Raw genomic sequence first — 57671 nt, 5'->3', positions numbered from 1 at the left:
CTATGCCTTCGATGTCGCCAAGGCCAATGCCCTGCTCGACGAGGCCGGCTATGCGAAGGATGCGAACGGCACGCGCTTCACGCTGAAGCTGCGGCCCGCGCCCTATTTCAACGAAACCCGCCAGTTCGGCGACTATCTCCGCCAGGCGCTCGCCGCCATCGGCATCGATGCGGAACTGGTGAACGCGGATTCGGCCGCCCACCAGAAGGCCGTCTATACCGATCACGATTTCGACCTCGCCGTCGCCCCGCCGGTCTTCCGCGGCGACCCGGCGATCTCCACGACCATCCTCGTGCAGTCGGGCATTCCGGCCGGCGTCGGCTTCTCCAACCAGGGCGGCTATGCCAATGCCGAGCTCGACGCCGTCATCGCAAAGGCGGCCGAGACGATCGACACGGCGGCCCGCACCGCGCTCTACCGCCAGTTCCAGACGCTGGTCGCCGCCGACCTGCCGCTGATCAACGTCGCCGAATGGGGCTTCATCACGGTGGCGCGCGACAGCGTGCTCAACGTCGCCAGCAACCCGCGCTGGGCGGTGTCGAACTGGGCCGATACCGCGCTCAAGACGTGACGGCGGGGCCATGACGGGCGCTTTCGTGGATCCCCTTTCCGGCCAGCCGGCCACCTCTCCGGCAAGGCAGGGTGGCCGCATATGAACGGTGGAGTTCGCTACCCCCCTCTGCCCTGCCGGGCATCTCCCCCTCAGGGGGGGAGATTGAATGGAGCACCGTTTCGCCCCTCTCCGGCGTTGCCGGTTGAACGAGGGGCTCACCTCTTGCCGATCTCCCCCCTTGAGGGGGAGATGCCCGGCAGGGCAGAGGGGGGTGCCTTCACCATAGGCGATACCCTCGCCTCGGGCCGGAGACCGCCGGCAAGCCGCAGGGCATTATCGCGCTTGCTCCACCCCACGCCCGCACCCCAGCGGCAAGCGCCGTGACCCGCCCCCTCCGCCTCACCGCACGCCGGGCGATCAGCAGCATTCCCGTGCTGCTGATCGTCGTCGTCATGACCTTCCTGCTCCTGGAAACGGCGGCGGGCGATGCGGTCGATGCCTACCTGCTCTCCATCGGCGGCGGGGATGCGGCGATCGCCGGGGCGCTGCGGCAGGCCTACGGGCTCGACCAGTGCATGGCGGCGCGGCTGTGGCTCTATCTCTCCGCGCTCGCCCGGCTCGATCTCGGCTGGTCCGTCGCCTTCGACCGGCCGGTTCTCGGGCTGATCATCGAGCGCCTGCCGAACACGCTGCTCCTGATGGGAAGCGCCACCGTGCTCGCCTTCGCCTTCGGCTCCACGCTCGGCATCCTCGCCGGCGCGCGGCCGGGCAGCCTGCGCGACCGGCTGCTCTCCACCCTCTCGCTGGTCGTCTATGCCATACCGGGCTTCTGGCTCGGCCTGGTGCTCGCCATCGTCTTTGCCGTGCAACTGCGCTGGCTGCCCACCTCGGGCATCGAGACGATCGCCTCGGGCCGCACGGGCCTTTCCCGCGCCGCCGACATCGCGGCCCATCTCGTCCTGCCCGTCGGCACGCTGGCGCTCATCTATACCGCGCTGTTCCTGCGCGTCATGCGCGCCGGCATGGCCGGCATCTGGCGGCTGGATTTCGTGCTCTTCGCCCGCGCCAAGGGGCTTTCACGCGCCCGCATCGTCCTGCGCCATGTGGCGCGCAATGCGCTCCTGCCGCTTATCACCATGCTCGGCCTGCAGGCGGCCGCCATGCTTGGCGGCAGCGTCGTCATCGAGAGCATCTTCGCCATTCCCGGCTTCGGGCGCCTGGCGCAGGAGGCGGTGAGCGGGCGCGATGCGGCGCTGCTCTGCGGCATCATCGTCGTGAGCGCCGTGCTGGTCATCCTCGTCAATCTGCTCGTCGACATCGTCTATGCCGCGCTCGATCCGCGCGTCGGCACCGCGGAGCGCGGCGCATGAAGCTTGTCCGCGACATGCTGCGCCGGCCGGAGGGGGCGACCGGCCTTGCCATCCTCGTCCTGCTCGCGCTTCTCGCGCTGCTGGCGCCTGTCCTCTTCCCCGGCGATCCGCTGAGGATCGCCGGCCGGGCGCTGACGGCGCCCTTCACCGATCCCGCCTTTCCGCTCGGCACCGACCGGCTCGGCCGCGACGTCCTGGCCGGCATCGTGCACGGTGCGCGCACCTCGCTCTTCGTCGGCCTCGCCGCGGCGCTGGCGGCGCTGGCGATCGGCCTTTCGGTGGGGCTTGCGGCGGGCTTTGCCGGAGGGATTGCCGACGAGGCGCTGATGCGCGTGGTCGATGCCTTCCAGATCGTGCCGAGCTTCCTGCTGGCGCTCGCCTTCGTCAGCGTCGTCGGCGCCTCGGTGCCGGTCGTCGTGCTGGCCATCGCGCTCGGCGCCTGGGCCGATCCCGCGCGGCTCACCCGTGCCGAGGTGCTGTCCGTGCGCGGGCGGGACTATGTCGCCGCCGCGCGTATTGCCGGCATGCATCCGGTGGAGATCGCCCTGCGGGAAATCCTGCCCAACGTGCTGCCCACGGTGCTGGCGCTCTCGGCCATCATCGTCGCCACCGCCATCCTGACGGAAGCGGCGCTCTCCTTCCTCGGCCTCGGCGATCCCAATGTCGTCACCTGGGGTTCGATGATCGCCGAGGGGCGAAACGTCCTGCGCTCCTCGCCCTTCCTGTCGATCTTCCCCGGCCTCGCTTTGGTCGCGACCGTGGTCGGCGTCTATCTGCTCAGCGAGGGGCTGACCAATGCGCTTGCGGGGGAAGCGAGTGTCGAAAGGAAGAAATCACGGCGCGCCGGCAAGTACCCCCCTCTGCCCTGCCGGGCAGAGGGGGGTGCCGGCGCTGGCGACAATCCCCCTGCCGAACAGGGGGAGGAGGGCATGCTCTGCCGGACGAAAAACCTCTCCGTCACCTATCGCGGCCAGGAGACACCGGCCCTGACGAACCTCGACCTTGCGATCCACGCCGGCGAGCGGCTGGCGATCATCGGCGAGAGCGGCTCGGGCAAGAGCACCCTCGCGCGGGCGCTGGCCGGGCTCCTGCCCGAAGGGGCCGAGGTGGAGGGCACGGTGCGCTGGGCGGCGGGCGCCGCACCGCTTCCCGGCCGCGACCTCGGCTTCGTGCTGCAGGACCCCTCCGCCAGCCTCAACCCGGTGCTGACAATCGGCGAGCAGGTGGCCGAAGGCGCGCGCCGGCATCTCGGCCTCTTCTGGCCGGAGGCCCGCGCCCGCGCGCTCGACATGCTGGAGCGGGTGCGCCTTCCCGAGCCGGAAAAGCTGCTCGCCGCCTATCCGCACCAGCTCTCCGGCGGCCAGCGCCAGCGCGTGGCGATCGCCGCCGCGCTCGCCGCCCGTCCGGGCCTCGTCATCGCCGACGAGCCGACCAGCGCCCTCGACATGGTGGTGCAGGCGGAGATTGTCGCGCTGCTCGACGAACTGGTGCGCGCGGCGGGCATGACGCTCGTCTTCATCACCCACGACATCGCGCTGGCCGCCGGCTTTGCCGACCGGGTGGCGATCTTCAAGGACGGGGCGCTCGTCGAAACCGGCCCGGCGGCGGCTGTACTGGCCGCACCGCGCGAAACATATACGAAGATGCTGGTCGCCAGCCATCGCGACCTCGCCTCCCCACCGCTGGTCGGGGAGATCGGTGCATGAGCCTTCTCGTCGCGCAAGATCTTGGCAAGCGCTTTTCCTCCGGCGGCCGCACCGTGGAGGCGCTGCGCGATGTCTCGCTCAGCTTAGCGGCGGGGGAGACGCTCGGCCTTGCCGGCGCTTCGGGCAGTGGAAAATCCACGCTGGCGCGCATCCTCACCCGGCTCATGCCGGCCGATGGCGGCAGCGTGCGCTTCGCCGGCGAGGACTGGCTCGCCCTTTCGGGCGCGGACCTGCGCCGCCGCCGCGCCCGCATGCAGATGGTGTTCCAGGACGTTTCCGGCGCCTTCAATCCGCGCGCCACTGTCGCCGACGCGCTCGACGATCCCCTGCGCATCCACGCCGTGGTGCCGAAGGGCGAGCGCGCGCGCGAGATCGCGGCCCTGCTCGATCGGGTCGGCGTGCCCGCCGCCTATGCCGGCCGCGCGGTCCGCGACCTTTCCGGCGGCCAGCGCCAGCGCGTCGCTATCGCCCGCGCCATCGCCACGCGCCCGGCGCTGATCGTGCTCGACGAGGCGGTCTCGGCGCTCGACGTCTCGGTGCGCGAACGCATCCTGCACCTGCTCGCCACGCTGCAGGAAGAGCGCGGCATCGCCTATCTCTTCGTCTCGCATGACCTTGCCGTGCTGCGCGCGCTCTCCCACCGCATCGCCGTGATGGAGGCCGGGCGCATCGTCGAATGCGGGCCGGCGGGCCGCGTCATCGCCGATCCGCAATCGCCCGCCGCCCGCGCCCTCATCCGCGCCGTGCCGCGCCTCCTATCCCAGGAAAGCAAGGAAAGCCCCGATGGCCGCTGACCGCTGGAATGCCCTGAACGATGTCCCCGATTTCCCGCCCGACCGCCTCGGCCCGCTCGCCGACCGGCTCGCCCGCATCCTGAAGACCCGCAACGACATCCTCCTCTTCCAGACGGAGGCCGTCGTGGCGCTGGAGGCGGTGGCGACCAGCATCGCCCGGCCGGGGCTGACGGCGCTCAACATCGTCACCAGCCCGTTCGGCGCCTGGTTCGGCGACTGGCTGCGGCGCGGCGGCGCGGATGTCGTCACGCTCTCGGCCAAACCCGCCCGGCCCATCGACATCGAAAGCGTGGAGGCGGTCTTCGATGCCCATCCCGAAGTGAAGGCCGTCATCCTCTGCCATGCCGAATCGGCGAACGGCGTGCTCAACCCGCTGGCGGAGATTGCCGCCGCGGCCCGTGCACGCGGCATCGTGACGATCGTCGATGCGGTCGCCTCGGTGGGCGGGCATGCGCTCGACGTCGATGCGCTCGGCATCGATATCGCGGTGATCGGCCCGCAAAAATCACTTGCCGGGCCGGCCGGCGTCTCGGCGCTGTCGGTCAGCCAGGCGGCCTGGGCCCTGATTTCGGCGGCGGGCGGGCGGCGCAGCTCGACGCTTTCCCTGCTCGACCGCCGGGACTGGCTCGACACCGGGCGCGGCGCGCTTCCCGGCACAGCGGCGCCGCTGGAATTCTTCGCCTTGGAGGCCGCGCTCGGCCGCTTCGAGGCGGAGGGGGCGGACGCCGTGCTCGCCCGCCATGTCCGGGCGGCGGCGGCGTCGCGCGACGGCCTCCTGGCGCTCGGCGCCCGTCCCTGGGCGGATTTCGGCCGGGCATCCCATCTCGTCACCACCGCGGCGCTGCCCGAGGCCGTCGATCCCGAGACCTTCCTTGCCGCCGCCGCGCCGCTCGACATGGAACTGTCCGCCGGCATCGGCCCCGGCGCCGCGCGGCTGGTGCGGCTCAACCATACGGGCCGCCGGGCGCGCTTCGATAGCGTGCTCGGCAATGTGCTTGCCTATGGCATCGCCCTGCAGAAGTGCGGCGCCCCGGCGGATCTTGCCGCCGCGGCCGCGGCTGTCGCCGCGCATTACGGCGCGGATTGAAGCCGTTCGAGGAAATCGGGCACCACGCGTGCAACGGACAAAATCGCTGGCGCCCGCAGGGCATCGAATAAGGAGTTGGAAGCGCGCCTCCTGCCCCTTCTCCCCCTTGGGGTGAAGGTCGCGGCAGCGGGATGCGGGGGCGGCGCAGGCGGAAGGCGGCGTGCTTACCCCCTCGTCCGACCCTTCGGGCCACCTTCTCCCCGTGGGGGAGAAGGGGAAAACGGCAATGTTGTGCGCCCTGGCGGCATCGGGGGTAGTGGTGCGCGCCAGACGGGCGACGTGCTCTCGTCGCCATCCGACAAGCCTGCGCAAAAATCGGGCACGCCGCGTCTCAGGCAGAAGCAACGCGGCATTTGCATAGCTGCATTGCACAATAAATGTTTCCCATCTGGTCAAAAAAATCGCATAGTGCCCTCAGTTGATGCACACGGCGGTTTTCCTCCCAGTGCCGCCGCATCAGCTGTTCCCCTCTGGAGGTTTTTGACCTTCACACTTCATGGGCCGCGGTTTCCGCTGGCCCATTTTTTTTGGCCCCTTCGCGGCTTGATTTTCCCGGCCATTCGGAGGCATCTGCCGGAAACACTCACGCCGACACGGTGGGACATGCAGCCGGGCGCACTGAACGTACTGGTCATCGACGAGAACCGCATTCGCGCCGCCATCATCGAGGAGGGGCTGCGCGATGCCGGCTATGCCGTGACCGTGGTCGAGGAGATGCAGGGCCTTGCCCGCCGCATCGCCGAGCTCAATCCCGACGTCATCGTCATCGATCTGGAAAACCCCAACCGCGACATGCTGGAGAGCATCTTCCAACTGACCCGCGCGATCCAGCGTCCCATCGCCATGTTCGTCGACAAGTCGGACGAGGCCTCCATCGAGGCGGCGGTGGAGGCGGGCGTCTCGGCCTATATCGTCGACGGGCTGAAGCAGGAGCGCGTGCGGCCGATCCTGAAAATGGCGATCAGCCGCTTCAACGCCTTCTCCCGCCTCAGCCGCGAGCTGGAGGAGACGCGCAGCGAGCTGGAGAACCGCAAGGTGATCGACCGTGCCAAGGGCCTCCTGATGCGCTCGCGCGGGCTGTCCGAGGAGGCGGCCTATGCGCTCTTGCGCCGCACGGCGATGAACCAGAACCGCAAGATCGCCGAGATCGCCCAAAGCCTCGTCACGGCGGCGAGCCTGCTCGATCCGGAAGCGCCCGATCCGGGAGTGAAGACATGACGATGCGCCACGCCATCACCGCCGGCTTCGTGCCGCTGCTCGACAGCGCCCTCCTCGTCGCCGCGAAGGAGAAGGGCTTTGCCGCGGCGCAGTCGATCGACCTCACGCTGGTGCGCGAGCGCTCCTGGGCGAGCATCCGCGATCGCCTTGCCGTCCGCCAGTTCGACGTCGCCCATATTCTCGGCCCGATGCCCATCGCCTGCAATCTCGGCCTCTCCGCCCCGGCCCCGAAGATGATCGTGCCCATGGCGCTCGGCCTCGGCGGCAATGCCGTCACGGTCTCCGCCGCGCTCTGGCGGGCGATGGCGGAAGCCGGCGCGACCGCCGACCTCGACGCGCGCGAAAACGGCGCGGCACTCCGCCGGGTCATCGACGGACGCGCGGGGGAGCCGCTGCGCTTCGGCGTCGTGCATCCCTATTCCGGGCACAATTACGAGCTGCGCTACTGGCTGGCGGCGAGCGGCATCGATCCGGACCGCGAGATCGACATCCTCGTCCTGCCGCCGCCGGACATGGGCGATGCGCTCGCCGAAGGGTTTATCGACGGCTATTGCGCGGGCGAGCCCTGGAACACCTTCGGCGTCCTCAAACGCGGCGCGCATCTTGCCACCGTCAAGGCGGCGATCTGGAAATCGAGCCCGGAAAAGGTGCTCGGCGTCGATGCGGGCTGGGGCGAGGCGAACCCGGAGGCGCTGGCCGCCCTGCTGGTCGCGCTGCACCACGCCTCGCTCTGGTGCGGCGATCCGCGCAACCACGCGGAACTCGCTTCGCTGCTGGCGCTGCCCGCCTATGTCGGGCGCGAACCGGACCTCCTGCTGCCGGCCCTCACCGGCATCCTGCCGGTCGGCGGCGGCGCGGTGCGCACGGTCAGCGATTTCTTCGTGCCGCAGGCCAAGGCGGCCACCTTCCCCTGGAAGAGCCATGCGCTGTGGTTCTACACCCAGATGGTCCGCTGGCGGCAGGTGGCGCATACCGAGGCGAACCGCCAGGTCGCCGCCAAGACCTATCGCCCGGATGTCTATCGCGCGGCGCTGAAGACGCTCGGCATCGCCATGCCCTCGGCGAGCGCCAAGGTGGAGGGCGCGCTGACCGCGGAAACGCCCGTCGGCTCCTCCGGCGCGCTGACGCTCGGCCCAGACGGTTTCTTCGACGGCGGGCGCTTCGATCCCGACGACGTCGACGGCTATATCGCAGCGCAATCGCGCTAGCGCCTATTTTATGCGCACTGCACAAAATTTGGCGCAGCTTTGCCGATGGCCTATGCGCATGCCGGCATGCGGTCTTCCAGGAAATGAATTAAATCAATCGTTTGCCGAACTGGCACGCCGATTGCTTTTCTTTCCGTAGGCCTTCGGGCCACGATATCGGCGTCCAACGACGGGCGCCACCAGCAAAGCCGCTGATCGGGTTTTTCGCGCACATGACCTCCCTCGTGTCGCGCGAAAAGAACCTGGCCAGCGGCTTTTTGTTTTTCACCCCCAAGATGGAGCGGCACGACCTTGTCGGGCCACGGAGACGCCATGTCCGAGATCAAGCAGCCCCTGTCCCCGCGCGAACCCGCCGTCGCGCTCTGGATGTCCACCTTCGCCTTCACCATCTGTTTCGCCGTCTGGACGATTTTCGCCATCATCGGCATCCGCATCAAGGAAGACCTGGGGCTCACCGAAGCCCAGTTCGGCCTCCTCGTCGGCACGCCCATCCTCACCGGCTCGCTGGTGCGCATCCTGCTCGGCGTCTGGACGCCGCGTTACGGCGGCCGCCTCGTCTATACGCTGACCATGCTGGCGGCGGCGCTTTCGACGCTCATGCTCTCGCACGCCGCGACTTTCCCGCAGATGCTGCTCGCCGGCCTCGGCGTCGGCCTTGCCGGCGGATCCTTCGCGGTCGGCGTCGCCTATGTCTCGCCCTTCTTCCCGCCGGAAAAGCAGGGCACGGTGCTCGGCATCTTCGGCGCCGGCAATGTCGGCGCGGCGCTGACGAAATTCCTCGCGCCCTTCGTGCTCGTCGCCGCCGGCTGGCAGATGGTGGCGGAAATCTGGGCGGCGGTGCTGATCCTCACCGCCTGCCTCTTCTGGTTCACCACCAGCGACGACCCGGCCTTCCGCAATCGCCGCGACGGCAAGGCGCCGAAGCGCAGCCTCATGCAGGAATTCGCGCCGCTGAGGAAGGCGCAGGTCTGGCGCTTCTCGCTCTATTATTTCTTCGCCTTCGGCGGCTTCGTGGCGCTGGCGCTCTGGCTGCCGCGCTACCTCGTCGGCGTCTACGGCTTCGACATCGCCACCGCCGGCATGGTCGCCGCCGCCTATTCCATTCCCGGCAGCGTCTTTCGCGCGCTCGGGGGCATGCTTTCGGACCGCAAGGGCGCGCGTGCCGTCATGTACTGGATGTTCGGCGTTTCCGCGGTCGCGACGCTCGTCCTGTCGCTGCCGTCGGGCGTCACGCCCGCCGTCTTCATCGTCACCGTCTTCGTGCTCGGCTTCGTCATGAGCCTCGGCAAGGCGGCGGTCTACAAGCACATCCCGGCCTATTACCCCGACAGTGTCGGCCCGGTCGGCGGGGTCGTCGGCATGGTCGGCGGGCTCGGAGGCTTCGTGCTGCCCATCGCCTTCGGCCTCCTGAAGGATGCGACCGGCCTGTGGTCGAGCTGTTTCCTGCTGCTCTTCGCCGTCGTCGCCGTCTCGCTCCTCTGGATGCATCTTTCCATCCGCCAGATGGAGCGCCCCTCCGTCTCCGCCGTCGCCGCGTAAGTGTTAGGAAATCCCATGACCGAGAAACTCGTCATCGTCGGCAACGGCATGGCCCCCGGGCGCATGCTGGAGCACCTCCTCGAAAAGGCCCCGGGCCGGTACGAGGTCACCATCTTCAACGCCGAGCCGCGGGTGAACTACGACCGCATCATGCTCTCGCCCGTCCTCTCCGGCGAGAAGGCGTATGAGGAGATCATCATCCACGGCGACGGCTGGTACATCAAGCACGGCATCACGCTCTACAAGGGCCACCGCATCGTCGCCATCGACCGCGATGCGAAGACCGTCACCTCCGATCACGGCGTCACGGAACGCTACGACAAGCTCGTCATCGCCACCGGCTCCGTGCCCTTCATCCTGCCCGTGCCGGGCAACGACATGCGCGGCGTCATCACCTATCGCGACCTCGACGACGTGCAGGCCATGCTGCTCGCCGCCCAGTCGCGCGAGAAGGCCGTCGTCATCGGCGGCGGCCTGCTCGGCCTCGAAGCCGCCGCCGGCCTTGCCGGCCGCGGCATGGACGTCACGGTGCTGCACGTCATGCCAACGCTGATGGACCGCCAGCTCGACCCCGCCGCCGGCTATCTCCTGCAAAGGGAGCTGGAAGGGCGCGGCATCAAGATCCTCTGCAAGGCGAACACCCGGGCCATCGTCGGCAACGGCAAGGTCGAGGGCATCGAACTGGACGACGGCCGCGTCATTCCCGCCACGCTCGTCGTCATGGCCGTCGGCATCCGGCCGAGCGTGAGCCTCGCCAGGGAGGCGGGCCTTGCCGTCAACCGCGGCATCGTCGTCGATCACGGCATGCAGACCTCGGACGGCGGCATCCTAGCGCTCGGCGAATGCGCGGAAGTGGGCGGCATGGTCTACGGCCTCGTCGCCCCGCTCTACGAGATGGCGCGCGTCGCCGCCGCCCATCTGGCCGGCGACCGCTCGGCCGCCTTCGTCCACTCCGATACGCCGACCAAGCTGAAGGTCACCGGCATCGAGCTCTTTTCGCTCGGCGATTTCGCCGACGGCGACGACCGGGAGGAGATCGTGCTGCGCGATGCCTCTGCCGGCGTCTACAAGCGGCTGGTGCTGAAGGACAACCGCATCATCGGCACGGTGCTTTACGGCGAGACCGCCGACGGCGCCTGGTTCAACGACCTGAAGAAGAAGCAGACCGACATTTCCGAGATGCGCGAGACGCTGATCTTCGGCCAGGCCTATCAGGGGGGCGCACCGCTGGACCCTATGGCGGCCGTTGCAGCCTTGCCGGATGATGCGGAGATCTGCGGCTGCAACGGCGTCTGCAAGGGCAGGATCGTCTCGACGATCACGGAAAAAGGCCTGGCCTCGCTCGACGACGTGCGCGCCCACACCAAGGCGTCCGCCTCCTGCGGCTCCTGCACCGGCCTCGTCGAGCAATTGATGACGCTGACGCTCGGCGACAGCTACAACCCCGCCGCCGTTCAGCCCATGTGCGGCTGCACCGATCTCGGCCATGACGACGTGCGCCGCCTGATCAAGGCGAAGGGACTGAAGACCATTCCCGCCGTCATGCAGGAACTGGAGTGGAAGACCTCCTGCGGCTGCGCCAAGTGCCGCCCGGCGCTCAACTATTACCTCGTCTGCGACTGGCCCGACGAATATGCCGACGACTACCAGTCCCGCTTCATCAACGAGCGCGTGCATGCCAACATCCAGAAGGACGGCACCTATTCCGTCGTGCCGCGCATGTGGGGCGGCGTCACCAATGCGCACGAACTGCGCGCCATCGCCGATGTGGTCGACAAGTTCGAGATACCCCTGGTGAAGGTGACGGGCGGCCAGCGCATCGACCTGCTCGGCATCGAGAAGGAGGACCTGCCCGCCGTCTGGGCCGATCTCGGCAAGGCCGGCTTCATCTCGGGGCAGGCCTATGCGAAAGGGCTGCGCACGGTGAAGACCTGCGTCGGCTCCGACTGGTGCCGCTTCGGCACGCAGGATTCCACCGGGCTCGGCATCCGCATCGAGAAGTTCATGTGGGGCTCCTGGACGCCGGCCAAATTGAAGATGGCCGTCTCCGGCTGTCCGCGAAACTGCGCGGAGGCGACCTGCAAGGATATCGGTGTCGTCTGCGTCGATTCGGGCTTCGAGATCCATTTCGCGGGCGCGGCGGGCCTCGACATCAAGGGCACGGAGGTGCTCGGCCTCGTGAAGACCGAGGACGAGGTGCTGGAGCATATCGTGGCGCTGACGCAGATGTACCGCGAGCAGGCGCGCTATCTGGAGCGCATCTACAAATGGGCCAAGCGCATCGGCCTCGACGAGATCCGCCGCCAGATCATGGGCGATGCGGACAAGCGCAAGGCCTTCTACGACCGCTTCGTCTTCTCCCAGACATTCGCGCAGGTCGATCCGTGGTCGGAACGCGTCTCCGGCAAGGACAAGCACGAATTCAGGCCGATGGCGACCATCGGCTACGGCGAGGCCGCGGAATGAGGAGCACGGACATGACCTGGTTTCCCATCGGCAACATCGCCGACATCCCCCTGCGCGGCGCGCGCTGCGTCAAGACGCCGGAGGGGAAAATCGCCGTCTTCCGCACGGCGGAAAACGAGGTCTTCGCCATCGAGGACCATTGCCCGCACAAGGGCGGACCGCTCTCGCAGGGCATAGTGCATGCCAAGGCCGTCACCTGCCCGCTGCACAACTGGGTGATCTCGCTGGAGACCGGCAAGGCGCTCGGGGCGGACGAGGGGGCGGTGCGCACCATTCCCCTGCGCAACGAGGACGGGCTGCTCTCCATCGCGCTCGAAAGCCTGATGGCGGCGGCGGAGTAGGCAATGACAGGAGCCAGCCTCGCCCCTCATCCGGCTGCCGCCACCTTCTCCCCGTCCCGACGGGGAGAAGGGTGCTGGAGCACCGGCATTGCCATATCCTCCTTCTCCCCGCTTGCGGGGAGAAGGTCCCGGCAGGGGGATGAGGGGCGTGCGGCGCTCCGAACAGGAGCCGCCCATGCCCGTTGAGACGAAGACGACCTGCCCCTATTGCGGCGTCGGCTGCGGGGTCATCGCCACGGTCGGCGATGACGGCGCGGTCTCCGTCAGGGGCGATCCGGACCATCCCTCGAATTACGGCCGGCTCTGCTCGAAGGGCTCGGCGCTTGCCGAGACGATCGGTCTCGACGGCCGTATCCTCCACCCCGAGATCGCCGGCCGGCAATCCACATGGGACGAGGCGCTGACCCTCGTCGCGGAGAAATTCTCCGCCGCCATCGCCGAACACGGCCCGGATTCCGTCGCCTTCTACGTCTCCGGCCAGCTTTTGACCGAGGACTACTACGTCGCCAACAAGCTGATGAAGGGTTTTGTCGGCGCGGCAAACATCGACACCAATTCGCGGCTGTGCATGTCCTCCTCCGTCGCCGGCCACCGGCGCGCCTTCGGCTCTGATACGGTGCCGGGCAGCTACGAGGACCTGGAGCTTGCCGACCTCGTCGTCCTTGCCGGCTCGAACCTCGCCTGGTGCCATCCGGTGCTCTACCAGCGGCTGGCCGCGGCCAAGGCGCGGCGGCCGGGCCTGAAGGTGGTGGTGATAGACCCGCGCCGCACCATGACGGCGGATATCGCGGACCTCCATCTCGCCATCCAGCCGGATACGGATGTGGCGCTCTTTGCCGGCCTCTTTTCGCACCTCGTCCGAAGCGATGCGGTGGACCAGAATTTCGTCGCGGCGCACACGACGGGCTTTGCGGAAGCCTTCGCGGCGGCGGTTTCCTTTCCGGAGGCGCTGGAGCGGACCGGCCTGCCGGCCATGCAGTTGCGCGAATTCTACCGGCTCTTCACGCAGAGCGAAAAGGTCGTGACCTGCTACAGCCAGGGCGTCAACCAGTCCTCCTCCGGCACGGACAAGGTCAACGCCATCCTCAACTGCCACCTCGCCACCGGCCGCATCGGCAGGCCGGGCATGGGGCCGTTCTCGCTGACCGGCCAGCCCAACGCCATGGGCGGGCGCGAGGTCGGCGGCCTCGCCAACATGCTCGCCGCCCATATGGCGCTCGAAAGCGCGGAGGATCGCGACCGGGTGCGGCGCTTCTGGCAGGCTCCGACGATCGCCGGAAGACCGGGGCTGAAGGCGATCGACCTGTTCCAGGCCGTCGCCGAGGGGCGCATCAAGGCACTCTGGATCATGGCGACGAACCCCGTCGTCTCGATGCCGGACGCCGGCGCCGTCGAGGCGGCGATCAGGGCCTGTCCCTTCGTCGTCGTGTCCGACATCCTGAAGGAGACGGACACGGCCCGCCATGCCCATGTGCTACTGCCCTCGCTCGGCTGGGGCGAGAAGAACGGCACGGTCACCAATTCCGAACGCCGCATCTCCCGCCAGCGCGATTTCCTTCCCGCGCCCGGCGCGGCGCGGGCGGACTGGTGGCAGCTTGCCGAGGTCGGGCGGCGCATGGGTTTCGCAAGGGCCTTCGCCTACGAACGGCCGGCGGAGATCTTTGCCGAGCACGCCGCGCTTTCCGCCTTCGAGAACCACGGCGGCCGCGACTTCGATATCGGCGCCTATGCCGGCATCGGATCGGCCGCCTATGATGCGCTCGGCCCCTTCCAGTGGCCGCAACCGGCGGGCCGGGCCGAGGCGGAAACCCGCTTCTTCGCCGAAGGCGGCTTCTATCACGCCGATGGCAAGGCCCGCTTCGTCGCCGTCACGCCTGCCGACGCGGACCGCACGAACGCCGCCTATCCCTTCACGCTCAACACCGGCCGTATCCGCGACCAGTGGCACACCATGACGCGCACCGGCAAGAGCGCCCGCCTCTCCGCCCACATCGCCGAACCCTTCGCGGAACTCCACCCGCGCGACGCGCTGGAAATCGGCGTCGCGCCGGCAGGCCTCGTCGAGATCGAAAGCCCGCTGGGCAGGGCGGTGGTGCGTGCCCTCGTCACCGACCGCCAGGCGCGCGGCAGCCTTTTCGCGCCGATGCACTGGAACGACCAGTATGCGGCGAAGGCCCGCATCGACGCCCTCGTGCCGCCGCTGACGGACCGGGTGTCCGGCCAGCCGGCCTCCAAGAACGTCGCCGTCGCCGCCCGCCCCTTCAAGGCCGCGCACTATGCCTTCGCCGTGTCGCAGGCAAAACCCGACGCCCTCGACGCCGCCTACTGGGCGATCGCCAGGGCAGAGGGCGGCTGGCGCATGGAGCTCGCCTTCGACACGGCGGCGGACGATTGGGCCGGCTGGTGCCGCCGCACCTTCGCCCTGCCGGAAGACATCGAGCCGCTCGGCTATGCCGACCGGCAGACCGGCGAGATCCGGCTTGCCTTCTTCGACGGACCGCGCCTGCTGGCGGCCTTCTTCCTCGCGAGGGAGCCGGTGGCGGTGGCGCGCAACTGGGCGATCGCCGAGCTCGCCGCCGAACATCCGGATCTGCGCAGGCGCTTTTCCCTCGTCGCCGGCCGGCCGGGAGCAGACAAGCCGGATCCCGGCGCGACCGTCTGCGCCTGCTTCGGCGTCGGCATCAACCAGATCGTCGCGGCGGTGCGCGGGGGATGCCATGGCGTCGAGGCGATCGGCGCGGCGCTGAATGCCGGCACCAATTGCGGTTCCTGCCGCGGCGAGATCCGCGGCATCATCGAGGGATGCCTCGCCACGGCGGCGGAATAACCCCGTCCGGGCAGGTTCTGCCGACGTTCACGGCAACCGTTGCGACCGGCGGCCGGCAGGGGCCGATGCGTCAGAGGCCGGCGGCCTTCGGGGCGGGGAGGTTTTCCTTCAGCAGCACCTCGATGCGGATGCGCTCCTGCGAGGCGAGCAGTTCGCGGTGGTCGGCGCGGGCGCGCATGATGCGCAGCGCGCTGCGCACGGCATGGCCGGGGTCCTGGGCGATCACGGCGTCGATGCGCTCGTCCCTCAGCGCCTGCGCGCTGAAGGGCGTATGCTCGTGCGCGATGACGGTGAGGTCGCGGTCGCCCTGCGCATTCCAGACGGCCGTCAGCGGCACGCGCGCCTCCGCGCTCAGGACATAGACGGCGAGCGTATCCGGATGGTGCTGCAATGTGCGCTGGATGACGAGGTCGGCGCGCTTTTCGTCCGCATAGGTCTCCAGCGACGGCAGGCTCTGGAGATGCGGAAACTGGGCGTTGATGATGCTGTCGAAGCCGAGGCGGCGCTGGATGCTGTCGAGCGCCATCATGGTCTCGGCGACGACCATGATCTTGCCCGGCCGCGCGCCGATGAAGCGGCCGGCGATCTTTCCCGCCGTCGCGCCGGCGGCAAAGTTGTCGATGCCGACATAATCGGCACTCTCCAGCCGCTCCTGGCCGGAGAGGAACTGCACGACCTTGACGTCCCGTTCGACGAGCCGCACCAGCGCGTCGCGCACCTGCGGCGATTCCGGCGCCATGACGGCAACGCCGTCCACCGCGTCGTGGTCGATGGCGGTGAGGTATTTGGCGACGTGGTGCGGGTCGCTCATCGCAATCTGCGCGACCTCCACCTCGGTGGAATCGGCCCGCAGCGCCTCCTTCGCCTCGCCGACGCGGGCGATGAGTTCGGCAAGATACTGGTCGCCCGAGGTCGGCAGCACGAAGCGGAAGCGGTAAGTCTTGTTGCGGGCCAGCGCCACGGCCGCGGGGTTGCGCACGAAGCCGATGCGCTCGATGGCTTCGGCCACCTTCCGTGCGGCCCTGGAGCTGACATTCGGCCGCTCGTTAAGGACGCGGTCGACCGTCGCGAGGCTGACGCCCGCGGCTTCTGCCAGGTCTTTCGCGGTGGGCCGCATACTCCACTCTCTTTCACATCGGCGTGATCCTGAACCGATTCCTCTAACAAAAGCAGGCGAAAAGCAAGAATTGAAGTGCGCACCTCAAAAATTGCTTGCATTGAGGTGCGCACCTCAATATGAGTCGATGCGTGGCCGGCAGGAGGAATGTCGCCTGCCACGGAGGCGGCGCGGAGGAGAGCGACCCGCAGGACGGGTGCGCCCTGCCTCATTCCGCGCCATGTGCCCGCGACGGGCGTTTTCAACCTTCCGATGGAGGTCGGGAGGAGGGGGAGGAGAACCCAGCCATGACCATTCGCCATTTCAGAACACTGGCCGCTTCCGGCGCGCTTCTGGCCGCCGGCGTCGCCATCCCCGGTGGGGCGAGCGCCAGGGACCTGACGCTCTGCTGGGCCGCCTGGGACCCGGCCAACGCGCTGGTCGAGCTCAGCAAGGATTTCGAGGCCAAGAGCGGCGTCAGCATGAAGTTCGAATTCGTGCCGTGGCCGAATTTCGCCGACCGCATGCTCAACGAGCTGAATTCCGGCGGCAAGCTCTGCGATCTCATGATCGGCGACAGCCAGTGGATCGGCGGCGCGGCGGAGAACGGCCAGTATGTCAAGCTCAACGATTTCTTCGACAAGGAAGGGATCAAGATGAGCGACTTCATTCCGGCGACCGTCGTCGGTTACGCCGAATGGCCGAAGAACTCGCCGAACTACTGGGCGCTGCCGGCCTTCGGCGACGTCGTCGGCTGGAGCTACCGCAAGGACTGGTTCGCCCGTCCGGAACTGCAGGCGGAGTTCAAGGAGAAATACGGCCGCGAGCTGGCCGTGCCGAAGACCTTCGGCGAACTGAAGGACATCGCGCAGTTCTTCCAGAAGCGCGAGATCGACGGCAAGACCGTCTATGGCGCGGCGATCTACACGGAGCGCGGCTCCGAGGGCATCACCATGGGCGTCATGGACGTGCTCTACAGCTTCGGCTTCAAATACGAGAACCCGGACAAGCCCTATGAGCTGGAGGGTTACGTCAACTCCGCCGAGGCGGTGAAGGGGCTGGAATTCTACAAGGAGCTCTACGACTGCTGCACGCCGCCCGGCCATTCCGACGCCTACATGTCCGAGGACATCGACGCCTACAAGTCGGGCCAGGTCGCGCTGCACATGAACTTCGCCTTCACCTGGCCGGGCATCCATGCCGACGCCAATGTCGGCGGCGACAAATCCGGCTATTTCCCCAACCCGGCAGGTCCTGACGGCGCGGCCTACGCCCAGCTCGGCGGCCAGGGCATTTCGGTCGTCTCCTCCTCGGAAAAGCAGGAGGATGCGCTCGCCTATATCAAGTGGTTCGCGCAGCCGGAGATCCAGCAGAAATGGTGGGAGATGGGCGGCTATTCGGCGCTGCTGAAGGTCGTCGAGGATCCGAATTTCGCGACCAGCCAGCCCTATGCGCAGACCTTCCTCGACTCCATGGCGATCGTCCAGGATTTCTGGGCGGAGCCGGCCTATGCCTCGCTGCTGCAGGCGGCGCAGAAGCGCTTCCACGACTATGTCGTCGCCGGCCAGGGTTCCGCAAAGGACGCGCTCGACGGCCTCGTCAAGGACTGGACGGAGGTCTTCGAGGACGAAGGCAAGTACTGACGGTCCGTAACCCCCCTCTGCCTGCCGGCATCTCCCCCACAAGGGGGAGAAAGCAGGCCGCACGCTCTTCCCGTGATTTTTCATGGTGAGGGTCCGGCAGGCTAGCCCGTCCCCTCTTGCGGGAAGGGGTTGGGGAGGGGTCTTTCGATCAAGGCCGATCGCCTTCATACTCCGCCCTGCGCCCGCCGCCTCCCAGCGGGTCACGGCGCGGCCGGAGCCGGGGATTTGTCCCGGCTCTGCCGCCGCTCAGTCAAATATGTAGGGGAACACCCATGCTGAAATCCACCGTGGACCGGGTCGCCGAGGCGACGCCGCACGTCATCGCCAGACGCATGCACGGCCTGTCCGACCGCGCGCTCGCCTGGCTCTTCGTCGCCCCGTCGATCGTGCTCTTGCTGGCGGTCAACATCTTCCCGCTGATCTGGACGATCCGGCTGAGCTTCACCAATTTCCGCGTCAACCGGCCCAATGCCGAGGTCGATTTCGTCGGCCTCAGGAACTATGCCAGCATCCTGTCCGACCGCGACATCTGGCTGACCATGCAGGCGACGGCGCATTTCCTGATCTGGACCATCGTGCTGCAGGTCCTGATCGGCTTCTCGCTCGCCTATCTCATCAACAAGAAGTTCCGCGGCAACGATCTGTGGACCACGATCATCGTGCTGCCGATGATGCTGAGCCCGGCGGTGGTCGGCAATTTCTGGACCTTCCTCTACCAGCCGCAGATCGGCCTCTTCAACTATGCGGTCGGCTTCCTGACCGGCGCGGACCCGTCCAGCTTCTCGATGATCGGCGACGTCAAGCTCGCGCCCTGGGCGATCATCATCGTCGATACCTGGATGTGGACGCCCTTCGTCATGCTGATCTGCCTTGCGGGCCTGCGCTCCATTCCGCCAAGCATCTATGAAGCCGCCGAATGCGACCGCGCCAGCAAGTGGCGGCAGTTCTGGACGATCACCATCCCGCTCGTCCTGCCCTTCCTGATGCTCGCCGTGCTCTTCCGCGGCATCGAGAACTTCAAGATGTTCGACCTCGTCGTGCAGCTCACCGGCGGCGGCCCCGGCTCGATCACCGAGCTGACCTCGATCAACCTCAAGCGCGAGGCCTTCGAGAAGTGGCGCACCGGCTATGCCTCGGCCTATGCCGTCATCCTCTTCGTCACGGTCTTCGGCCTCGCCTCGATCTACGTCAAGGCGCTCAACAAGGTGAAACAACGATGAGCTATTCCGTCACCGAGCCGTCGCTGCGGCAGAAATGGGTCGCGGGCATCCTGGTCATCGGCTATGCCCTGATCACCATCCTGCCGCTCGTCTGGATCATCGCCACCAGCTTCAAGTCCCCGTCCGACGCCATCGCCTATCCGCCGAAGACCTTCTTCACGCCGACGGTGGAAGGATACGTCAACGTCTTCACCACGCGCACCCGCCTTTCGCCCGACCAGTTGCAGGCGGTCGGCGAGCCGACCACCTGGTACGACAAGCTCGTGCGCAAGGACGGGCTCGTCATTTCCGGCCCCTCGCGCTTTGCCGAACGCTTCACCAATTCGGTGATCATCGGCTTCGGCTCGACGGTGCTGTGCATCGTGCTCGGGACAGTGGCGGCCTATGCCTTCTCGCGCTTCAAGGTGCCGCTGAAGGACGATCTCCTGTTCTTCATCCTCTCCACGCGCATGATGCCGCCGATTGCCGTCGCCATCCCGATCTTCCTGATGTTCCGCTCGCTCGGCCTCAGCGACACCCATGCCGGCATGATCCTGCTTTATACCGCAGTGAACCTGTCGCTCTCCGTATGGCTGCTCAAGGGCTTCATCGACGAGATCCCCGTCGAATACGAGGAGGCGGCGCTGATCGACGGCTACACGCGCTTCCAGGCCTTCTACAAGGTCGTGCTGCCGCAGGCGGCGACGGGCATCGCCTCCACCGCGATCTTCTGCCTGATCTTCGCCTGGAACGAATATGCCTTCGCCGTCCTGTTGACATCCGGCAACGCCCAGACGGCCCCGCCCTTCATTCCCACCATCATCGGCGTCAGCGGCCAGGACTGGCCCGCCGTCGCCGCCGGCGCGACGCTCTTCCTCGTGCCGGTCATGGTCTTCACCATCCTTCTGCGCAAGCATCTCCTGCGCGGCATCACCTTCGGAGCAGTCCGCAAATGACTCGATTTTTCAACGGCCTCCTGCATTTCCGGCGCAGCGCCTGGGAAATGCTGGCCTCGGTGCTGATCGCGGCGGGCGTCGTCATGCTCATGCAGCCCTTCGCGCTCGCGCTCTATTCCTGGTCCTTCGTCGTCACTCTCCTCGGCACGGTGATGTTCATCATCGTCAGCCATTTCCCGGAGTAGGCCGATGGCGCAAATCAGGATCCAGAACGTGCGCAAGGAGTTCGGTGCCTTCACCGCCGTCCGCTCCTCCTCCTTCACCATCGAGGACGGCGAGTTCTTCATGCTGCTCGGCCCCTCCGGCTGCGGCAAGACGACGACGCTGCGCATGATGGCCGGCCTCGAACTGCCGACCTCGGGCGAGATCTTCATCGACGGCGAGGAGGTCGGCATGAAGCCGGCCAGCCAGCGCGACATCGCCTTCGTCTTCCAGATGTTCGCGCTCTACCCGCACATGAACGTGCGCAAGAACATCTCCTATCCGCTCGTCAGCCAGGGCATGAAGCGCGAGGAGGTGCGGACGCGCGTCGCCGAGGTCGCCCGCATCCTCAAGATCGAGCATATCCTCGACAAGCCGGTCGGCGGGCTTTCCGGCGGCGACCGCCAGCGCGTGGCGCTCGGCAGGGCCATCGTGCGCCGGCCGAAGGCCTTCTTCATGGACGAACCGCTCGGCGCGCTCGACGCGGAATTCCGCGAGCATATGGCCGAGGAACTGCGCGCGCTGCACGACCGCATGGGCGCGACCACCGTCTATGTCACGCACGACCAGCTCGAAGCCATGCAGATGGGCGACAAGATCGTCGTGATGAACCACGGCGTCGTCGAACAGTTCGGCAAGCCGCAACAGATCTACGACTGGCCGGCGACGAAATTCGTCGCCCAGTTCATCGGCTCGCCCTCGATGAATTTCCTGGAATTCGAAGGCATGATCGGCATCGGCGGCAACAGCATCGATCTCGGCGGCGTCAAGGTCGACGTGCCCGCCGCGCGCGAAGGCCGCGACGGCCGCCTGACGCTCGGCGTCCGGCCGGAACATGTGAAGTTCCGCGACGATGCCGCCTATCGCGGCCGGGTCAGTGCCGTGGAATATCTCGGCACGACGCAGATCGTCACCCTCGCAACGGAACACGGCGAGCTGAAGGCGCGGATCTCCTCCGCCCACAAGGTGCGGGAGGAGGAGCTGGTCGGCCTCGACTTCGACGCGCGGACCCTCTCGCTCTTCGATGCGGAAAGCGGCAAGGCCCTCCTCTCCGAGGGCAATGAAGGAGTGCTCGGACATGGCTGAGGTCGTCCTTGAAAACGTCACGAAACGCTTCGGCGGCACGCTCGCGCTCGACAATGTCTCGCTGACGGTGCCGGACGGCTCCTTCGTCGTCCTCCTCGGCCCGACCGGCGCGGGCAAGACGACGACGCTGCGCATGGTCTCCGGCCTCGACGCGCCCGACAGCGGCGAGGTCACCATCGGCGGCCGGCCGATGAAGGGCCTGTCGCCCGCCGAGCGCAATGTCGCCATGGTGTTCCAGCAATATTCACTCTATCCGCACCTCACCGTCCGCCAGAACCTGGAGTTCCCCCTGAAATCCCCGCTCCTGAAGACGCCCCGCGCGGCGATCGACCGGAAGGTTCAGGAGGTCGCCGAGGTGCTGCAGATCGCCCACAAGCTGGAGAACAAGGCAACGGCGCTTTCGGGCGGCGAGATGCAGCGCGTCTCCATCGGCCGCGCACTGGTGCGCAACCCCGAGATCTTCCTGATGGACGAGCCGCTGAGTTCGCTCGACGCGAAGCTCCGGGCGGACCTGCGCATCGAATTGAAGCGCATCCAGGCGAAGTCCGGCGCGACGCTGCTCTACGTCACCCACGACCAGATCGAGGCGATGACCATGGCGACCCATGTCGGCGTGCTCAATGAGGGAAAACTGGTGCAGTTCGGCTCGCCGCGTGCAGTCTACGAAGAACCGGTCAGCGTCTATGCCGCGACCCGCCTCGGCCAGCCGCGCATCAACGTGCTGCCGGCCGATCTTTTCGCCGGCGCCCCCGCGGGGGCGAAAAGCATCGGCCTTCGCCCGGAGCATATATCGCAAGGGGAGGGGGAGGAGGCGCTGGTCAAGCGCGTCGAGCATCTCGGCGACCAGACGCGCCTGCACCTTTCCTTCAAGCGGCACGACCTCATCACCGTCACCGACGCCCACACGCCGCTGAAGGGCGGCGAGACCATCCGGATCCAACCGTCGCGGCCGCTCTATTTCGACGCCGCCGGCATGCGTTTAGCTTAGGGAGAACAACAACCATGGCGCAATTCATCAACAAGCGCGAAGACGTCGTCACCGAGGCGATCGACGGGGTGCTGGCCCTTTCGGGCGGCGCGCTGACCCGGCTCGACGGCTATCCGCATATCCGCGTCGTCCTGCGCAGCGACTGGGACAAGTCGAAGGTGGCGATCGTCTCCGGCGGCGGCTCCGGCCATGAGCCCGCCCATGTCGGCTTTGTCGGCAAGGGCATGCTGACCGCCGCCGTCTGCGGCGACGTCTTCGCCTCGCCCAGCGTCGATGCCGTGCTTGCCGGCATCCTCGCGGTGACCGGCCCCGCCGGATGTCTCCTCATCGTCAAGAACTACACCGGCGACCGCCTGAATTTCGGCCTCGCCGCCGAGCGGGCGCGCGCCTTCGGCCTCAATGTCTCCATGGTCATCGTCGGTGACGACATCGCGCTGCCCGACCTGCCGCAGGCCCGCGGCGTCGCCGGCACGCTCTTCGTGCACAAGATCGCCGGCGCGCTCGCCGAACGGGGGGCCGACCTCGACACGGTCACGGCGGCCGCCAGGAACGTCATCGCCGGCACGCGCTCCATCGGCATGTCGCTCGACACCTGCCGCGTGCCCGGCTCGCCGAAGGAGGACCGCATTCCCGAGGGCAAGGCCGAGCTCGGTCTCGGCATCCATGGCGAGGCGGGCGTCGAGCAGATCGATTTCGCCGGCGCGCGCGCCTCGGTCGCGACCATGGTCGAACGGCTCGCCACCGTCATGGGCGAGGGACCGCATGTCGCGCTGATCAACAATCTCGGCGGCGCGTCCGTCTTGGAAATGTCGGTGCTCGCCCATGACCTGCTCGGCTCTTCGGTCGGCACGCGGATCACCCATGCCATCGGCCCCGCGCCGCTGATGACCTCGCTCGACATGCAGGGCCTTTCCATCTCCGTCTTCCCCGCCGACGCGGCCGAGCTGGAGCTCCTGAAAACCCCCGTGCCGATCGCCGCCTGGCCCGGCGTCTCGGAAGTCCGGCCGATCGCGGTCGCGGCCCTGCCGGACGGCCTGACGCCGATCACGCCGATGCCCTCGAACCACGCGGCGACACGCGCCTTCGTCATCAACTGCTGCAACGTGCTGATCGCCGCCGAGCAGGACCTCAACGCCCTCGACGCCAAATCCGGCGACGGCGACACCGGCTCGACGCTGGCGGGCGCCGCCCGCGCCCTGATCAACGCCATCGACCGCCTGCCGCTCTCCGACCACACGCAGCTCCTGCGCGCCATCGGCCTGGAGCTGAGCCAGACGATGGGCGGCTCCTCGGGCGTGCTGCTCGCCATCTTCTTCGCCGCCGCCGGCGACGGCGCCTCCAGCGGCCTGCCGATGCGCGAGGCGCTTCGCGCCGGCCTTGCCCGCATGCAGGAGATCGGCGGCGCCAGCATCGGCGACCGCACCATGGTGGACGCCCTCTCCCCCGCCCTCGAAGCGCTCGGCGAAAGTGTTTCTGCCGCTGCGGACGCGGCCCGCCAGGGCGCGAACTTCACCGCGACCCTCACCCACGCAAAAGCCGGGCGGGCGGCCTATATCAATGCGAAGCAGCTTGAGGGGCATGTCGACCCCGGCGCGGAGGCGGTCGCCCGGCTGTTCGAGCATCTGGCAGCGTGAGGTCGTGGGAAAAGGCTGGAGCAGCCACGCGCTGCACCGGTCTCATCAAGGGCTACGGCATGACCACGGCCCAGATCCTCTACCTCCTCGCAAAGCGCCGCAGCCCTCTCCTCCGTCATGGTCGGGCTTGACCCGACCATCCACAGGCCACGAGTGCCGCGTGAATCCTCGGGTCAAGCCCGAGGATGACGGCGAGGGTGGGTTGGAGGCTGGAGGTCGGCAACGAAACAAGGCCGGGGCGGCGATTTGCTGCCCCGGCCTTTGCCATTCGGGATGATGCTGCGCGGGTTGTTACGCCGCGTGCGCTTCCCTTTCTCCCTCCATCGTCGACTTGCCATGCTGCACCAGCGGACGGTTTCCCGTCAGGCGGCGGAGCAGCACGTAGAAGACCGGCGTCATGAAGATGCCGAAGAAGGTGACGCCGATCATGCCGGAGAAGACGGCAAGGCCCATGGCGGCGCGCATCTCCGCACCTGCCCCGGTGGACAGGACCAGCGGCACGACGCCCATGATGAAGGCCATCGAGGTCATCAGGATCGGGCGCAGGCGCAGGCGGCTCGCCTCGATCGCGGCCTTGATCGGCGTCCTTCCCTCGAATTCCAGCTCGCGCGCGAATTCGACGATCAGGATGGCGTTCTTCGCCGATAGGCCCACCAGCACCACGAGGCCGATCTGGGTGAAGACGTTGTTGTCGCCGCCCGTGTACCAGACCCCGGCGAGCGCGGCGAGCACGCCCATCGGCACGATCATGATGATGGCGATCGGCAGCGTCAGGCTTTCATATTGCGCGGCGAGCACCAGGTAGACCAGGAGCAGCGCCAGCGGGAAGACGACGATGCTCGAATTGCCGGCGAGGATCTGCTGGTAGGTGAGGTCCGTCCACTCGAAGTCGATGCCTGACGGCAGCGTCTCGGCCGCGATCTTTTCCACCGCCGCCTGCGCCTGGCCGGAGGAGAAGCCGGGGGCCGGGCCGCCATTGATGTCGGCGGCGAGGAAGCCGTTGTAGCGCGTGGTGCGCTCCGGCCCGGTCGTCGCGTCGACCTTCAGGAGCGCGGCGAGCGGGATCATCTCGCCCGATTGCGAGCGTACCTTGAGCTGGCCGATATCCTCCGGCTTGGCGCGGAACGCCGAATCCGCCTGGACGCGCACGGAGTAGGTGCGGCCGAACGCGTTGAAGTCGTTGACATAGAGCGAGCCGAGATAGATCTGCAGCGTCTCGAACACGTCGGTCACGCGCACGCCGAGCTGCTGGGCCTTGGAGCGGTCGAGATCGGCATAGAGCTGCGGCACGTTGATCTGGAAGCTGGAGAACAGGCCCGCCAGCTCCGGCGTCTGGTAGGCTTTCGCCAGGAACGCCTGGGTCGCCTCGTTGAGCGGCCCGTAGCCGAGGCCGGCGCGGTCCTCGATCTGCAGCTTGAAGCCGCCCGTCGTGCCGAGGCCGTTGACCGGCGGCGGCGGGAACATGGCGATGAAGGCATCCTGGATGGCGCCGAACTTCTGGTTGAGCTGCATGGCGATCGCCCCGCCCGACAGTTCCGGCGTCGTGCGCTCCTCGAAGGGAGCGAGCGAGGCGAAGACGATGCCGGAATTCGAGCCGATGGTGAAGCCGTTGATCGACAGGCCCGGGAAGGCGATGGCGTGCTCGACGCCCGGCTGTTCCAGCGCGATCTCGCTCATCTTCTTGATGACCTCTTCCGTGCGGTCGAGCGTCGCGCCGTCCGGAAGCTGGGCGAAGCCGATGAGGTACTGCTTGTCCTGCGCCGGCACGAAGCCGCCGGGCACGGCGTTGAACACCGCATAGGTCGCACCGACGAGGGCGAGATAGATCGCCATCACCAGGGACTTGCGCGTGACGAGCCCGCCGACGCTGCGGCCGTAGCCGTTGCCGGCGGCGCTGAAGGCGCGGTTGAAGCCGCGGAAGAACCAGCCGAACAGGCCATCCATCACGCGCGTCAGCCAATCCTTCGGCGCATGGTGGTCCTTCAGGAGAAGGGCGGCCAGAGCCGGGGAGAGCGTCAGCGAGTTGATGGCGGAGATGACCGTCGAGATCGCGATGGTGAGTGCGAACTGGCGGTAGAACTGGCCGGAGAGGCCGCTGATGAAGGCGAGCGGCACGAAGACGGCGACGAGGACGAGCGCGATGGCGATGATCGGGCCGGAGACCTCGCGCATCGCCCGGTAGGTGGCTTCGCGCGGGGACAGGCCGTTCTCGATGTTGCGCTCGACGTTCTCGACGACGACGATGGCGTCGTCCACCACGATGCCGATGGCCAGCACGAGGCCGAAGAGGGTCAGCGCGTTCACCGAGAAGCCGAAGGCATACATCACGGCGAAGGTGCCGATGATGGAGACCGGGACGGCGAGCAGCGGGATAATCGAGGCGCGCCAGGTCTGGAGGAAGACGATGACGACGAGCACGACGAGCGCGATGGCCTCGAGCAGCGTGTCGACGACCTTGTCGATCGAGGCGCGCACGAATTCCGTCGTGTCGTAGACGATCTCGTATTTCACGCCCTCGGGCATGGCGATCTGGAGCTGGTCCATCGTGGCGCGCACATTGTCGGCGATCTCGATGGCGTTGGAGCCCGGCGCCTGCAGGACGGCGACGGCGACGGCCGGCTCGCCGTCGAGCAGCGAGCGCAGCGAATAGTCGGCCGCGCCCATCTCGATGCGCGCGACGTCGCGCAGGCGGGTGATCTGGCCCTCCGCGCCGGTCTTCACGATGATGTTGCCGAATTCCTCCGGCGTGCGCAGGCGCCCCTGCGCATTCACGTTGAGCTGGAGGTTGACGTCGTTGGCGGTGGGCGAGGCACCGATGATGCCGGCGGCGGCCTGCACGTTCTGCTCGCGGATGGCGTTGGAAATGTCGCTGGCGGCAAGCGCATGCTCCGCCGCCTTCTGCGGATCGATCCAGACACGCATCGCATAGTCACCCGCGCCGAACACCTGGACCTGGCCGACGCCCTCGATGCGGGCGAGGCGGTCCTTGATGTTCAGCGTGGCGTAGTTGCGCAGATAGGTGATGTCGTAGCGGTCGGTCTTCGAGACGAGGTTGACCACCATGATGAAGTCGGGCGAGCTCTTGACCGTGGTGACGCCGAGCGCGCGCACTTCGGCGGGAAGACGGGGTTCGGCCTGCGACACGCGGTTCTGCACGAGCTGCTGGGCCTTGTCCGGATCGGTGCCGAGCTTGAAGGTGACCGTCAGCGTCAGGACGCCGTCGGAGGTCGCCTGGCTGTTCATGTAGAGCATGTCCTCGACGCCGTTGATCTGCTCTTCGAGCGGCGTCGCGACGGTTTCGGAAATGACGACCGGGTTTGCGCCGGGATAGGTGGCACGCACGACGATCGAGGGCGGCACGACCTCCGGATATTCGGAGATCGGCAGGGCGCGCATGCCGATCAGGCCGGCGACGACGATGAGGATCGACAGCACCCCGGCGAAGACCGGGCGATCGATGAAGAAACGGGAGATGTTCATGGCAATACCCCTCTCCAGGGACGAACGGACCCATCCGGCGGGCGATGCGCCGCCGGCGGGCATGGGATTGTTGGTTGTTTCGGGGCAGGGCGGGTGAGCGTCCTGCCGGTCTTCGGCTACGGTGTCTGTCGCGCCTCCCGCAGGGAAGGTCATCGCAGACGGTTTGGCCCCTCATCCGGCCTGCCGGCCACCTTCTCCCGCAAGCGGGGAGAAGGGATATGCCGAGCCGGTTTCCTCGACCCTTGCCGGTTCGTCGGGCACGTCCCCTCTCCCCGCTTGCGGGGAGAGGGTTAGGGTGAGGGGCTGAACCTCGAACCGCCCGCCTACTTCACCGAGGCGACATTCTCCTGCACCTGCGGATCGACGACGACGCCGGGGCGGACGCGTTGCAGGCCATTGACGACGATGCGGTCGCCGCCGGCAAGGCCGCTTTCGACGACACGCTCGTTGCCGGACAGGCTGCCGAGCACGACCGGCCGGTAGGCGACCTTGTTGTCCTTGTCGACGACGAAGACGAACTTCTTGTCCTGGTCGGTGCCGACGGCCTTTTCGCTGATGAGGATCTTGCTTTCGGCCTTCGGCTCGCCCATGCGGATGCGCACGAACTGGCCGGGGATCAGCCTGCCGCCGGGATTGTCGAAGACGGCGCGCACGGTGATCGTGCCGCTCGCCGCGTCCACCTCGTTGCCGATAAGCTGGAGCTTGCCGCGGATCGGCGTGCCCTCGTCGGCGAGCGTGCCGACCTCGACGGGGATCTGGTCGATCGGCGGAAGCGCGTCCGTGGAGGCCGGCAGGGCGGCGAGCGCCCTGGCGACCGTCTCCTCGCTGACATTGAAGCCGGCATAGATCGGGTCGACCGAGACAAGCGTCGTCAGCGCCGGCGAGGTCGAGCCGGCGGCGACGAGGTTGCCGGTGGTGATCTCCACCTTGCCGACGCGGCCGGAAACCGGCGCGCGCACTTCCGTATAGCCGAGCTCCAGCTTGGCGGCGTGCAGCGTGGCCTCGGCCGTCTTCAGCGCGGCGCGGGCCTCGGCCAGCGCGTTCTGGCGCGTGTCCACCTCGCTTTGCGAGATGCTGTTGCTCTTGGCGAGGCGCTGGCCGCGCTCAAGCTCGGTCGTGGCGAGCTTCACGCGCGCCTCGGCGGAGGCGTACTGGCCTTCGGCCTGCGTCACCGCGGTCTTGAAGGGCTCCTGGTCGATGGTGAAGAGCAGGTCGCCCGCCTTCACCAGCGCGCCCTCGCGGAAATTCACCGCCTCGATGGCACCGGCGACGCGCGAGCGGATCTGCACGCGGTCGATCGCCTCCAGACGGCCGGAAAATTCCTGCCAGGTCACCACATCGCGGTTTTCGACCACGGCGACCGTGACCGGCACGGCGGGCACTTCGGCCGTCACGGTGGCTTCCGCCTGGGCGACATTGCCCGGCAGTTGGAAATAGAGGGCTGCGGCGGAAACGGACACAGCCAGTCCCAGGCCGGCGCCCGTCAGGGCCCAGCGTTTGCGCTTCGACGTCATGTTCTCTTCTCCTTGCGGCCCTTGGACCGCGCGTTTCAAATTAAATTAGTGAATGCTTATATTTTGAACAAAACCCGAAAACTGGCGGCCGACCTCCTCTTGCCAGGTGGATGGCCGCTTGGGAGACCAGTCAGGGGTTTCGCCCGTCTTCCCGCCATAAATTTCAGGCCAGCCTGTCCCGGCGGGGAGCACATGCCGGCGAACCTTGACGCCCGCTGCGGTGAGGCAGTCGGCGTAACCGAGGGCTTCGTCGCGCAGCGGATCGTCCTCCGCCGAAACGACGAGCGCGGGCGCGACGCCCGCAAGCCGCGAACAGAGGCACGGCGCCGCATAGGGATGGCAGACGCCGCCGCTGAGATAGTGGCTCCAGCCCTCCGCCCAGCGCTGGCTCATGCCGAGCGCCTCGGACTCGCGGAAGGAAGCGGTGCCCATGAAGGGATCGAGCAGCGGGGAGAACAGCACCTGGCCGTCCAGCTCGTCGGCGAAATGGTCGCGCGCCTTCAGCGCCACGCCGGCGGCGATGTTGCCGCCCGCCTCCTCGCCGCCGATGATGAGCGGCGACTTGCGGTCGCCGAGGCCGGCGCGCTTCTTGGCGAGATAGGAAAACATGGAAAAGCCGACTTCGAGCGGCTTGGGGAAGACACCGCCGCCCGGCGCGCCATAATCCAGAACGGCGACGATGGCGCCCGTGGAAGCGATGGCCTCGGCGACGGGGGAGGGGCGAAGGCCCTCTTCCAGGAACGCGCCGCCATGGAAGTAGAGCAGGATGGGGGCGCCCTTGGCGAACTCCGCTCCCTGATAGACGCGTGCGGACACGGGGCCGATGGCCACCTTGTCGAACGTCATATCCTTGATCTCTACCGGCATGGTTTCGTCCTCGGGCCCCTCTGGAATTAGGATGGGGCCTCACCATTTATATCGTGCCTGATCGCGGCGATATAAGTGTGCCAAAACTGACTTCACTATCCATATTCTCGAACAATAGCAGCTTCCAACCTGGGAATGTTCCATGGATCAGCTTTCCGCAATGCGTGCCTTCCTCCGCGTGGTGGAGACCGGCAATTTCACCCGGGCCTCCGCCGCGCTCGGCATGCCCAAGGCGACGGTGAGCAACCTCATCCAGAACCTCGAAACGCATCTGCAAACCAAGCTGCTCAACCGCACGACGCGCCGGGTGATGGTGACGACGGACGGGGCGCTCTACTATGAGCGGGCGATCCGGATCGTCGCGGAGATCGACGAACTGGACGGCAGCCTCTCCCATTCCCATGCCAGCCCGCGCGGGCGCCTGCGCGTCGAGATGGCGGGGGCCTTCGCGGACCTGCTGGTCATTCCCCGGCTCGGCGATTTCCATCAGAAGTTCCCGGATATCCATATCGACCTCGGCGTCGGCGACCGGACGGTGGATTATCTGGCGGAGAATGTGGACTGCGCGCTGCGCGGCGGGGCGCCCGGCGACCAGTCGCTGATCGCCCGGCGCGTCGCCGAGATGGATATCGTCACCTGCGCCGCCCCGGCCTATATCGAGGCCTTCGGCACGCCGCGGCACCCGCTGGACCTCGGCGGCGCGCACCATTGCATCAACTATTTCCTGGCGCAGACCGGCCGCACCATGCCTTTCGAATTCGAAAAGGACGGCGAGACGGTCGAGGTCGACAGCCGCTATATCGTCTCGGTCAACGATGCGCGCAGCTATCTCGCCGCGGCCCTGTCCGGCCTCGGCGTCGCGCCGCTGCCGCGCTTCATGGCGACCGAGGCGCTGAAGAGCGGGGCGCTCGTGCCGGTGCTGCCGGGCTGGCGGTCGGAACCGATCCCGCTCTACATCGTCTATCCGCCGAACCGGCACCTCTCCAACAAGGTCCGCGTCTTCGTCGACTGGCTTGTGCGGCTGCTCGCCGAAGCGCAAATCGGCGCCTCGTCGGCAAAGAACGAAAGCCTCAGTGCTGGTCGAGCGCCCGCGTCAGGGTGAGGGCGGCGATGGTGCAGATGGCGCCGGAGATCAGGTAGCCGCCGATGAAGACGATGCCGAAGCTGGTGGCAAGGCCGAGCGCCACGAGCGGGGCGAAGCCCGCGCCGACGAGCCAGGCGAGGTCCGAGGTCAGCGCCGCGCCGGTATAGCGGTAATATTGCGTGAAGCGCGAGGAGACGGCGCCGGAGGACTGGCCGAAGGTGAGGCCGAGGATGAAGAAGCCGATCAGGATATAGGCGTCCTGCCCCTTGCCGCCGGAATCGAGCAGGAAGGGCGCGGAGAAGGAGAAGATCGCGATGAGGATGGCGCCGGCCATGAGCTGGTTGCGCCGGCCGATGCGGTCGGCGATGACGCCCGACAGCACGATGCCGACGACCCCGACGGCCGCGCCCGCCACCTGCACCCAGAGGAACTCCTCCACCGACTGGCCGCCGGTGAGCATGATCCAGGAGAGCGGGAAGATGGTGACGAGGTGGAACATGGCGAAGCTTGCGAGCGGCACGAAGGCGCCGAGCACGACATCCATGGCATGCTTGCTCAGCATTTCGAAGATCGGCCGGGCCTGCAGCTCCTGCGCCTCCATGGCCGCGCCGAATTCCTTGCTGGCGACGATGCGCAGGCGCGCGAAGAGCGCCACGACGTTGATGGCGAAGGCGACGAAGAACGGATAGCGCCAGCCCCAGGCGAGGAAATCCGCCTCCGAGAGATTGCTGACGAAATAGCCGAAGAGGATGCTGGCGAGCGCGAAGCCGAAGGGCGCGCCGAGCTGCGGGATCATCGCGTACCAGCCGCGGCGGTTTTCCGGCGCGCTCAGGCTGAGCAGCGAGGCAAGCCCGTCCCAGGCGCCGCCGAGCGCGAAACCCTGGCCCAGCCGGAAGAGCGCGAGCAGCGCCACGGCCCAGTAGCCGATCGTCTCGTAGCCCGGCAGGAAGGCGATGGAGGCGGTCGAGCCGCCGAGGATGACCAGCGCCACCGTCAGCTTGGTGCCGCGGCCGTAGTTGCGGTCGATCCACATGAAGACGAAGGAGCCGACCGGCCGGGCGAGGAAGGCAAGGGGAAAGAGCGCGAAGGACATCAGCGTCGCGGCCACCGCGCTGCCGGCGAAGGGGAAGATGAGCTTCGGGAAGACGAGGATGGAGCCGAGGCCGTAGACGAAGAAATCGAAGAATTCGGAGGTGCGCCCGATCACCACGCCGATGGCGACGCTGCCGGGCGAAAGCGGCTTGTCGTCGTCATGCATGCGGCGGGCGTCCCGCTCGAGACCGGAGGAGGAGGGGTTAGCGACCGAACTCATGAATTTCTCCGAGCGATGTGCGCCATGTCGTTAGAGTGTTGACTATTCGGCGTCCAATATCAAGAATTAGGCGAAACGTGCGCGCTGCGGCAAGGTTGCGTCCGAACCTGCGACCCGTCGCAGCACGGCTTGAAGACCCGCGACGATTATTGCGCTAGATCAATTTTGCGGCGGCGGACAGCCCAAAAGTTTCTACCGCACTGCGACAGAATGCTGCGCTGCGACGAAGCACCTCATTTCCAAGCGCGACCATGCCCGCTTATTGCCGACTAGACAGAACGCAAGTTGAGGCCGCAATGCCGAAGCCATTCAGTTTAGCCCGAGTCTCGATCCTCCCCCTGATGCTGGCCCTGCTTTCCGGATGCAACATGGTCGTCATGTCGCCCTCCGGGGACATCGCCACGCAGCAGCGGGACCTGATCGTCATCTCCACCATCCTCATGCTGATCATCATCGTGCCGGTGATCGCCATGACGCTCTATTTCGCCTGGCATTACCGCCAGTCGAACACGGCGGCGAAGTATGATCCGGAGTGGCATCACTCGACGGGCCTGGAAGTCGCCATCTGGTCGGCCCCGCTCGCCATCATCATCGCGCTCGGCGCCATCACCTGGGTCAGCACCCACAAGCTGGATCCGTACCGGCCGCTGGAACGGCTCGATGCGGCACGGCCGGTGCCAGAGGAGACGAAGCCGATCACCGTCGAGGTGGTGGCGCTCGACTGGAAATGGCTGTTCTTCTATCCGGACCAGGGCATCGCCACGGTCAACGAGATGGCGGCCCCCGTCGACGTGCCGATCAACTTCAAGCTCACCGCCTCCTCGGTGATGAACTCCTTCTATGTGCCCGCGCTCGCCGGCATGATCTACACCATGCCCGGCATGGAGACGAAGCTGCACGCCGTCATCAACAAGGCCGGCGAATACGAGGGCCTGTCGTCGAACTACAGCGGCGACGGCTTCTCGCACATGCGCTTCAAGTTCCACGGGCTCGACCAGGCCGGCTTCGACGCCTGGGTGGCGCGGGTGAAGCAGAACGGCACGGCGCTCAACCGCGACGCCTATCTGAAGCTCGAAAAGCCGAGCGTGAAGGAGCCGGTGCGCTACTACGCCACCGTCGACGACGGGCTCTACCAGGCCGTGCTCAACATGTGCGTGCGCGAAGGCCAGATGTGCATGAAGGACATGATGCATATCGACATGACGGGCGGGGCGGGCAAGGAGAGCCACGGGAACAAGGCGAAACTCGAACACGACAACCGCCATGCCGCGGACGAGGCGCCCGCCGCCACCTTCCCCGAGACCGGCAATCCCGCGCGCAGCGAAGAACCGGCCGAGGGCGTGGAGGAGAACCCGGCCACCACGAACCACGACGCGCACCAGTCACACTAGCTTTCATTGCGCCCGCCGGCCGCGGCGGGCGCGCAAGGCCCTCGCATGCACCGGGCCGCCTACGAAACGATATTGGACGATCCCATGTTCGGCGACATCAGCCTCACGCAATTCATTTTCGGACGGCTCACCTGGGAGGCAATCCCCTACCACGAGCCCATCCTTGTCGTGACCTTCGCGGTCGTGGCGCTGGGCGGCATCGCGCTTCTCGGCCTGATCACCCGGTTCAGGCTCTGGGGCTATCTCTGGAACGAGTGGTTCACCTCCGTCGATCACAAGAAGATCGGCATCATGTACATCATCCTCGCCATCATCATGCTGCTGCGCGGCTTTGCCGACGCCATCATGATGCGCATCCAGCAGGCGATCGCCTTCAATGGCAGCGAGGGCTATCTCAACGCCCATCACTACGACCAGATCTTCACCGCGCACGGCGTGATCATGATCTTCTTCGTGGCGATGCCCTTCGTCACCGGCTTCATGAACTATGTCGTGCCGTTGCAGATCGGCGCGCGCGACGTCTCCTTCCCCTTCCTCAACAACTTCTCCTTCTGGATGACGACGGGCGGGGCGGTCATCATCATGATGTCGCTGTTCGTCGGCGAGTTCGCCCGCACCGGCTGGCTCGCCTATCCGCCGCTCTCGGGCGCGGACTACAGTCCCGGCGTCGGCGTCGACTATTACATCTGGGGGCTGCAGGTCGCCGGTGTCGGGACGACGCTTTCCGGCATCAACCTCATCGCGACCATCGTGAAGATGCGCGCGCCGGGCATGACCTTCATGAAGATGCCGGTCTTCACCTGGACGTCGCTGTGCACCAACATCCTGATCGTCGCGACCTTCCCGATCCTCACCGCCACGCTCGCCCTCCTGTCGCTCGACCGTTACGTGGGAACGAACTTCTTCACGAACGACCTCGGCGGCAATCCGATGATGTATATCAACCTCATCTGGATCTGGGGCCATCCGGAGGTCTACATCCTCGTCCTGCCGGCCTTCGGCATCTTCTCCGAGGTCGTCGCCACCTTCTGCGGCAAGCGGCTCTTCGGCTACACCTCCATGGTCTACGCCACCTGCGTGATCATGATCCTCTCCTACATCGTCTGGCTGCACCACTTCTTCACCATGGGCTCGGGCGCCTCGGTCAACGCCTTCTTCGGCATCACGACCATGATCATCTCGATCCCGACGGGCGCGAAGATGTTCAACTGGCTGTTCACCATGTATCGCGGCCGCATCCGCTACGAGGTGCCGATGCTGTGGACGGTCGGCTTCATGGTGACCTTCGTCATCGGCGGCATGACGGGCGTGATGCTGGCCATCCCGCCGGCCGATTTCGTGCTGCACAATTCGCTGTTCCTCATCGCGCATTTCCACAATGTCATCATCGGCGGCGTGCTGTTCGGGCTGATGGCCGGCGTCGTCTACTGGTTCCCCAAGGCCTTCGGCTACAAGCTCGATCCGTTCTGGGGCAAGATGAGCTTCTGGTTCTGGCAGATCGGCTTCTTCTTCGCCTTCATGCCGCTCTACGTGCTCGGCCTGATGGGCGTCACCCGCCGCGTCAGCCAGTTCGAGGACCCGTCCCTGCAGATCTGGTTCGTCATCGCCGCCTTCGGCGCGGCGCTGATCGCGCTCGGCATCGCCTCCTTCGTCATCCAGCTCGTCGTCAGCTTCCTGCGGCGCGACCAGCTCCGCGTGACGGGCGATCCCTGGGACGGGCGCACGCTGGAATGGTCGACCTCCTCGCCGCCGCCGGACTACAACTTCGCCTTCACCCCCGTCGTGCACGACCATGATAGCTGGTACGACATGAAGAACCGCGGCTACGAGCGCCCGCTGGAAGGCTTCAAGCCGATCCACATGCCGAAGAACACCGGCACGGGCGTTATCCTGTCGGCCATCAGCGTCGTGCTCGCCTTCGCGCTGATCTGGTACATCTGGTGGCTGGCGGCGCTCTCCTTCATCGCGCTCATCGCGGTGTCGATCGCCCATACGTTCAACTACGACCGCGACTTCTTCATCCCCGCCGATACCGTGACGGCGACCGAGGACGCGCACACGAAACTGCTGCAAGAACGGACCTGAGCCCATGAGCGCGACCCAAGTCCACGATACCGACGGAAAGCCGGTCTTCTACCTCAAGGACGAGCATCACCCGGAAAACAGCACCATGCTGGGTTTCTGGCTCTACCTGATGAGCGACTGCCTGATCTTCGCCGTGCTCTTCGCAACGCACGGCGTGCTCGGCCGCAACTATGCGGCCGGCCCGTCGCCCGCCGATCTCTTCGACCTGTCGCTCGTCGCCATCAACACGGCGATGCTGCTCCTCTCCTCCATCACCTACGGCTTCGCCATGCTCCAGATGGAGCGCAATGCCAAGATGGAGACGCTGGTCTGGCTCGGCATAACAGGCGTCTTCGGCGCGGCGTTCCTGGCGCTGGAGCTCTACGAATTCTACCACCTGATCCATGAGGGCGCCGGCCCGACGCGCTCGGCCTTCCTGTCGTCCTTCTTCACGCTGGTCGGCACGCACGGCCTGCACGTCACCTTCGGCATCATCTGGCTGATCACGCTGATGGTGCAGGTGAAGAAACACGGCCTCAACCCCGAGAACCGCCGCCGGCTGATGTGCCTCTCCATGTTCTGGCACTTCCTCGACGTCATCTGGATCGGCGTCTTCTCCTTCGTCTACCTGCTCGGAGTCCTCGGATGAGCCACGAAAGCGCTTCGGAAGCCCATCACGCCCATAGCCACGGCCACGATGCCGGCCATGGCTCGTTCAGGAGCTACATGATCGGCTTCGTCCTCTCGATCATCCTGACGGCCATTCCCTTCTGGCTGGTCATGGGCGACGTGCTCGACAGCAAGCTGTTCACCGCCGTGCTCGTCATGGGCATCGGCGTGGTGCAGATCGTCGTGCACATGGTCTACTTCCTGCACATGAACCCGCGCTCGGAAGGCGGCTGGACGCTGATGGCGCTGATCTTCACGCTGATCATCGTCGGCATCGCCATTGCCGGCTCGCTCTGGGTCATGCATCACCTCAACACGAACATGATGCCGATGACCCATGAGATGATGAAGACCATGCCTTGATCGGAGCGATGGGAATGAGCGCCGGGGCGACCACCCCCCTCTGCCCTGCAGAGCGGCATGGAAGATGGATGAAACGGTGCCACATCGCCTTCTCCCCCGCGGGGGAGAAGGGAAGGAGCGGCAATGTCGCATTCCCCAAGCGCCCCTTGTGGGGGAGATGCCCGGCAGGGCAGAGGGGGATGGCCTAGCCCATGTCCGAACCTTCCGCCCGCGCCCGGCGCCTCCTCACAAGCGTCCTCGTCCTTCTCGCCGCCGTCTTCCTCGCCCTCGGCACCTGGCAGGTGCAGCGCCTGTTCTGGAAGCGCGACCTCATCGCCCGCGTCGAAAGCCGCGTCCATGCCGAACCGGTGGCCGCGCCGGCGCGGGCCGGATGGCCGGCGATCAGTGCGGAAAGGGACGAATACCGCCGCGTCACCGCCACCGGCCTCTTCCAGCACGACAAGACGGTGCTCGTGCAGGCCGTGACGGAGCGCGGCGCCGGTTTCTGGGTGCTGACGCCGCTGCGCCTGGCGGACGACACGACCGTCCTCGTCAACCGCGGCTTCGTGCCGGCCGATCGCCGCGCGCCCGTCGACCGCGCGGGAAGCGAGCTTGCGGCCGGCCCCGTCGCGGTGACGGGGCTGCTGCGCCTCAGCGAACCCGGCGGCGGTTTCCTGCGCGCCAACGATCCCGCCGGCGAGCGCTGGTTCTCCCGCGATGTCGCCGCCATCGCCGCCGCAAAGGGGCTTTCCGACGTCGCCCCCTATTTCATCGACGCGGATGCGACGCCCAATCCCGGCGGCCTCCCGGTCGGCGGCCTCACGGTCATCGCCTTCCGCAACAGCCACCTCGTCTATGCGCTCACCTGGTACGTGCTGGCGGCAATGAGCACGGCCGGCCTCTGGCACGTCCATCGGCGGCGGCGCGTCTAGAGCGTTTCATGTTTTGATTGAAGCGTATCCTGCGTTTAAGAAGTAGTTTCGGCATTCCCTTGGTCGGATTGTTTTGACGAGATCGGCGACGAAGCGGCACGTGTCCTCAATGGTGCGCTTCTGTGCGAGACGCATCCAGTGTTTGATTTTGGCGAAGGCTTGCTCGATGGGATTGAGGTCCGGAGAATAGGGTGGCAGGAACCAGAGCCTCGCACCTGCCGCTTTGACGGCCTGGCGGATGGCCACCGATTTGTGGCTGCCGAGATTGTCCATGATAACGATGTCGCCGGGCTTGAGAGCGGTCACGAGTTGTTGCTCGACATAGGCACGAAAGCACCGGACGTTGATCGGACCGTCGAAGACGCATGGGGCGGTCAGCCGGTCGCAGCGCAAGGCTCCGAGGAAGGTCAGGGTACGCCAATGGCCATGCGGCGCGAAGCCGCGCAGGCGCTTGCCCTTCGGTCTCCAGCCCCTTAGCGGCGCCATGTTGGTTTTGATCCAGGTCTCATCGATGAAGACGAGCCGCGTCGGATCGAGATGGCCTTGCCATACCTTCCAGCGTTGGCGTTTGCGGGCGATGTCGGCCCGGGCCTGCTCAAGGGCAAACAGTGTTTTTTTTTGAAGCGCAGGCCTTCACGACGCAGGAACTGCCACACCGTGTTGTGCGAGACCATCACCCCGCGCCGGCTCAGTTCATCCTTCAGTCCGTGTAGGCTCAGATGTGGATTCTGCTGTAGACGGGCGGCAATGAAATCGCGATGCGGCTCCAGAATGCGCTTGCGATGTCCGCCCATCTTGCCTGGTGCAACCGAGCCGGTCGCCCGGTAGCGTTGCGACCACTTCACAACCGACGAAACAGCAACACCAAACCGCCCTGCCACCGAGCTGCAACTCTCGCCGGCAAAAACGGCCGCGACAACACGTTCGCGAGGGTCTCCAGATAGGGCTCGAACCATCCGATGCTGGCCTCCTCCCAGCCAGCATCTTGAATCACAAAACCAACCTCATGGGAATCCAGATCGATTCAATCAAAGACAAAAACGCTCTAGAATGCGATCGAGGCGCCATGCCAGCGGCCTCGTGTCTTGAAGGCCGACGGCGGGCCAAACACGCCGTTCCGGCGAGCTGCAAAGCCGCTGCGCCCTTCAACGTGGCAGGGCAGCAGCCGATCCGGCAGAACGTCCCGCCTCCCTGGACGCCCGTTCCAAGCTGCGGCCGAGAACCCCGAGGAAGATTGCGAAGAACCGCCGCGGCCCGTCCTCGCCCGCCGGCGTGAGGTCGCCGAAATGCTCGGCGAGCGACCGGTAGCAGGCGAGCCTGCCGGGGGCGATATGGGTGGGAGCAGCGGCAGGGGACTGGCGCAGGCAATACCAGTCGGCGACGAGGTCGAGGAGCGGGACGGCCTCCAGCGGACCCGTGTCGAGGCCGGCCGGCGGCGTGCCGTCCGCCATCAGCCGGCAGAGATCGGCGAGCGTCATGCGCCGCGCCATCTGCGCCATGTCCGCCGGCCATTCCTTCGGCAGGAAGCGCTGGAGGACGAGGGCACGCATGTGGTGGTGCAGGAAATCGCCGTAGTCGCGGGCGGCGAGCGCCGGGTCCGGGGCGAGGCCTTCGCGAGCCTGCTCGGCCCGGTAAAGCGCGAGGAGATCGGCATCGAGCGGCGTCTCGGCAAGCGAGACGGTTTCGACGGACGGCGCCCCATCCCCCGTCTCGACCACGACGAAGCCGGCGGGAAAGGCGACGAGCGAGGGCACGGCGATGTTGACGAGGCTGCGGCCACCCTCATCGTGGCGCGAGCGGGCCTCGACATGCAGGTGGCCGCTGAAATGCAGCGACAGGCCGGCGGCGATGAGCGTTTCGGCGACGATCGGGCGGGGCGTGCGCTTCGCGACGTTCGTTTCGCCGAAGAGCGCACGCTCGCTATCCGTCTCATCCTCGAAGGGATCGAGCGCGGGATAGTGGGAGAAGGCGAGGAGCGTCTTGCCCTTGCGCGCCGCCCGCGCCGCGACATCGGCGATCCAGGCGAGGAGATAGGGTTTTACGCGCAGGAGCGCGTTCCAGCCGGCATCGGAACTGTCGAGGAAGGCTTTCTTGCGGGCGATGTCGCGCCGGCCGTTGCGCGGCTCGAAGACATTGGCGTCGATCATCAGGAGCCACAGGCCGTCCTCCGGCTCGACCAGGTAGGAGGCGTCCATCAGCCGCCGCACGGTGCCGCCGTCGGCGGAGCGCAGGTCGTGCTCGCGCGCGGCGGGCGCGTCATCGGCGCCGAAGGGCGTTTCGAAATGAAGGTCGCCGGGGCGGCGGAAATAGCCGAAATCGCCGAGCGCGCGGATGCCCGCCGGCACGCCGTCGCAATACATCTTCTCCGTCACCACCGGACGGCCCGGATCCTCCGCCGCCTTCTCCGCATCGCTCGTCACGAGCGTCGTGCCGCCCCCGGCATGCACATAGCGGGTGTCGCGGTGCTTGCCGAGCGGGCCGAAGACGTCGTGGTTGCCCGGTGTGGCGTAGAAGTTGAGGCCGTGGCGGTCGCGATAGGCCGCAAGCAGCCGCACGAGGCTCGCCACCGTGCCGCGCTGGCCGTCGTCGGTATAGTCGCCGAGCAGGACGACGTGGCGGATGCCCATGGCGACGATCCGGTCGAGCGCCGCGGGGAGGGTGGTAAAACTCTCGTTGAAGACGCGGGTGGAGCGGACGGTGTCGGCGAAGGTGCGCACCGTCAGCCTTCGCCCGTTCACGACGATGCCGGGAAAATCGTAGTCGCCTTCGATATCGTGGAAATGGGCGTCCGCGATGACGGCGACGCGGGCCATGGGCCTACGCCCGCCTGCGGTAGAGGAAGTAGCGCTTGCTGTCGACGGTGGCGGGCAGCGCCAGGGGCTCCAGCGCCGCGTGGTCGAGCGGCAGGCCGCTGATGGCGATGCCGCCGGCGCCGAGCGCGCGGGCGACGATGTCGGGCAGCCAGGTCAGCGTGACCGCGTCCTTGTCGTCATAGCCGGTGCCGATATCGGCGTGGACGAGCGCGGCATTCGTGCCGGCAAAGGCCCTAGCCGTCTCGACGATCTCGCCGAGCACCAGGTCGCCCGGCGGCGGCGTGGAGGAGGAATGCGCGCCGAGCGCCCTATCGAAGGCGACGATGCGCCGGCCGGGGAATTTCTCGCGCAGGTGATCGAAGGTCCGGCCGTTGCCGAGGCCGATCTCGAGGATCGCGCCGTCCTCCGGCAACGGCAGGGCCTGCGCGACATGGTCGATGACGTCACGCTGGGCGGACATGCGGCGGATGAAGCTTTCGAGGCGGCTCATGCGGGGTCTCAGGCCTTGAGGATCGTGTCGGCGGCGATGCCGCGCCGGGCGAAGACGTTGCGCGTGTCGACGATCAGCGCGCCCCATTCGGCGAGCGCCGCATAGTCGACGTCGTCATGGTCGGTGGCGATCAGGATCGCGTCGAAGGCGCGGATGTCCGCCTCGTCCCAGGCGACCGACGGGCGGCCGCGGAAGGCGCCGTATTCGCGGGTCGGCGGGATTTCCGGCACATGCGGATCGTAATAGCTCGCCGCGCCGCCGCGCTCCTCGATCAGCTCGATCAGCTTCAGCGAGGGGCTTTCGCGGATGTCGGGCACGTTCTTCTTGTAGGCGAGGCCGATCACCAGCACCTTCGAACGGCTCAGCGCCTTGCCGGCGCGCCGGTCGAGCGCCTCGGCCAGCCTGCCCACCACATGGCGGGGCATGGAAGAGTTGATCTCGCCGGCGAGCTCGATGAAGCGGGTCGGCAGCTCGTGGGCGCGCGAGGCCCAGGTGAGATAGAAGGGATCGATCGGGATGCAATGGCCGCCAAGGCCCGGGCCGGGATAGAAGGGCATGTAGCCGAAGGGTTTTGAGCTTGCGGCGTCGATCACCTCCCAGATGTCGATGCCCATGGCCTCGTAGACGACCTTCAGCTCGTTCACCAGGGCGATGTTCACCGCGCGGAAAATGTTCTCCGTCAGCTTCACCGCTTCGGCCGTGGCGGTGGAGGAGACGGGCACGACCGTCTTGACCACCGCACCGTAGAAGGCGGTGACGAGCGCCTGCGCCGCCACGCCGTCGCCGGCGACGACCTTCGGGATGGTCGAGGTCTGGAACTGGCGGTTGCCGGGGTCCTCGCGCTCCGGCGAGAAGCCGAGGAAGAAATCCGCGCCGGACGTCAGGCCGCCGGCCTCCAGCGTGCGGCGCACCAGGCCGTCGGTCGTGCCGGGATAGGTGGTCGATTCCAGGACGACGAGCTGGCCGGGGCGCAGCGTCGCGGCGATGTCGCGGCAGGTCTGCTCGACATAGCGCATGTCGGGGTCGCGGTGGCGCGTCAGCGGCGTCGGCACGCAGATGGCGATGATGTCGCATGCGCCGAGCCTTGAGAAATCGCTCGTCGCGGCAAAGCGGCCGGTGCGGTGCTCGGCGGCAAGGATATCGCTCGGCACCGCCTCGATATAGCTGCGCCCGGCCTCGATCGCGGTGATCTTGCCGGGGTCGATGTCGAAACCCGTCACGGCAAAGCCGGCGCGGGCGGCGGTGATGGCGAGCGGCAGGCCGACATAGCCGAGGCCGATGACGCCGACGCGGGCCTCGCGAGACGTTATTCGCGCCAGCAGCGTCTCGTGGGAAAGCAAGGCAGTTGGCATCGGCACTCCGCGCACATATACAGGACCGCGCGTTGAGATGGGAGAGTTTGGCCAGCCTGTCAACCCTTGCCGTCCGGCCTCGCCGGGCGCGCAGCACGATGGGCCGCAAAGCCGTGCCGCGGTTCGCGGCGCCAGGGCGACGATGAGAAAGGGCCTGCGGGCGAGCATGAAGATCGCGTTCTACGCCCCGCTGAAATCGCCGGACCATGCCGTGCCCTCGGGCGACCGGCTGATGGCCCGCCAGCTTATCGACTGCCTGAGGCGGGCCGACCATGCCGTCACGCTCGCCTCGGAGCTGCGCGCCTTTTGCGGCGACAGCGACGATGCGGCCGCCTATGCGGCGCTCCGGGCGCGGGCGGCGGCGGAGGTCGAGCGGCTTTCGGTGCTCTGGCGGGCGCAGGGCGCGCCGGACCTCTGGTTCTGCTACCATCCCTATTACAAGGCGCCGGACCTGATCGGCCCTCCGCTCTGCAAGCGCTTCGGCGTCGCCTATGCCACGGCGGAAGCCTCCTATTCCGCACGCCGCAATATCGGCATCTGGCGCGACATGCAGGCGCAGGTGCTGGAGGCGGTGCGCGGCGCGGCCGTCAATATCGGGCTCACCGCCCGCGACCGGGCGGGCCTTGCCGCCGCCGCGCCGGATGCGGCCGTTGCGCCGCTGAAGCCGTTCATCGACGCGGCGCCGTTCACCAGCCGGGCCGCACGGCCGCAGCCGGGCCACCTCGTCACCGTGGCGATGATGCGGGCCGGCGACAAGCTGGAGAGTTTTCGCGCGCTTGCTGCAGCGCTGCGGCGGATCGAGGACCGGCCCTGGCGCCTTTCGGTGGTCGGCGACGGGCCGCTCAGGGCCGAGGTGGAGGCGCTGTTTTCCGGCTTTGGCGACGGGCGCATCGCCTGGCGCGGGCAGAAGCCGCAGGCCGCGGTGGCGGAGATCCTGGCCGGGGGTGCGCTCTATGTCTGGCCGGGCTGCGGCGAAGCCTATGGGCTCGCCTATCTGGAGGCGCAGGCCGCCGGCCTTCCGGTCGTCGCCTGGCGGACGGCGGGCGTTCCGGAAGTGGTCGAGGACGGCGAGACGGGGCGCCTCACCGCGCCGGGCGATCACGCCGCCTATGCGGCGGCCATCGCGGCGCTCCTGGACGACGCGGCGGAGCGCCGGCGCCTTGCGGAAAAGGCCCGCGCCCGCGTGCTGGCCGACCATTCGCTGCCGGCCGCCGCCGCGGCGCTGGATGCCATCGCGCGGAACACTGCGGGAGAGACGGGATGACGCTGCCTGCCTGCGCAAGCCCCCTTGCGGACGAGATCGCCCGCCGGGCAGCGGCCGGCAGGCCGCTCCGGCTGTGGCTGCGCGACGACGATGCGGTGGCGCCGACCGCGGCGCTCGACACGCTCCTGGCGCTGACCGCGCGCCATGCGGTGCCCGTGCTCATCGCCGTCATCCCGGCCTTGACAGGCGCGGCGCTGGCGGCGCGGCTTGCCGAGGCCCCGCTGGCAGGCGTGGCGGTGCATGGCTGGGCGCATGAGAACCATGCGGGACCCGGCGAGAAGAGCCAGGAACTCGGCGCCCACCGGCCGGCGGAGACGGTGCTTGCCGAGCTCGGCCGGGGCTTCGAACGCCTCGCTGCGCTCCATGCCGGCCGCTTCGTGCCCATGCTGGTGCCGCCATGGAACCGCATCGCGCCCGCCGTCGTCGACGGCCTGCCGTCACTTGGCTTCAAGGCGCTCTCCGTCTTCGGCCCGGAAAAGCCCGCGCCGCTCGCCGTGCGCAACACCCATGTCGACATCATCGACTGGCGCGGCACGCGAGGCGCCCGGCCGGCGGAAGCGGTGATCGCCGATCTCGTGCGCGTCTCGCAGACCCATGACGGCCCGATCGGCCTCCTCACCCACCACCTCGTGCACGACGCGGCGGCCTGGGCGCTGATGGCGCTGATTTTCGAGGCGACGGCCGGGCAGGCAGGGTGCGTCTGGGAGCGTGCGGAGGATCTGGTCGGGTAGGGCGGCGGGTTGCCGGGCGTCCTCCTCCAGCGCCGCTTCGTCCTTCTGGCGCTGCTCGCAAGGGCGGTGCGTTGGTCGCGCCGGAAAGAAGCGTGCGCGCTCCGCGACCACCCCCCTCTGCCCTGCCGGGCATCTCCCCTCACGGGGGAGATTGGATGGAGAGCCGTTTCGCCCGTTTCCAGCGCTGCTGATTAAGCGAGGCTTTCGCCTCTTGCCGATCTCCCCCCTTGAGGGGGAGATGCCCGGCAGGGCAGAGGGGGGTGCTCACCGCCTTTCGCGCCGCAGGAAACGACTCCCGCACGCGGCGCACCGCTCCTGCACCGAGCAACATGCGCCGGTCGCAACCTCGCAGGCGGTGAGCGGATGATCACAGAAATATGAAGGTGCAAGAGCGCGGCGAAGGCGGCTAGTCCCTTGTTTCTGCCGCAATTCCTTGGCAAATCCAGCCCGCGCCGCAAGGTGCTTCGCTGCTTCGCGGAACGGGGTTCTCCCGCCGCAAAAGGCGAAAAGTCCGGAAAGGAATGCCTTTGCAGCGCGCGGAAAGGCTTTCGTCAAAGGACGGAAGGACAATGTGCCGGCCGGCGCACGCAACAGTGATCCGGGCGACCCGGAAGGGACGTTCAGGAAATGCCGGCAGGCAAGGCCGACGGAGCGGTCCTCAGTGCGCGGTGGCGAGCCGCTCGCCCATGATGCGCATGGTTTCGGCCATGCTGCGGGGGCAGGACGAGAGGACCTTGAGGAAGCAGTCCTTGCGGATACGCAGTGCTTCCACGACCGTGGAGGCCTTGACGGTGGCATTGCGGGTCGTGCCGCAGAGGATGGCGATTTCGCCGACGACCGAGCAACTGCCGGTCGATGCGATCTTCTCGTCTCCCGAGGGGCCTTCCTTGTAGACGTCGACGACGCCCGAGAGAACGACATAGGCGGCATCGCCTTCGTCGCCCTGATGGAAGAGTTCCTGACCTTCACGGTAGCTGACCCGATCGGAAGCGAAGGCGAGCAGTTTCAGCTTGCCTGCATCGATGCCCGAGAACAGCGGCACCCGTCGTAACATCTGCACTTCGTCGTTCAAGATCATAACAGTCAACCGCCTCGAATTCCGGTTATCTGATCACTTCATACCAGTCATGCTATCAGTTGCTTGTATACCGTACCACTTTCGACGATCGTGTCGTAGGTTCCGTCTTCCACCAAACTTCCGCCATCAAAAGCAAGCACCCTTTTAAAGTGTTTTGCAAGCGGGGTATTTGACAAAACCCAGACAACAGCGGGATTATCACCGCTCTTGGCAATGAACGCAAGGGCCGCCTCCACGACGTGTTCCTGGAGGTGATGGTCGACTCCCGAGAACGCCCGGTTGAAGATGTAGTAGTCCGAGCGGCGGATGAGGGCGCGGGCAAGGCCCAGCTTCAGGCGCTGCAGGCTGTTCAACCGCCGGCCGCCGGCGCCGATGTTCGATTCCAGCCCCAGTTCCATCAACGCATGGTAGAGTTCCGGCCGCTTGGCCAGAAGCTCCCCGCCGATCTCCCTGAGCTTGGAAATGGCGTCGCTGAAGCGATGGTTGAGCTTGCCGAACACGATATTGTCCACCAGCGTTCCCGATGTCAGATAGGCATTCGGATTGTAACGTTCAATGTGGGCCTGCAGTTCCGCCGGCAGGTTCGCGTGGAACTGGTGGCGAACCTCGACGATCTTGCGCATCAGCTTCTCGTCGAGCACGCCGAAACGGTGCCGCGGCTCGACATAGAAGAAGCTGAGCTTGATGAGCGCGATCCGGTCCTCCTCGCTCGGTGCGGCATTGTGCCGCAGCTTCTGCAGCAGGTGCTGATAGGTCGGGATCTCGTCCGCCCGCATGAAGGTCAGTTGCTCGAAGAACGGGTGGTCGGGCGGCAGGTCCTTGAAGAGCTCCACCGCGCTTTCGGCGATGCCCTTGCCCATTTCGAACAGCGCTTCGCCGAGGCCGCTCTCGCGCATCATGTTGCGGAAATAGGGCGTCTTGACGATGGCCTTGGTCGAGGCCTTCGGGTCCGGCATCATGCCGAAGAACAGGTTCTCGGCGACCGGCGCCTCGGTATTGTACTCGTTGTCGCGGAAGGGCACGATGAGGTTGTTGAGGTCGCGGCGGTCCAGCTCCTCGCGAAGGTCATGGCGCATCTCGACGATCTGGGCGGCGAAGTCGGGATTGGTGTTGACCGCGATCGAGGAGTGCAGCGCCAGTTGCAGCACGTCGTCGGACAGCTCCACCACGTCCAGCACCGCCATCATCGCGCCGAACAGCCCGTCCGTGCCGTTGGCATTGAGTGTGCTCGGGTCGATCCAGTTGCCGTTGAGGTCGAAATCCGGATTGCCGGAGCGGCGCGCCTCCAGCACGTCCCATCGGCGCTGGTCGGCGGCCGGCCCCTTGTAGGCGGCCGGCTCGATCGGCGCGTGCTTGAGGCCGTAGAGCAGGTTGTCCTTCAGGCTGCCGTGGAAGAAATAGGCGTCGGGCGAGACATAGGAGATGCGCCGGCCGGTCACCGCCTCCGGCAGGGTGAAGAGGTCGTCGTCACCCGCCGTCACCTTGCCGCCGGCCGGCCAGACGACGCGGGCCAGCGCCTCGGCGAGGCGGTCACCGCCGCTGGCCGCCGCACCGATGATGGCGACGGTCTCGCCGGGCGCGATCTTGACGGTGACGTGTTCGAGAACCCGGCCGCCGATATCGTCGTCGATCAGGAGGTTCGTGGTGCTGAGCGGGTGGTTCAGGACCGCCCGGCTTTCCGTGTCGATCGCCTGGATCTCGGGGGCGATCATCTCGTCGGCCTCGAACTGCTCGACGACCTGCTCGTATTTGACCTGCACGTCCTGGCGCACCAGTTCCCAGTCGATCAGTTCCTTCAGCGGCCCCGGCAGCTCCTTGTAGGCGTTGATGACGGCGACGAGCTGGCCGACGTCGAGCTTGCCGACGATGGTGAGGTAGCCGCCGATGCAGTAGAACAGGAAGGGCGTCAGCTGGGCGAGGAAGTTGTTGAGGAACTTGACCAGGAACTTCCACTGGTAGATGTCGTAGCGGATCTTGAAGATGCGGCCGAGGCGGGCGGCGATGTCGGCGCGCTCGTAGTTCGAGGTGTCGTAGGCGTGGATCGTGTCGATGCCGTCGACGATCTCCGCCACGCGGCCGGCGAGCTGGCGGGCGGTGAGCTGGCGTTCGCGGCCGAGCTCGATGAGACGGCGGCGCATGCGCGGGATGATGCCGACCTGGATGGCGGCCATGGCGAAGGCGATGAAGCCGAGCCAGAAATGCTGGATGAAGATGAAGATCAGCGCCGTCAGCGCCTGGCCGCCGAGCAGCGCCGGCTGCACGAAGGCATCCGCGGTGAAGCCGCCGAGCGGTTCCACCTCGTCCTTGACCATCGAGGAGACCTCGCCGGCCTTGATGTGCTTGAAGTAGCGCGGCGGGAAGCGAAGGATGCGATCGACGAGCTCGTAGCGGATGCGCCGCAGCAGCCGCTCGCCGAGACGGCCCTTGTAGGTGTTGATGAAATACTTGAACAGGCCGTTGATGATGACGAGCACGAGGAACGTCAGGCTGAGGGCGAGCAGCGAGGGCATGCGCTCCAGCGGCAGGCCGGCGAAAAGCTCGACATGGCCGAAGAGCGGCAGATCGAAGGCGATCGGCATGAAGAGCTGGGTGTTGCCGGGCTGCTCGAATCCGGTCCCCTGGATCGGGCCGTTGACGATCTGCTTGGGCAGGTCGAAGGCCAGATAGTAGGGGATCATGGACAGGGCGACGATCAGCAGGATGAAGAGCTGCTGCGGCCGGGTATGGACCCAAATGTACCGGGCGAGGCTTTTTTCCATAAAGAGCTTCTGTGCGTGAACGGCCGCTGTCTGGCGTGAAGATTATAAGACAGCCGCAATACCGCAAGAGCTAGGTAGCCGCGTGCTGTTTTAGTAGGGCCCTCAGGATTTTTGCGGTACGATTGGCGCCATCCAGTTGCAAAACAGGCACATTTTTCTCCGTTTCGGCGGAAAGCGCGCGGGAAATTGCGTCCGCCATCGTCTCCCTGGAAAGCGCATCCTCGCGCAGCACGACCGCCCGGCCGAGCCGTTCCAGCCGTTCGGCGCGCGCCGTCTGCTCGCTCTCGCCGCCCGACGCGAAGGGCACCAGCACCGCGCCGCAGCCGGCCTGCAGCACGTCGCAGACGGTGTTGTAGCCGGCCTGCGAGACCGACAGCCGCGCTGCCGCCAGGAGGTTGCGGAAGTCGGTGCGGAAGCGCACGAGATCGACATTGGCCGGGCACGCGGCGGAAAGCCGTGCGAAATCGGCCTGCGGCAGGTTCGGGCCGGTAATGACGAGCCAGCGATACGTGCCGTCGAGCCCCGGTGCCGCCTGGAGCGCGGCCTCCACGAGGCCGGCGCCCACCGCCCCGCCGCCGGCCGAGACGACGATATCGTAGCGTTCCGCGGCAGGCTCGACCGCCGGGCCGCCGACGAGGCCTGTATAGACCACCCGATCGGCAATGGCGTCCGCCAGCGGAAAGGTGTCCTCCAGGCGCACGAAGGCCGGGTCGCCATGCACGAGCACCCGGTCGAAATGGCGGCGCACGAGATCGATCGTCTCCTCGTCGCGGCCCGGCATGGCGCGCTCCTGCAGGATGTCGCGCAGCGAGGTGAGGAGGAGGGGGCGCGGCGTGCTCGCCTCGATGGCCGCAATCAGCGGCAGCAGTTCGAAGCGCACCTGGCGGCGGCCGAAGGGGAAGGCCTCGGCGATGACGATATCGGGCCGTGCGGCGTGATAGGCGGCAAGCAGCCGGTCGCGCCGCGCGGCCTTGAAGGCCTCGTCGATGACCGTGCCGGTCTCGTCGACGAGCGCGGAAAAGCCGCCGTCGCCCACCGCGATGGCCGGCAGGGCGACATGGTCGATGCCGGGGCCGGGAAAGCCGTCGACCGGCATGCCGCCGGCGAGAAGCGTGACGGCGAAGCCGTCGTCGACGAGCGCGCGCACGATGCGGCTGGCGCGGGCGAGATGGCCGATGCCGAGCAGGTGCTGGACGTAGAAGAGGACGCGCGGGCCGCTCATCGCCGGGCTCCGGCCGTAAACAGCGCCTTCAGTTGCGCGATGCTGGTATGGTGGTCGAAGCTCCGGCGCACCTTCGCCTCGGCGGCCGCGCCGAGCCGGTGGCGAAGGGCCGGGTCGCGGATCGCCCGTTCGAGGGCCCGGGAAAACGCCTCCGCGTCCTCGGAGGGCACGAGCAGGCCGTTCTCTTCGGTCTCGAAAAGCTCGGGAATGCCGGAAATGTCGGTCGCCACGCAGGCGAGCTGCTGGCTTGCCGCCTCCACCAGCACGTTCGGCAGCCCGTCACGGTCGCCGTCCGGCGTGATGCGGCAGGCGAGCGCGAAGATGTCGGCGCGGCGATAGGCGGCGAGCACGTCCTTCTGGTCGACCGCGCCGAGCCAGGTGATCCTGTCGGCGATGCCGAGCGCGTCGGCGAGCTTCTGCAGCTTCGCCCGCTCGCCGCCGTCGCCGGCATGGACGAAACGCCAGGAAAGATCGGCCGGAAGCCGGGCGAGGGCCTTCAGCAGGATGTCGTAACCCTTCTTCGGCACCGCGCGCCCGACGCTGATGATGGTGACGGGATCTTGCGGGTCGGCGCCGTCACGCGGCGGGCGGGGATTTTCCCCCGGCCTGCCGGCATCTTCCCCACAAGCGGGGAGACAGCAGCGATCCTGCGCTTCCCCGGGCGCTTCATCGAGCGGGTGCTGCATGGCAAGCCCCTCTCCCTTGGTTGGGGAGGGGTCCTGCAATGGCGGAAAGCGGTCGAGGTCCAGCCCGTGATAGCTGAGATGCACCCGGTCGCGATGGAGACCGGCGAGGGTCTGTAGGTGGGCGTGGCCGGACCGGGTGCAGGTCACGGCCCAGTCGGCGGTGGCCAGCTTGTCGGCGAGCTCCCAGTCCTCGGACGTCCAGATGTCCTTGGCATGGGCCGAGACGGTCCAGGGCAGGGCCAGCATGCGGCTGGCATAATTGGCGACGGAAGCGGGGGTGTGGATGAAATGGGCGTGCAGCCAGCCGCCACCGTCCGGCCATTCGCCGACGAGCACCGCCGCCTGGCCGAAACGGCGGAACCGGTTGCGGCTGAAATCGCGCGGCAGGTCTTTCAGGAACCGGCGGAGCGCGGCGCCGAAGCCGGGGGCGCGAACGCTCTTCACGAGGCCGCGCAGCACGCGCAGCGGCTCCTCGTGCAGGTATTCCGGCAGGTAGAGGACCGGCGCGCGGATCTCGTCATGCACGGGATGGCGCTTGGCATCGGTCGGGCGGCGCAGCGAGACGAGCACGAGATCGAGCCCGGCGCGCTCCAGCCCGAGCAGCTCCTGGGCGATGAAGGTTTCCGAAAGGCGCGGATAGCCCTTCAGCAGCACGACGATCTTGTAGGGCAGCGACACGGCGGGCGTGGCCTCTTTCACGCGACGGAGGGCGGGGTGAGTTCCCGCGCGGAAAGCTCGTCGCCGACGATGCGGGCGATGTTGCGCAGGCCTTCGAGCCGGAGCTCGGGATTGCCGCTCGAAGGCGGACGGCGCTGGGGCAGGGTCTTCAGCGCGGCGGCAAGGCGCGCGGGATCGGCCGATTCCTCCGGCAGCAGCATGTCGATGAGACCGAGCTCGGCGGCGCGGGTGGCGCGGATGAGCTGTTCCTCGCGGGGCTGCACGCGCGGCACGATGAGCGCCGGCTTGTCGAAGGAGAGGATCTCGCAATAGGTGTTGTAGCCGCCCATCGCCACCACCGCCTTCGCGCCGGCGACGAGGTCCTCCATGCGTGAATCGAACTCGATCACCTCGACATAGGGAATCTTCGCGGCTTCCTGCGTCAGCTTGGTGCGCTCGCCCTGCGGCATATAGGGGCCGAGCACGATGAGGGCGCGGTGGGTGAGACCGGCATCGTGCCGGTAGGCGCGCAGCACGTCCTCCACCAGTTCCGCCCCGTCGCCGCCGCCGCCGGTGGTGACCAGGATGTAGTCGCCCGACGGCTGGTACTGGGCGCGGTCCATCTGCAACGCGTTGCGCTGCAGGAAACCGACGAAGTTCAGCTTGTCGCGCACGCCCTGCGGCACGTCGAGCCCGACCAGCGGATCGTAGAAATCCGGCGGGCCATAGACCCAGATGTCGTCGTAGAACTTCGCGATCTTGTGCATGACGTCCTTGCGCTTCCACTCGGCGTCGAGCAGGTGCGGGGAATCCATGACTTCGCGCAGGCCGAGGATCAGCCGCGTGCCGCGGCCCTTCAGGTAGGCGAGCGTTTCCTCCACCTCGCCGGAAAGGCCCATCGGCTCCTTGTCGATGATGAAGATGTCCGGATTGAACGTCTCGGCCGTGTGGCGGATGATCGACCGGCGCATGGTCAGCGTGTCTTCGAGGTCGATATGGCGCTCCAGCGAGGTGTATTCGCCGTTGCGCAGCTTGATGACGCTCGGGATCTTCACGAAGTCCACGCGGGCGCGGTAGTCGAAGGCGCCGGCGATCGTCGCGCCCGAGATGATCAGGACGTTGAGGCCGCGATATTCCTCGACCAGCGCGTGCGCGATCGTGCGGCAGCGGCGCAGGTGCCCGAGGCCGAACGTATCGTGGCTGTACATGAGGATGCGGGCGTGCTCGAAACTGCGGCTCAAGGACAGGACCTCCTGAAATCCGCCGGGCTCGCCGTCATGGAGGGGCGCTTCTTCTGCATTCGTAATCCCGATTTCACTTATAGGGGTCAGCCGCATCGCGCAGTCCATCGCCGAGGAAGTTGAAAGCCAGAATGACCAGAACGACGGGTACCACCGGAAAGAGCAACCACGGATAGAGAGCGATAATATTGATGCTGCGGGCTTCCGTCAGCAGGATGCCCCAACTGGTGATGGGCGGCCTGAGGCCGAGCCCGAGGAAACTCAGTGCCGTCTCCCCGAGGATCATGCCCGGAATGGTCAGCGTTGCGCTGGCGATCAGGTGGGACATGAAGCCGGGTATGAGATGGCGGCGGATGATGCGGGCGCTGCCCGCGCCCATGACCTGGGCCGCCAATACATAATCTTCCTCCCGCAAGGCAAGAAGTTTCGAGCGCACGGCGCGCGCAAGTCCGGTCCAGTCGAGCATGCCGAGGATGATCGTAATGCCGACATAGACGAGAATGGGGCTCCAGGTGACGGGGATGATCGCGGCGAGCGCCATCCACAGCGGAATACTGGGGATCGATTGCAACACTTCGATGACGCGCTGCACGACAAGGTCGAAGACGCCGCCGTGATAGCCGGCAAGGCCGCCGATGACGATGCCGAGCACGAAGCTCATGGCAACGCCGAGCGCGCCGATGGTGAGCGAGATGCGCGCGCCATAGAGGATGCGCGAGAGCATGTCGCGCCCCAGCCGGTCGGTGCCGAGGAAGAAGAACTGACCGTCCTTGGCCGGGCAGACGAGGTGGACGTCGGAGGTGAAGAGGCCCCAGAACCGGTACCTGTCGCCGCGGCAGAAGAAGCGCAGCTTCTGCACGTCGGTCCTGTCGTCGGTGTAGACGCGCCGGAGATTGTCCATGTCGAGCGTCATCGTCTGGCCGTAGACGAAGGGGCCGACGAACCGGCCCTCATGCATGAAGCGCAGGGTCTGCGGCGGGGAATAGATGAAGTCGATGTTGCGGGTGTGCAGGTTGTAGGGCGCCAGGAACTCGCTGACGGTGATCATCAGGTAGATGACGATGAGGAAGATGCCGGAGACGAGCGCCATGCGGTGGCGGCGGAACTGCCACCACATCAACTGGAACTGCGAGGCCTGGGCGACCTTCTTCAGCTCCTCCGTCTTGCGCTCGGCGGCATAGGGGTCGAACGGCTTGTCCGAGACGAAATGGCCGAGCGGGGCGCCGGGTTCGGGAAGGGGCGTCTTCACTTGCGGGCGCCTCCGCCGAGCCGGATGCGCGGATCGAGGATGGCGAGCGCGATGTCGGAGACCAGCACGCCGATGACCGTCAGGAAGGCGAGGAACATCAGGAAGGAGCCGGCGAGATACATGTCCTGCGTCTGCAGGGCCTTGATCAGCATGGGGCCGGTCGTTTCCAGCGACAGCACGATGGCGGTCACTTCCGCGCCCGAGATGATCGAGGGCAGGATGGAGCCGATGTCGGAGATGAAGAAGTTGAGGGACATGCGCAGCGGATATTTGGTGAGGACCCGCATCGGCGGCAGGCCCTTGGAGCGCGCGGTCACGACATATTGCTTGTTGAGCTCGTCGAGCAGGTTGGCGCGCAGGCGCCGCACCATCGCGGCCGTGCCCGCCGTGCCGATGATGATGACCGGGATCCAGATATGCGAGAGGATGGAGCGGACCTTCTCCCAGCTCATCGGCGCACCGAGATACTGGCGGTCCATCAGCCCGCCGATCGAGACGCCGAACCAGATATTGGCGAAATACATGACGACGAGCGCCAGCATGAAGTTCGGCACGGCGATGCCGATGAGGCCGGCGAGCGTCAGGCCGTAATCGCCCCAGCTATACTGGTGGGTGGCGGAGTAGATGCCGATCGGGAAGGCAATGAGCCAGGTGAAGATGATCGTGACGAAGGAGACCAGCACCGTCAGCCAGAGCCGGTCGCCCACCACTTCGGAGACGGGCAGGCGGTATTCGAAGGAATAGCCGAAATCGCCGGTGAGCATGCCGCCGACCCAGTAGACATAGCGCAGCGCCGGCGGCTTGTCGAAGCCGTAGCGCTCGCGCAGCTCCTCGATCTCGGCCATGTCGGTGGCCTCGCCCATGGCGCGCAGCTCGGCGATGTAGCTCTCGAAATAGTCGCCCGGCGGCAGTTCGATGATGGTGAAGACCAGCACCGAGATGAGCGCCAGCGTCGGAACCATGACGGCGATGCGCCAGAGGATGTAGCGGATCATCGGGCGGGCTCCTCGGGGTGGGGCCGATGGGGTTTCGTTCCCGCTCGCCCCTCATCCGCCTGCCGGCACCTTCTCCCCGCAAGCGGGGAGAAGGAGGATGTGGCGCTGTTTTGCCAAACGTCCGCTCGGGCCGCGATCGTGCCGCAAATCCCTTCTCCCCGTTCACGGGGAGAAGGTGCCGGCAGGCGGATGAGGGGCATCCGGCCGGCCGACGACCACGCATGGAAGATCGCCTGTCCCATCACGCCTCCTCCTCGTACCAGAACGTGTCCGGCATGTAGACGCCGAGGAAGCTGGTCGGCTGGAAGCCGCAGAGGGCCTTTTCCGGCATGTTGCGCAGCCGGCGCGACCGCACGACGGGCTGCGAGATGCCGTTGACCGTGCCGATGGTGAAGACCTGTTCGGCATGGTGGGCGAGCATGTCGTGCCAGATCGTCGCGCGTTCCTCCTCCGTCGTCGTCATTTCCCAGGCGGCGAGCTTGTCGACGAGATATTGCACCTCGGGCATGTCCGGCGGCTCGCCCTTGGTCTTCACGGTCGCGTAATACATGCCCCAGACCGGCCACTGGTACTGGTCGTCGGCGCTCGGGGCGAGCTCGGCGGGCGACATTTCCGGCGTCGGCACGCCGTTGTCGAGCCCGTACCAGACGGACATCACCACCTCGCCGCCGATGGCGCGGCTGCGGAAGATGTCGCGCTGGGAGACGCGCACGAAGAGGCCGAGGCCGACCTCGCGGAAATAGTCGGTGACGAGTTCCAGCACGTCCGTTTCCAGCGTGCTCTCCCCGGCGCTCTCGATGACGACATGGGCGGGGCGGCCGTCCGGCAGGAGGCGTGTGCCTTCCTCGTCGCGCCTGTCGAGGCCTGCCGCGTCGAGCAGGCGGTTGGCTTCCGCGGGGTCGTAGCCGGCATAGGCCCTGGCATAGTCCGGCTTGAAGAGGGGGCTTTCCGGCAGCACCGTGTTGGCGCTCTCCTGGCCGAGGCCGTAGAAGACGGCCTTGTTGATCTCCGTGCGGTTGATGGCGAGCGACATGGCCCGGCGCACGCGCACGTCGCGCAGCACGTCGCGCCAGCCCCTGTCGCCGCAGTTGAGATTGGGGATCAGCGCGACGCGCGAGCCGAGCGTGCGCTTCCACAGCATCACGTTGATCGGATACATCGTCTCGGCGTTCTTCAGCAGCGTGTAGTCGGTGAAGTCGAGATTGGCGATCTGGAGATCGCTCTCGCCCGTCGCAGTCTTGGCCGAGATGAGGTCCGGCGAGGAGACGTTCAGCACCAGCCGGTCGACATAGGGTAGCTGCGTGCCGTTCTCGTCGACCCGGTGGAAGAACGGGTTGCGCTCGAAGATGAACTGCTCGGCGGGCGGGGCGGTGCGCGGCCGCCAGGCCTCCAGCGTCGGCAGGTCCGGGTTTTCCGGCCGCGTCTGGCGCGACATCTTGATGTGCAGGCCGCGCCAGTCGTCGACGCGCTGCTTCTTGATGTGCTTTTCCAGCTCCTCCGCGGCCTGGTACTTCTTGTGGAACTGCCGCATGTAGGCGGAGGGCAGCGCCAGCACCAGCGGGATGGGCGAGGCGAGCTTCGGCAGGAAGTCCGGGATCGGCTTTTCCCAGGTGTAGCGCACCGTGACGGGATCGATCACCTCGAAGGCCGGCGGCTTGCCCTCGACCAGCAGGTCGACCGGCGGCCCCCCCTTGAAGAGCTCGCGGTTGAGGATGACCTCCTCCCAGCAATAGCGGAAATCCTCCGCCGTGAAGGGGTCGCCGCTCGACCACCGGTGCCCTTCGCGCAGGCGGAAGGTGAAGATGCGCTCCTCCTCCACCGCGAAGCTCTCAAGGATATCGGCCTGGAGCTTCAGGTCCCGGTCGTAGCCGACGAGGCGCGAATAGCTGTTGATCGGCACGAGGCGCACGTCGCGCTGGCCGCCGATCAGCATGCGCAGCCGGCCCCCCTGGACGCCGGGGGCGCCGCCGAGCGCGGCGGTGTTGATGACACGCGGCACCTTGGGCAGCCGCTCGGCGACCGGCGGCAGCTCGCCCGCCGCGACCTTGTCCTTGAAATAGTCGGTTTCGCCGAAGGCGCTGCGGGCAAGGCCCGGAACGAAGGCGGCGGCCAGGAGGCCGATTGTGGCGCGGCGCGTGATCACGAGGAGAGTTCCCGCATGTCGGCGTTCCTGCGCGCGAGCACGAAATGGCCGCCGCCGAGATCGGCCGGCGCCATGCCCTCGCTTCCCGTCTCGTCGTCGCGGAAGACGCGCGCCCAGCTCTCGCGCGAGACGGCGCTGGCCCGCCCGGCCGTCTCGAAGTTCAAGGGGCGTTCGAGATCGGGGAAGGGCACGGCGTCGAGCAGCGCCCGCGTATAGGGATGCACCGGCGCGGTCATGATGATCTCGCGCGGCGCGATCTCGACGATGCGCCCGGCCCACATCACGGCGACCCGGTCGGCCATGTAGTCGACCACGGCGAGGTTGTGCGAGATGAAGAGATAGGTGAGGCCGAGGTCCTTCTGGAGGTCCTTGAGGAGGTTGAGGATCTGCGCCTGCACGGAGACGTCGAGTGCGGAGACCGGCTCGTCGCAGATGATCATGCTCGGCCCCAGTGCCAGCGCCCGGGCGATGCCGATGCGCTGGCGCTGGCCGCCGGAAAAGCTGTGCGGATAGCGCTTCAGCGAGGCCTCGTCGAGGCCGATGGCGCGGATCAGCGCCTTCGAGGCCATCCTGCGCTTGGCCGCATCGCCGTAGTCGTGGATGTCGAGGGGCTCGCGCAGGATGTCGCCCACCGTCATGCGCGGCGAGAGCGAGGATTGCGGGTCCTGGAACACCATCTGCATGCGCGTGCGCAGCGATTGCAGCTCCGCACCGCTGGCGTTCAGCACGTCGACCGGTCCCTTGCCGTCGTCGAACAGCACGGAGCCGGCATCCGGCTTTATGGCGCGCATCAGGATCTTGCTGACGGTGGTCTTGCCGCAGCCGCTTTCGCCGACGAGGCCGAGACATTCGCCGCGCCGGATGTCGAAGCTGACGCCATCGACGGCCGGCCGGGGCTTCTCCTTGTGCCGTCCCGGCATGTTCCAGCTGTCCTTGCGGGACTCGAAGGTCTTGCTGAGATCGCGGACCGACAGGATGACGTCCGGCCCGGTTCGGGCCTGGTATTTCTTGGAGAGCAGGCTGTCCTGGTCGACCTCGATCTCGCGCAGCGGCTTCAGCCGGTCGCCGCGCTTCATGCCGAAATGCGGGATCGCCGCCATCAGGCCCTTGAGATAGGGATGGGCGGGCCGCTGGAAGATCGTCTCGACCGGCCCCGCCTCCATGATCTCGCCCTGGTAGATCACCACCACCTCGTCGGCGATGTTGGCGACGACGCCGAGATCGTGCGTGACGAGCAGCACGGCCATGTCCATCTGCTGCTGCAGGTCGCGCAGGAGTTTGAGGATCTGCGCCTGGATCGTCACGTCGAGCGCCGTGGTCGGCTCGTCGGCGATCAGCAGCGCCGGGCCGCAGACGAGCGCCATGGCGATCATCGCGCGCTGGCGCATGCCGCCCGACAGCTCGAAGGAATACATGTCGTAGAC

Annotated in this window: 44 protein-coding genes and 1 pseudogene (2 of these 45 cut by a window edge); 27 read left to right on the top strand and 18 right to left on the bottom strand. The window is 67.0% G+C overall.

The window, feature by feature from the left end; all coding sequences use genetic code 11:
- From shn_RS26525 to shn_RS26475, 12 genes and pseudogenes are all read left to right on the top strand, one after another.
- Window positions 1–571 carry the end of an ABC transporter substrate-binding protein gene (locus tag shn_RS26525; RefSeq protein WP_064333523.1) on the top strand. Its footprint begins 1040 nt before the window's first position, so the window shows 571 of its 1611 coding nt (coding positions 1041–1611); its start codon lies beyond the left edge, outside the window; its stop codon occupies window positions 569–571.
- Window positions 572–1005: 434 nt separating this feature from the next.
- Window positions 1006–1923 (top strand): ABC transporter permease, encoded by a 918-nt coding sequence (locus tag shn_RS26520; RefSeq protein WP_145926076.1) that lies wholly within the window; start codon window positions 1006–1008, stop codon window positions 1921–1923.
- Window positions 1920–2726: pseudogene (locus shn_RS26515) on the top strand (ABC transporter permease); the annotation flags it as partial. The gene shn_RS26520 and the pseudogene shn_RS26515, both read left to right, overlap by 4 nt.
- 126 nt (window positions 2727–2852) lie before the next feature.
- A complete protein-coding gene (locus shn_RS35250; RefSeq protein WP_084438572.1) occupies window positions 2853–3629 on the top strand; it encodes an ABC transporter ATP-binding protein in 777 nt (258 codons plus the stop codon).
- Entirely contained in the window at window positions 3626–4423 is a 798-nt protein-coding gene (locus shn_RS26510; protein WP_064333521.1) for an ABC transporter ATP-binding protein, read from the top strand. Before shn_RS35250 ends, shn_RS26510 begins: the two co-directional genes overlap by 4 nt.
- The gene (locus tag shn_RS26505) at window positions 4413–5510 is read left to right on the top strand and encodes an alanine--glyoxylate aminotransferase family protein (protein ID WP_064333520.1); all 1098 of its coding nucleotides are present in this window, start codon (window positions 4413–4415) and stop codon (window positions 5508–5510) included. Before shn_RS26510 ends, shn_RS26505 begins: the two co-directional genes overlap by 11 nt.
- Window positions 5511–6113: 603 nt before the next feature.
- On the top strand, window positions 6114–6728 hold the full coding sequence (locus tag shn_RS26500) for an ANTAR domain-containing response regulator (RefSeq protein ID WP_064333519.1): 615 nt from the start codon (window positions 6114–6116) through the stop codon (window positions 6726–6728).
- A complete protein-coding gene (locus tag shn_RS26495; protein ID WP_064333518.1) occupies window positions 6725–7936 on the top strand; it encodes a CmpA/NrtA family ABC transporter substrate-binding protein in 1212 nt (403 codons plus the stop codon). Before shn_RS26500 ends, shn_RS26495 begins: the two co-directional genes overlap by 4 nt.
- A 312-nt stretch (window positions 7937–8248) precedes the next feature.
- Window positions 8249–9475, top strand: coding sequence for a nitrate/nitrite transporter (locus shn_RS26490; RefSeq protein WP_064333517.1), 1227 nt, complete (start codon window positions 8249–8251; stop codon window positions 9473–9475).
- 15 nt (window positions 9476–9490) lie between these two features.
- Window positions 9491–11941: a nitrite reductase large subunit NirB gene (nirB, locus tag shn_RS26485; RefSeq protein WP_064333516.1), complete on the top strand. Its 2451-nt coding sequence runs from the start codon at window positions 9491–9493 to the stop codon at window positions 11939–11941.
- An 11-nt stretch (window positions 11942–11952) separates the two neighbouring features.
- Complete coding sequence (gene nirD / locus shn_RS26480; RefSeq protein ID WP_064333515.1) at window positions 11953–12282, top strand: nitrite reductase small subunit NirD; 330 nt, start codon at window positions 11953–11955, stop codon at window positions 12280–12282.
- Window positions 12283–12457: 175 nt separating this feature from the next.
- Complete coding sequence (locus shn_RS26475) at window positions 12458–15109, top strand: nitrate reductase (protein WP_064333669.1); 2652 nt, start codon at window positions 12458–12460, stop codon at window positions 15107–15109.
- Window positions 15110–15179: 70 nt separating this feature from the next.
- On the opposite strand, the gene shn_RS26470 is transcribed toward shn_RS26475, so the two are convergent.
- Entirely contained in the window at window positions 15180–16226 is a 1047-nt protein-coding gene (locus tag shn_RS26470; RefSeq protein WP_064333514.1) for a LacI family DNA-binding transcriptional regulator, read from the bottom strand.
- Between the two features lie 287 nt (window positions 16227–16513).
- Here shn_RS26470 and shn_RS26465 point away from each other — a divergent pair, with 287 nt between their 5' ends.
- The 7 genes from shn_RS26465 to shn_RS26435 all read left to right on the top strand — a co-directional run bounded on the left by shn_RS26465 (window position 16514) and on the right by shn_RS26435 (window position 23912).
- Entirely contained in the window at window positions 16514–17848 is a 1335-nt protein-coding gene (locus shn_RS26465; protein ID WP_064333513.1) for an ABC transporter substrate-binding protein, read from the top strand.
- Window positions 17849–18120: 272 nt separating this feature from the next.
- Complete coding sequence (locus tag shn_RS26460; RefSeq protein ID WP_064333512.1) at window positions 18121–19068, top strand: carbohydrate ABC transporter permease; 948 nt, start codon at window positions 18121–18123, stop codon at window positions 19066–19068.
- Window positions 19065–20003, top strand: a complete 939-nt coding sequence (locus shn_RS26455; RefSeq protein ID WP_064333511.1) for a carbohydrate ABC transporter permease — start codon at window positions 19065–19067, stop codon at window positions 20001–20003. Before shn_RS26460 ends, shn_RS26455 begins: the two co-directional genes overlap by 4 nt.
- Window positions 20000–20188, top strand: coding sequence for a hypothetical protein (locus shn_RS26450; protein ID WP_064333510.1), 189 nt, complete (start codon window positions 20000–20002; stop codon window positions 20186–20188). The genes shn_RS26455 and shn_RS26450 overlap by 4 nt, the downstream gene beginning before the upstream one ends.
- 4 nt (window positions 20189–20192) lie before the next feature.
- Window positions 20193–21290 (top strand): ABC transporter ATP-binding protein, encoded by a 1098-nt coding sequence (locus shn_RS26445; RefSeq protein ID WP_064333509.1) that lies wholly within the window; start codon window positions 20193–20195, stop codon window positions 21288–21290.
- Window positions 21283–22278: an ABC transporter ATP-binding protein gene (locus shn_RS26440; RefSeq protein ID WP_064333668.1), complete on the top strand. Its 996-nt coding sequence runs from the start codon at window positions 21283–21285 to the stop codon at window positions 22276–22278. Before shn_RS26445 ends, shn_RS26440 begins: the two co-directional genes overlap by 8 nt.
- 14 nt (window positions 22279–22292) lie before the next feature.
- Window positions 22293–23912, top strand: coding sequence for a dihydroxyacetone kinase subunit DhaK (locus tag shn_RS26435; protein WP_064333508.1), 1620 nt, complete (start codon window positions 22293–22295; stop codon window positions 23910–23912).
- A gap of 291 nt (window positions 23913–24203) precedes the next feature.
- Here the strand turns inward: shn_RS26435 and shn_RS26430 are convergent, their stop codons facing one another.
- The 3 genes from shn_RS26430 to shn_RS26420 all read right to left on the bottom strand — a co-directional run bounded on the left by shn_RS26430 (window position 24204) and on the right by shn_RS26420 (window position 29773).
- Window positions 24204–27392, bottom strand: a complete 3189-nt coding sequence (locus shn_RS26430) for an efflux RND transporter permease subunit (protein WP_064333507.1) — start codon at window positions 27390–27392, stop codon at window positions 24204–24206.
- Window positions 27393–27715: 323 nt separating this feature from the next.
- Window positions 27716–28906 carry an efflux RND transporter periplasmic adaptor subunit gene (locus shn_RS26425; protein ID WP_064333506.1) on the bottom strand — a complete coding sequence of 397 codons (1191 nt, stop codon included), beginning with the start codon at window positions 28904–28906 and terminating at the stop codon, window positions 27716–27718.
- Window positions 28907–28951: 45 nt separating this feature from the next.
- Window positions 28952–29773, bottom strand: coding sequence for an alpha/beta hydrolase fold domain-containing protein (locus shn_RS26420; RefSeq protein ID WP_064333505.1), 822 nt, complete (start codon window positions 29771–29773; stop codon window positions 28952–28954).
- Window positions 29774–29915: 142 nt separating this feature from the next.
- Here shn_RS26420 and shn_RS26415 point away from each other — a divergent pair, with 142 nt between their 5' ends.
- On the top strand, window positions 29916–30875 hold the full coding sequence (locus tag shn_RS26415; RefSeq protein ID WP_064333504.1) for a LysR family transcriptional regulator: 960 nt from the start codon (window positions 29916–29918) through the stop codon (window positions 30873–30875).
- Here shn_RS26415 and shn_RS26410 read toward each other — a convergent pair.
- Window positions 30844–32169: an MFS transporter gene (locus tag shn_RS26410; RefSeq protein ID WP_064333503.1), complete on the bottom strand. Its 1326-nt coding sequence runs from the start codon at window positions 32167–32169 to the stop codon at window positions 30844–30846. The two genes, shn_RS26415 and shn_RS26410, sit on opposite strands and share 32 nt — an antisense overlap.
- A 296-nt stretch (window positions 32170–32465) precedes the next feature.
- Between shn_RS26410 and cyoA the strand changes: the two genes are divergently transcribed.
- The 5 genes from cyoA (at window position 32466) to shn_RS26385 (ending at window position 37567) form a co-directional block, all read left to right on the top strand.
- Window positions 32466–33560 carry a ubiquinol oxidase subunit II gene (gene cyoA / locus shn_RS26405; protein WP_064333502.1) on the top strand — a complete coding sequence of 365 codons (1095 nt, stop codon included), beginning with the start codon at window positions 32466–32468 and terminating at the stop codon, window positions 33558–33560.
- 84 nt (window positions 33561–33644) lie between these two features.
- Window positions 33645–35645: a cytochrome o ubiquinol oxidase subunit I gene (gene cyoB, locus shn_RS26400; protein ID WP_064333667.1), complete on the top strand. Its 2001-nt coding sequence runs from the start codon at window positions 33645–33647 to the stop codon at window positions 35643–35645.
- A 4-nt stretch (window positions 35646–35649) separates the two neighbouring features.
- Window positions 35650–36273 carry a cytochrome o ubiquinol oxidase subunit III gene (gene cyoC, locus shn_RS26395; RefSeq protein ID WP_064333501.1) on the top strand — a complete coding sequence of 208 codons (624 nt, stop codon included), beginning with the start codon at window positions 35650–35652 and terminating at the stop codon, window positions 36271–36273.
- Complete coding sequence (gene cyoD / locus shn_RS26390) at window positions 36270–36656, top strand: cytochrome o ubiquinol oxidase subunit IV (RefSeq protein WP_064333500.1); 387 nt, start codon at window positions 36270–36272, stop codon at window positions 36654–36656. Before cyoC ends, cyoD begins: the two co-directional genes overlap by 4 nt.
- A gap of 191 nt (window positions 36657–36847) precedes the next feature.
- On the top strand, window positions 36848–37567 hold the full coding sequence (locus tag shn_RS26385) for an SURF1 family protein (RefSeq protein WP_064333499.1): 720 nt from the start codon (window positions 36848–36850) through the stop codon (window positions 37565–37567).
- A gap of 6 nt (window positions 37568–37573) precedes the next feature.
- Here shn_RS26385 and shn_RS35245 read toward each other — a convergent pair.
- The 4 genes from shn_RS35245 to shn_RS26365 form a co-directional block, all read right to left on the bottom strand.
- A protein-coding gene (locus shn_RS35245; protein WP_145926066.1) for an IS630 family transposase occupies window positions 37574–38523 on the bottom strand; the annotation gives its coding sequence in 2 pieces (ribosomal slippage) (window positions 37574–38185 and window positions 38188–38523; 948 coding nt in all).
- Between the two features lie 189 nt (window positions 38524–38712).
- Window positions 38713–40380 (bottom strand): metallophosphoesterase, encoded by a 1668-nt coding sequence (locus tag shn_RS26375; protein ID WP_064333497.1) that lies wholly within the window; start codon window positions 40378–40380, stop codon window positions 38713–38715.
- Window positions 40381–40384: 4 nt separating this feature from the next.
- On the bottom strand, window positions 40385–40870 hold the full coding sequence (locus shn_RS26370; RefSeq protein ID WP_064333496.1) for a class I SAM-dependent methyltransferase: 486 nt from the start codon (window positions 40868–40870) through the stop codon (window positions 40385–40387).
- Window positions 40871–40878: 8 nt separating this feature from the next.
- Window positions 40879–42222, bottom strand: a complete 1344-nt coding sequence (locus shn_RS26365; protein ID WP_064333495.1) for a nucleotide sugar dehydrogenase — start codon at window positions 42220–42222, stop codon at window positions 40879–40881.
- Between the two features lie 166 nt (window positions 42223–42388).
- On the opposite strand from shn_RS26365, the gene shn_RS26360 reads away from it, so the two are divergent.
- Both shn_RS26360 and shn_RS26355 read left to right on the top strand, forming a co-directional pair.
- On the top strand, window positions 42389–43486 hold the full coding sequence (locus shn_RS26360; protein ID WP_064333494.1) for a glycosyltransferase family 4 protein: 1098 nt from the start codon (window positions 42389–42391) through the stop codon (window positions 43484–43486).
- Window positions 43483–44217 (top strand): polysaccharide deacetylase family protein, encoded by a 735-nt coding sequence (locus tag shn_RS26355; protein WP_064333493.1) that lies wholly within the window; start codon window positions 43483–43485, stop codon window positions 44215–44217. Before shn_RS26360 ends, shn_RS26355 begins: the two co-directional genes overlap by 4 nt.
- A gap of 658 nt (window positions 44218–44875) precedes the next feature.
- Here shn_RS26355 and shn_RS26350 read toward each other — a convergent pair.
- From shn_RS26350 to shn_RS26305, 9 genes are all read right to left on the bottom strand, one after another.
- Complete coding sequence (locus tag shn_RS26350; RefSeq protein WP_064333492.1) at window positions 44876–45295, bottom strand: cyclic nucleotide-binding domain-containing protein; 420 nt, start codon at window positions 45293–45295, stop codon at window positions 44876–44878.
- A 47-nt stretch (window positions 45296–45342) separates the two neighbouring features.
- On the bottom strand, window positions 45343–48054 hold the full coding sequence (locus tag shn_RS26345; RefSeq protein ID WP_064333491.1) for an ABC transporter transmembrane domain-containing protein: 2712 nt from the start codon (window positions 48052–48054) through the stop codon (window positions 45343–45345).
- 70 nt (window positions 48055–48124) lie between these two features.
- Complete coding sequence (locus tag shn_RS26340; protein WP_064333490.1) at window positions 48125–49276, bottom strand: glycosyltransferase family protein; 1152 nt, start codon at window positions 49274–49276, stop codon at window positions 48125–48127.
- A complete protein-coding gene (locus shn_RS37200) occupies window positions 49273–50640 on the bottom strand; it encodes a glycosyltransferase (RefSeq protein ID WP_245337466.1) in 1368 nt (455 codons plus the stop codon). The genes shn_RS26340 and shn_RS37200 overlap by 4 nt, the downstream gene beginning before the upstream one ends.
- 17 nt (window positions 50641–50657) lie before the next feature.
- Window positions 50658–51860, bottom strand: a complete 1203-nt coding sequence (locus tag shn_RS26325; protein WP_133034685.1) for a glycosyltransferase family protein — start codon at window positions 51858–51860, stop codon at window positions 50658–50660.
- Between the two features lie 73 nt (window positions 51861–51933).
- Window positions 51934–53109, bottom strand: a complete 1176-nt coding sequence (locus tag shn_RS26320) for an ABC transporter permease (protein WP_064333489.1) — start codon at window positions 53107–53109, stop codon at window positions 51934–51936.
- Entirely contained in the window at window positions 53106–54104 is a 999-nt protein-coding gene (locus shn_RS26315) for an ABC transporter permease (RefSeq protein WP_064333488.1), read from the bottom strand. The genes shn_RS26320 and shn_RS26315 overlap by 4 nt, the downstream gene beginning before the upstream one ends.
- Before the next feature lie 241 nt (window positions 54105–54345).
- Window positions 54346–56247, bottom strand: a complete 1902-nt coding sequence (locus shn_RS26310) for an ABC transporter substrate-binding protein (RefSeq protein WP_064333487.1) — start codon at window positions 56245–56247, stop codon at window positions 54346–54348.
- Window positions 56244–57671, bottom strand: the 3' portion of a protein-coding gene (locus tag shn_RS26305; protein WP_064333486.1) for an ABC transporter ATP-binding protein. Its footprint extends 486 nt past the window's final position; the window shows 1428 of its 1914 coding nt (coding positions 487–1914); its start codon lies off the right edge, out of view; its stop codon occupies window positions 56244–56246. The genes shn_RS26310 and shn_RS26305 overlap by 4 nt, the downstream gene beginning before the upstream one ends.

The sequence above is a fragment of the Shinella sp. HZN7 genome (assembly GCF_001652565.1).
Lineage (GTDB): Bacteria > Pseudomonadota > Alphaproteobacteria > Rhizobiales > Rhizobiaceae > Shinella > Shinella granuli.
This window is presented reverse-complemented; position numbering and strand designations above follow the sequence as displayed.

Excerpts from the sequence above, each read along its gene's own strand:
- shn_RS26505 (WP_064333520.1), top strand. The coding sequence starts at position 4,413 with ATGGCCGCTGACCGCTGGAATGCCCTGAACGATGTCCCCGATTTCCCG.
- shn_RS26510 (WP_064333521.1), top strand. The coding sequence starts at position 3,626 with ATGAGCCTTCTCGTCGCGCAAGATCTTGGCAAGCGCTTTTCCTCCGGC.
- shn_RS26315 (WP_064333488.1), bottom strand. The coding sequence starts at position 54,104 with ATGATCCGCTACATCCTCTGGCGCATCGCCGTCATGGTTCCGACGCTG.
- shn_RS26365 (WP_064333495.1), bottom strand. The coding sequence starts at position 42,222 with ATGCCAACTGCCTTGCTTTCCCACGAGACGCTGCTGGCGCGAATAACG.
- shn_RS26475 (WP_064333669.1), top strand. The coding sequence starts at position 12,458 with ATGCCCGTTGAGACGAAGACGACCTGCCCCTATTGCGGCGTCGGCTGC.
- cyoD (WP_064333500.1), top strand. The coding sequence starts at position 36,270 with ATGAGCCACGAAAGCGCTTCGGAAGCCCATCACGCCCATAGCCACGGC.
- shn_RS26415 (WP_064333504.1), top strand. The coding sequence starts at position 29,916 with ATGGATCAGCTTTCCGCAATGCGTGCCTTCCTCCGCGTGGTGGAGACC.
- shn_RS26435 (WP_064333508.1), top strand. The coding sequence starts at position 22,293 with ATGGCGCAATTCATCAACAAGCGCGAAGACGTCGTCACCGAGGCGATC.
- shn_RS26430 (WP_064333507.1), bottom strand. The coding sequence starts at position 27,392 with ATGAACATCTCCCGTTTCTTCATCGATCGCCCGGTCTTCGCCGGGGTG.
- cyoC (WP_064333501.1), top strand. The coding sequence starts at position 35,650 with ATGAGCGCGACCCAAGTCCACGATACCGACGGAAAGCCGGTCTTCTAC.
- cyoA (WP_064333502.1), top strand. The coding sequence starts at position 32,466 with ATGCCGAAGCCATTCAGTTTAGCCCGAGTCTCGATCCTCCCCCTGATG.
- shn_RS26350 (WP_064333492.1), bottom strand. The coding sequence starts at position 45,295 with ATGATCTTGAACGACGAAGTGCAGATGTTACGACGGGTGCCGCTGTTC.
- shn_RS26465 (WP_064333513.1), top strand. The coding sequence starts at position 16,514 with ATGACCATTCGCCATTTCAGAACACTGGCCGCTTCCGGCGCGCTTCTG.
- shn_RS26450 (WP_064333510.1), top strand. The coding sequence starts at position 20,000 with ATGACTCGATTTTTCAACGGCCTCCTGCATTTCCGGCGCAGCGCCTGG.
- shn_RS26520 (WP_145926076.1), top strand. The coding sequence starts at position 1,006 with ATGACCTTCCTGCTCCTGGAAACGGCGGCGGGCGATGCGGTCGATGCC.
- shn_RS26500 (WP_064333519.1), top strand. The coding sequence starts at position 6,114 with ATGCAGCCGGGCGCACTGAACGTACTGGTCATCGACGAGAACCGCATT.
- shn_RS26340 (WP_064333490.1), bottom strand. The coding sequence starts at position 49,276 with ATGAGCGGCCCGCGCGTCCTCTTCTACGTCCAGCACCTGCTCGGCATC.
- shn_RS35250 (WP_084438572.1), top strand. The coding sequence starts at position 2,853 with ATGCTCTGCCGGACGAAAAACCTCTCCGTCACCTATCGCGGCCAGGAG.
- shn_RS26420 (WP_064333505.1), bottom strand. The coding sequence starts at position 29,773 with ATGCCGGTAGAGATCAAGGATATGACGTTCGACAAGGTGGCCATCGGC.
- shn_RS26345 (WP_064333491.1), bottom strand. The coding sequence starts at position 48,054 with ATGGAAAAAAGCCTCGCCCGGTACATTTGGGTCCATACCCGGCCGCAG.
- shn_RS26355 (WP_064333493.1), top strand. The coding sequence starts at position 43,483 with ATGACGCTGCCTGCCTGCGCAAGCCCCCTTGCGGACGAGATCGCCCGC.
- shn_RS26375 (WP_064333497.1), bottom strand. The coding sequence starts at position 40,380 with ATGGCCCGCGTCGCCGTCATCGCGGACGCCCATTTCCACGATATCGAA.
- shn_RS26490 (WP_064333517.1), top strand. The coding sequence starts at position 8,249 with ATGTCCGAGATCAAGCAGCCCCTGTCCCCGCGCGAACCCGCCGTCGCG.
- shn_RS26360 (WP_064333494.1), top strand. The coding sequence starts at position 42,389 with ATGAAGATCGCGTTCTACGCCCCGCTGAAATCGCCGGACCATGCCGTG.
- nirB (WP_064333516.1), top strand. The coding sequence starts at position 9,491 with ATGACCGAGAAACTCGTCATCGTCGGCAACGGCATGGCCCCCGGGCGC.
- shn_RS26495 (WP_064333518.1), top strand. The coding sequence starts at position 6,725 with ATGACGATGCGCCACGCCATCACCGCCGGCTTCGTGCCGCTGCTCGAC.
- shn_RS26410 (WP_064333503.1), bottom strand. The coding sequence starts at position 32,169 with ATGAGTTCGGTCGCTAACCCCTCCTCCTCCGGTCTCGAGCGGGACGCC.
- shn_RS26460 (WP_064333512.1), top strand. The coding sequence starts at position 18,121 with ATGCTGAAATCCACCGTGGACCGGGTCGCCGAGGCGACGCCGCACGTC.
- shn_RS26425 (WP_064333506.1), bottom strand. The coding sequence starts at position 28,906 with ATGACGTCGAAGCGCAAACGCTGGGCCCTGACGGGCGCCGGCCTGGGA.
- shn_RS26455 (WP_064333511.1), top strand. The coding sequence starts at position 19,065 with ATGAGCTATTCCGTCACCGAGCCGTCGCTGCGGCAGAAATGGGTCGCG.
- shn_RS26370 (WP_064333496.1), bottom strand. The coding sequence starts at position 40,870 with ATGAGCCGCCTCGAAAGCTTCATCCGCCGCATGTCCGCCCAGCGTGAC.
- shn_RS26470 (WP_064333514.1), bottom strand. The coding sequence starts at position 16,226 with ATGCGGCCCACCGCGAAAGACCTGGCAGAAGCCGCGGGCGTCAGCCTC.
- cyoB (WP_064333667.1), top strand. The coding sequence starts at position 33,645 with ATGTTCGGCGACATCAGCCTCACGCAATTCATTTTCGGACGGCTCACC.
- nirD (WP_064333515.1), top strand. The coding sequence starts at position 11,953 with ATGACCTGGTTTCCCATCGGCAACATCGCCGACATCCCCCTGCGCGGC.
- shn_RS26445 (WP_064333509.1), top strand. The coding sequence starts at position 20,193 with ATGGCGCAAATCAGGATCCAGAACGTGCGCAAGGAGTTCGGTGCCTTC.
- shn_RS26385 (WP_064333499.1), top strand. The coding sequence starts at position 36,848 with ATGTCCGAACCTTCCGCCCGCGCCCGGCGCCTCCTCACAAGCGTCCTC.
- shn_RS26440 (WP_064333668.1), top strand. The coding sequence starts at position 21,283 with ATGGCTGAGGTCGTCCTTGAAAACGTCACGAAACGCTTCGGCGGCACG.